The following is a 57,671-nucleotide window of genomic DNA, read 5'->3' as shown; positions in this document are numbered from 1 at the left end:
AAGCACGGTAGTCACTATCTATATCAATATATTTAGTACAACCACGATTTTTCTTATTGCTAAAGTATTTTGGATGCTTACAAGGACATAAAGAGTCATCCTTTTTAGTTCTAAACAAAATCGATAGTAATAGAATTCTCAGGAACATCAGCAGTAGTAGTTATTTCAGCAATTGGAAGACCAGAAATAGCATTGGTTAAAACATGGTTCTTATCGCCCCAGTAGAAATCATAGTTTTTTTCATCATGGGAATTATTAGCTGTATGAACACCTAATTTACAGTCTTCATCAGATTTTGGAGGATTAGATTTATTAAACTTATTTTTAGTAAATTAAAGTTTAAAAGTGAGTCTAATTCTAATTCTTCCTACTACCAATTATTGCTCTTGTGTGTATATTTATAAGTTATGTTCAAAGTGTTATTATTAAACATTAAATACGAATCAATGTCCATCATCATTGTAATACCAACAATTTTATCGGATATTATATTTGTCAAAGCAATCCTTCGTCATCAACGATTTTTGTAATACTATACTATTTTTTTAAAAAATATGCAAATAATTATTGTCATACTAAGAAAAAAATGGTATCATGGTTTATAAATTACAGGATTTGCATAAGGGGAGGATAAAATGAGAAACTATAAAGATATTACTATATGGAAGGATGTCCCTGAAGAAAAGTGGAATGACTGGCACTGGCAATTAGCTAATCGCTTAACAAGTGTTGAACAATTGAAGAATATTATCAATATGACACCAGACGAAGAAAAAGGAATACGAGATTGTCTTATGAACTTGAGAATGGCAATAACCCCACATTATGCGACGCTAATGGACCCTAATAACCCTAAATGTTCAGTTAGGTTGCAGGCTATTCCAACAGAAGCGGAGTTAATTCGTGATTCTGACGATTTGGATGATCCTACTTTTGAAGACATTGATTCACCTGCAAAACATTTGACTCACAGATATCCGGATAGAGTACTGCTTTTAACAACAGATCAATGTGCGATGTATTGCAGACATTGTACACGCAGACGCCTTGTTGGAACAAATGATGCAGCATACGGACCGGAAGAACTTGAACCAGCATTTCAGTACATCGAAAAGACAACTGAAATAAGAGATGTTGTTATATCTGGTGGAGATCCTTTAACACTTAGCACAGAAAGACTTGAACAAATCCTTAAACGTTTAAGATCTATTCCTCATATAGATATTATGCGTATTGGAAGTCGTGTTCCTGTAGTAATGCCTCAAAGAATTACAGATGAATTATGCAGAATGATTAAAAAATATCATCCAATATTTATTAATACTCATTTTAACAGTCCAAAAGAAATGACAAAAGAATCTGCTGGAGCATTAGCAAAACTTGCAAATGCTGGAATTCCATTAGGAAATCAATCAGTACTGCTTAAAGGTATAAATGATTGTCCCAATATTATGAAAAGGTTGGTGCAAGCATTGGTCAAAAACCGTGTTCGCCCTTATTATTTATATTAGTGTGATAGATCTGTTGGTATCCAACACTTTTGCACATCAGTCAGTAAAGGTATTGAGATAATGGAAAGTCTGAGAGGACATACATCTGGTCTGTGCATACCAACATATGTTATTGAGGCAGTTGGTGGTGGTGGTAAATGTCCAGTATTACCTCAGTACTTAATATCTAGAAATGATAGGAAAGTTATTTTAAGAAATTTCGAAGGTGTTATTTCTACTTATACAGAGCCTGATGATAATCGGAGTATCTGTAGTTGCGAAGACTGTAAAGCAGAAAATGAAAAAGCAGAGCTAAATGGTCTCAGAAACTTTTTTACAGATAGAAGGATAATTACGGAACCATGTGAACTGCCAAGAGCAAGGAGAAGAGAGAATCCAAATCCTTTAAGTTTTTAAAACAATATTGAAATTCATTTAACAAAGTCAAAGAGAGGCTAGAGAATGAGTGAGCAGATTAAAATTTATGATAAAAAGAAAAATCTTATGCTTGATTTATCACTATTACTGGTTGCCCTAGTCTGGGGTGGAAGTTTTGTTGCTCTTAAAAATGCACTTGATGTCATAAGCCCATTATTCTTAATGGCTATTAGATTCACAGCTACATTTATAATAATGTCTATTATCTTTAATAAGAAATTGAAAATTATTGGTAAAAAGGATATAAGGGCAGGTACTATTATCGGACTATTTGTATTTTTAGCATTTACAGCACAAGCATATGGTCTAAAGTATACAACAGTAAGCAAACAAGCATTTTTAGTAGGTACAAATGTTGTTATAGTCCCTTTTTTAACATGGATAATACATAAGAAAAGTCCTGGTTGGGAGGCGCTGACAGGAGCTGTTCTAAGTTGTATTGGTATTGGACTGTTGACCTTACAAGGATATAATATTTCAATCAATATAGGAGATGTGCTATCATTGGGTTGCGCTTTTTTCATTGCTGCATCAATAGTTGCCATTGACTATTTTTCATCGGATTCTGACCCGATTACTTTAGTAATAACTCAAATGGGAGCAGCTGCACTGTTTTTTATCATAATTGCATTTGTCTGTGAGCCAATACCTAAAAATATAACAACTGATGTGATTTTTTCTTTGTCGTATATTGTGCTTTTGGCAACAATTGGAGCCTTTTTAATCCAGAATGTTGCCCAGAAATATATACCACCTACTCATACGGCAATCATACTGTGTATGGAATCAGTTTTTGCTACTTTGCTTGCAGCATTGATATTAAAGGAAAAAATGACTGTTTTTATGGTTCTGGGATGCTTGTTAATCTTGCTGTCAATTTTAATATCTGAAACTAAACTTTCATTTTTTAAGAGAGCTAAAATGAGTCTAAGAGAGCAGTAATGGAAAGGGGAGCGGGTCAGGGTTGAAAAGTTGAATTATACTATGCTAATTCAACTTTTCAACCCTGACCCTCTTGGTCCTAACTTAGCAGATTAATATAGAATAAATATTAAAACTCTTAATATATTTTTAAAAAGTATATTTTAAGGAGTTGAATATTTATGATTGATGACATTATGCCTCCTTTGGTCTCTTCTGAACCAGATTTTTCACCTCCTCAAGAAAATAATCCTACTAGGTCTCAAAGACATGAGCTGCTGCTATTTTCCTTAAGGAAAGCCGGACGTCCTGAAGATTTTCAGAATATAATAAATCTATTAAGCCCGCCTCCTGATATTACTACTATTGATAAACCTGGAAGCTTTAAAGGAGTAAAGGTTGGAATAATTGGAGGTGGTCTTGCTGGTCTATCATCAGCCTTTGAGCTTAGAAAGCTAGGATTTGATATAACAATATTTGATGCTTTGGAGGATAGAATAGGAGGCAGGGTTTATACCTATTATTTTGACGATGAAAAAAAGCTCTATGGTGAGCTAGGTGCAATGAGAATTCCTGTAAGTCATGAAACTACTTGGCACTATATTGATCTTTTTAATCTCGATACTAGACCCTTTATACAATATAATGAAAACGCATTTATATATGTTCAGGGTGTACGCGTAAGAAATGATCCCATGGGTAAAAATGTAATGAAATACATTTACCCTCAGTTCAATTTAAATTACTGGGAAAAAAATACTCCTTGGACAGAGCTTATAAATTATGGACTGGGAACCCCTTTATCCTCCATGCCACCTTGGATAAGAAAGGAAATACTTCAAATAAAGCCTGTATACAATCCTCTTCTTCTATATTGGACTGGTAAAGGTATTCGTCAGGTGATTCAAACAATGGGCTTAAGTCAAGGGGCTATAAATCTTATTGGTTCTCTTTCTCCATTTGCCGGCGAATTTTTTTATAACAGCTATTATGAATTATTACAAGAAGATTATCCATTAGACTTTACTTTTCTCTATGAGATAAAAAATGGGCTTGTTAATCTCCCTCTTTCGATTTATAAATCCTTAATATCTGAAAAACCCAAGGAATATAAAAATATTTCACATGAAGATTTAGGGAAAGTTACATGGAAAGGAGGTACCTTGGTTACCGAAATCCATAAAATACAAAGGGATAATAGAATTATATTAAAATACAAGGATAAGCATATAAATGAATTTCTACAAGAATCTTTTGATTATGTTATTTGTGCTATTCCTTTTTCATCACTTCGAACTGTAACAATAGACCCTTTATTTAGTACAAATAAAATGCAAGCCATAAAAGAAGTAAATTATTCAGCTTCCCAAAAAACAATTTTCCTTTGCAATAAAAGATTTTGGGAAGAAGGCAGTCCTTCTGAGAGAATTATTGGAGGAGGCTCTTATACTGACCTACCGATTATAAGTATATGGTATCCTTCGGATCATGCAAATTCTGATGCAATAGATAAAAGTAGCAAACCTGGTGTTCTATTGGCATCATACAATTTTACCTTGGACGCAATTCGTTTAGGCAATCTAAGGGATAAAAGACGCTTTAAAGAAATAAAGCGTCAGGTTGAAAAAGTTCATGGTCTTCCTGAAGGTTATCTTAATTCTATAGTAAAGGATTACAAGACAGTTCAATGGGATAAAGAGAAATATTTTTATGGAGCTTTTTGTTATTTTATGCCTGAGCAAAAAAAACTTTTTTCATATACTATGATACAGCCTGAATATAATGGAAAAATATTCTTTGCAGGTGAACATACCTCGGCTACCCATGCCTGGATGCAGGGAGCCCTACATAGTGGTATGAGGGCAGCAAATCAATTAGCATTATGTTGTAAAAAATCACTCAAATAAAATATTAAAACCCTTAATATTTCTCATGAAATAAAGAATTTTATATATCTGCTTAGCAAATTAATTTACATTTGATTTCTGCTTCACAAAAAGAGATAATATAGATATTCCAGTAAAACAGTTAATTTATACACATCAAAAATCCTTAAAAACTCTGGATATTTTGATATGTATAAATTAAGTTTTACTATGGGAAATCTATAGATATTCCAGTAAAACAGTTAATTTATACACATCAAAAATCCTTAAAAACTCTGGATATTTTGATATGTATAAATTAAGTTTTACTATGGGAAATCTATATAGGAGAGAACTTAAATGAAAAAATACGAAGATAAAAAAGTATATTATCATACTTATAATACACTCTTTGGAGAAATGTTTTTTGCTTCTATAGATGAAGGTTTATGTATGGTGAGCTTTATGGATGGAAATATAGAAAAACAATTTAGATGGCTAAAAAAATATTTTCGTGAAGATAATATTATTAAAAAAAATACAGAAAAAAATATTAAAGCCTATAGACAATTGGAAGAATATTTTAGTGGAAAAAGAAAGGATTTTGATTTAAATATCCATCTATTGGGTACAACCTTCCAAAAGCAGGTTTGGAATATACTAGGAAATATAAAATTCGGTAAAGTTTGGACCTATAAGGCTGTGGCTGAAGAGTTAGGAGATACTAACAAGTGTAGAGCAGTTGGTGGTGCTATAGGGAAAAATCCTATTAGTGTGATAATTCCTTGTCACAGGGTTATCGGAAGCAACGGTAAGCTTACAGGATTTTCTGCTCCAGACGGAATACTCCTTAAAAAGAGATTACTTGACTTAGAAAAGAAGCATAATCTTTAGATTCTGAGGTCATGCTTCTTCTATTTATTTTTTATTTAATTCGTCATACATTCTTTTCACCTTTTTAAAGTCCTCCCAAAATGGTCTTTTCTTACTTTCATCCCTAAGAAGTGCTGCTGGATGAAAGGTTGGAAGTATCATGAACCCCTTTTTCTCTATCCATTGCCCCCTTTGCCTTGTAATCTTTAAGTTCTTATCTATTATATTTTTTGCAGCTACAGAACCTAAGCATATAATCATCTTAGGCTTTATAAGCTTTACTTGCCATCTTAAATAGGAAATACAAGCCTTTATTTCATCCTCTTTAGGATTTCTATTATTTGGAGGTCGGCATTTTACTATATTTGCTATAAAAACTTCTTCTCTCTTAAAATCAATGGCTTCTATGGCCTTTGTAAGCAGTTGTCCAGCTGCTCCTACAAAGGCTTGCCCCTGCAAGTCCTCTTGCTGCCCTGGTCCTTCTCCTATAAACATTATATCAGCCTTAGGGTTACCTTGTCCAAAAACTACATTTGTCCGCCCCATACATAATCTACATCTTCTACACTGATTAGTAATTTTTTTTAATTCATCTAAAGTATACATAATTTCATCACCTTTATTTTTTGTTAAAAACCTTCATTTATGGTAATTATACTAATAATACTATTTAAAATCAAAATTTAACTTGAATTTTAATATTACCTATTTATATATTATATAGCTTTATGTATTGAAAAATATTCCAAAATAAGGTACCATGAAGAAAACTGTATATTGGGGGAATGAATGTGAACCTAGAACAAAAAATTGAAGAAATGCGTGATGAAATTATCAAATCTACTCAAGAAATAATTAAACTAAAGAGTGTAAAGGATGCACCAAAGGAGGGAATGCCCTTTGGGAAGGATATTCATCAGTGCTTCATGCACGCTTTAGATTTATCGCAAAAATTAGGATTTAAAACAAAAAATATTGACAATTATGGTGGTCATGCTGAATTTGGTGATGGTGAAGAGGTTGTAGGCATATTAGTTCATCTTGATGTTGTTCCTGAAGGTGATAATTGGACATACCCTCCTTACGCTGGTGAAATCCATGATGGAAAAATCTTTGGCAGGGGAACTATAGATGATAAAGGCCCTGCTATTGCTGGTTTATATGCTATGAAGGCGATTAAAGAATCAGGAGCAAAATTGAGTAAAAAAATACGAATAATTTTTGGTCTTGATGAGGAAAGTGGATGGGAAAGCTTAAAATACTATTTAAGTAAAGAAAAGGCTCCAAATATTGCATTTACTCCAGATGCTGAATTTCCTGCCATTCATGGGGAAAAGGGTATCTTAGTATTTGATTTGGTTAAGGAGTTTAACAGTAAATATACTGACAATGGTATTAAGGTATTGAAAATCAAAGGTGGTAATAGACCTAATATGGTTCCAGATTATTGTGAAGCCTATGTTGTTTCTAAAAATTCATTAAAGAGAAATTTAGAGGCTTATGTAAAAGAAAATAAGGTTAAGTTAGAAATAGAAGAAAATGGAGATAAAACTATCATAAAATCCTATGGAGTTTCTGCCCATGGTAGTCTTCCAGAAAAAGGACAAAATGCAATATCTCAGCTTATATTGTTCTTAAATTCCTTGGATTTAGCTGAAGGTGATATTTCTGACTTTATTAAGGTATATTGTGAAAAAATAGGCATGGATTTTTATGGTAAATCAATAGGCTGTGGTTTTACCGACGAACCTTCAGGAAACCTTATTTTTAACGTTGGAATAATAGATTTAAATGAAAACAGTGTGAAAACTACAATTAATATTCGGTACCCTGTAACATATACCCATAGACAAGTCTGTGAAGGAATGAAAAAAGCCCTTGAAAATACCAGCGTTAGGATAGTTGTAACTGAAAATATGGACCCTATATATCTTCCAAAGGATCATGAAGTAATCCAAAAGCTTATGGAGGTGTATAGAGAATTTACTGGTGATGATAGCGAACCAATAACTATAGGAGGCGGTACATACGCTAGATCCATGGAAAATGCAGTTGCCTTTGGTCCATTGTTCCCAGGTCAGCCTGAGCTTGCACACCAAAAGGATGAATTCATAGCTGTTGAAGATTTAATTAAAATTACTAAGATATATGCTAAAGCCTTGTATGAATTAGCAAAATAATACTCTTTAAAAGGTACATTAATATATGTACCTTTATTTCATCCTATCCCTTTTTTTAGTTCTTCTATTCATATACTTAAAGATAGTACCATAAACCTTTATTACATTTAGCTGGGAATCATACATTAGCTGTTTTACTACAGGTGCTCCAATCACAGATAATATTTTATCATAGTCACCATTAGCTGCCCTATTAAAAGCCTTCCTAAACTCATATAAATATCTAATGTTTTTATCTGTTTTTTTAAGTAGTTTATCATAGCTTTTGCCCTCTGTAATAGCTCTAGCCAATAAAACGCCATCTGTTATAGAATTAATTTGTCCAAACCCCAGAAAAGGTTCAATTCCACCCCTAGAATTGCCCACAAAATATATATTATCTATATAATTAGGATAAGTATATCCAGTAGAATGTTTCAGCTTAAATTCTTCTATAATGGTAGATTCTATGTTTTCAGTAAGTAAAAATCTTTCCCAATAATTATCCACCTGTTTATCATTTACATCGGTTACAATAAGAACTAATGATGCTTTTTTATTACTAAAGGGGGTTAGATAAGCATAACCATCCTTACTATAATCCTTGTTTATCCATACTATTAGCTCGTTAGGGTCAAAGTTTCCTAGGATAATTGCTCCTCTTAGGTAAGTTGTCACTAATCTATATGAGCATCCAAGCTCCTCAGTAAAATTAGTATTGCCAGTTGCAATTATAACATAATCATATTTTTTAGATAATTCCTCGTAATCTGCAAATTTATTGAATTGTATTTTAGGCTTCTTAAGTTTTGAGTATAATTGATTCTTGATTGAATACTGTTCTTTACCCCTTACAAAAAGATATCCCAGTTCTCCTTCAATCGTTGTCTTTTTGTTTGGTGAAATATGGGTAATCCTTTTTAGCTTTGTCAGGGGAGTTAGCTCTATATCAAAATTATTTTTAAAGCAAACTAAGGGGTCCTTTGCAGGTCTTGACATTAAATTTAGTAAAGCTGTGACATGGGAATGTCTTTCTCCAATAAAGTCATTCTTCTCATATACATCTGGGTTTATACCATGTTTTTGAAATTCTAAAGCACATGAAAGCCCACCTAAGCCTGCTCCAATAATTGCTACCTTCAATTTCTTTACCCTCCATATTTATATAGTATTTCAAACCAAAAATAAATAGCTAAGGCTATGATAATAATACTAAAAGTATATATTGCTAAACTCATTTTTCAACTCTCCATTTGTTTAATATCACCATAGAAAACCAACTTAAAAGAGATATAGCACCTATATTAATTATAAGGCTGTCGTAAAAATGCCAATTTAAATATTCTACAGCTCCTCTTAAAACAAGAACAAGCTCTACAGAAGAATATAGTATAAATAGAACTATTACATTCAATATAGTTATAGTTTTTTTTTGTGGATGATACTGTGCTAGTAATGTCCCTATTACAAATACAGGTCCTACTAAGAAAAATAATGAGCTTCCTAAAATATTTATAATACCATTATTTATTATATATCTTTTGTTGAGAGTATTGCAGTAATCCACAGTCATTACCATTAATATAGCAAACAATCCTGACCATATATTTATCCTTAGTTTTTTCCAATCTACTAACAATAAAAATATACTCCAATTTGCTAAAAATAATATTATCCATTCCATGTTAAATCCCCCATAAGAAATCATCATGCTCTAGTACCTGCTTTTAGTTGGAAATACTTTGGATATCACATAGGGCTTAGCTTGAAGTCTTTTAATTTTTTGCTGAAGCTTTTCAATCTCTCTCATTTCATCGTCTCTCATTTGACTAAATAGCTGTCTTGCCTCTGGATTAACTATATATATCAAATTTTTATTATAAAAAAGTTGGTTTGAAATTCTATGTTGCAGTATGTCCTTTAATATATCTACTTCCTTCATATCTATCCCCTAACCTTGAAGATTTAATTTTATCGTTAGATCCTTAATTAACTTAATATGTTCCTTTGAAGTCTTTTTAAATTCTTTTATCATATTTTTAATTTCTTTATTACTAATATATTTTATATAATCCGAATACTTCTTTAATAGAAGTTCTTCTCGATCTACGGATAATATAAAGGCTATATCCATAAGCTGTTCTTGAGATGGTTTCTTCATCAATTCACCCCTTATAAAATAAAAAATTATTATTTTGCTTTAATATTTTTTGCCTTTGAGGTAAATATTATTCTTGTAGATTTATATTAAAGGATATTATATTCTGTTAATTGAAGGTGAAATAATGGATAAGGATATATGGTCTTTTATTTTTTATTATGGTAATGTTCTAATCTTAATCGTTATTTTCATAGCTTTAATAAATAAAAAAAGATTGAAGGAACTCATTCCAATTGGGTTATTTATTGCTGTAGAGAATTATACCGTTGAAATAATCGGACTATCCCATGGATATTGGGAATATCCCTTAGAAAACCCTGGTTATCCAGAGGTAATTATCATATCAAGTCTCATATATTTTCCTATTATAACAATGCTCTTTTATCAATTTCTTTCAAAAAATAAAGTGAAAAATATTATTTTGACAATATTATTTGTATCCTTAAATATGATAATTGAAGTTATAACCTTAAAAACAACAAAATTATTTGTATACGGTAAAGGTATGAACTTATTTATTGCTTTTTTAATGTATATCAGTGCTTATATCCTAATAATTATCTTTGGAAAATATTATAATAATTTAAATTCAGAGAAGGGATGTTGAAGTCTATGAAAATAGCAATAGTAGGTGCTGGTTTATCTGGATTATCCTGTGCCTTTGAATTAAAAAAATATGGAATAACACCTACGGTTTTTGAAAAGAGAAGCTCCATAGGTGATGGATTAGATTATACTATTTCTAACCTAAGAATATTTTCAAAGTTTAATTGTAATCCACAAAAATACTATAAAAGAAAATATAATCTCCAGTTAACTCCTTTAAGTCCATTAAGAAAAATTATAATCAAGGGTCCAAGTAATAAAACTATTGTTAAGGGTAAGCTAGGATATACTTTTAAAAGGGGGATAGAAGCTTATTCCATGGAGAATCAACTTGCAAAGCAAGTTAATCTCCCCATATTTTTTGATACATATATCGATATGGATGATATAAAAAAAGATTTTGATTATATAGTTTGGGCTGCTGGGGATAATACACTTTCAAAAAAATTAGGTGTATGGAACTCTAATCTAAATACCTGTATCAGAATATCAACAATAGAAGGAAATTTTAAAACTGATTGTGGCTTTATATGGTTTGATAATGACTATGCCAAAAACACATACGCATATCTTTTACCTTATAGTAAATCCAAGGCTAATTTAACCTTGGTAGTTAACAATATCACTCCTTATAATCTTCACTATTATTGGAAAAAGTTTTTAACTAAAGAAAATATTCGATATAGAATATTTGAAACTAGGGATATAAAATATACCACAGGGTTTGTTTATCCACTTCGAATCCATAATATTTATCTTGTCGGCAATGCCGCTGGACTTACAGAAAATATATTAGGCTTCGGGTCAACAAATGCCATTGAGAGTGGTATAATGGCAGCTAGGTCTATTGCAAAAAAACTTGATTACAATAAGCTTATGAAGGAAATCCTAGAATCAGTAAAGCTCAATCATGAACTTAGAAAATTTATAAATTCCTTTGAAAATAAGGATTTTGATAAATTAGTGTCTTTTTTGGGGCTGCCTGTTATTAAACAAATGATATATAGAAATCCCTTTTATAAATCTAAGCATGCTGCTCAAATCATAAAATTATATAATAGATTTTTCAACATATAAGGAATAAAGGTCTTTGAGAATTTTCAGATAAAAATGTCCCTCTAGACGCTTTTATTCTCTTTTTTCACACTTCTACCATTATTCCTTTTCTTTATTTGTGCAAATATTAGAATTATAATAGGAAGAATAATTTGATAGGGAAGGAAGTAATACGTAGTAGTTTCCATAAGCCATCTAAATTTATAAATTGTACTATCAAAAATAAAGCATGAAAAATTACACATTAGTAAGGCTATGGGCGTTGCTAAGATTTTATAGTCCTTAAATCCAAATATCTTTGACATACCATTGCTGACGGCCAATAGGCATACGCTTACCTTCAAAAAAAAGGAGGTCAGGGTTGCAACTACCGCAATAACCTCCAATCTCTGAAGAAGCTCCCCGATACTAACCTTACCAGCCACATTGTGGTTAGGATAATAGGTGGATAAATATAAATCTTCACCTAAAACTAATATTTCAGCAAGGGAAACCCCAGCTATTAGGAGTCCTCCCCATAATAAACCTTTAATAAATATGCTTTTTTTAGAGTCCCTAGGCTTTAATGCAAAAAAAATCATTAGAAAAACTACTACATCTCCAAAGGGGAATACTAAGGCTTCTAGGGTCCCCTTTAAAAATGACCTTATACCATCATATAGTACTGGCTGAATATTGCTTAAATCCATTTGAGGAATTAACATTAAAATCACTATTGTTGGTATTGGAGCATCTAGAATAACAAAAAGATTTGCCCACCTCCCCATAGTTTCCATTCCCGCTTTTACTATCCAAATACATAATAATGTTACTAAAATTATTGGTACTATCATGGGAGTTTCAGGTAGAGAAAGGGTAATTAGGAATTCTCCTTGATCTCTTAAAACCAACACTCCTAAATGAAAGGTAAACCAGATAAATATTAAACCTAAAGCTTTTCCAAAAAATCTTCCAAAGATATCCTCAAGTATATCAAATAAATCCTTCCCTGGATAAAGTGAAAGTAATCTAGCATATACCATGTATAGAGGAATTGCTAAAATTAATGCCATCAATATGGCTAGCCAAAGATCACTTCCTGCAGCAGCTCCAGTGGGTAGTGCCAAGGCCCCTCCAGAAATAAATAGTATAATTAAGCATATTGCTTGTATATCTGAAATAACTTCTTTACTCAATGTCGCTACCTCCTAAGGCTTATTAATCCTCTATTTTAATAGGCTCTAATGTTAATGCACTGCCACGTATATTTACATTTACGTTAATTTCTGTTTCCAAATCCTTAAAAACTTCATCCCAATAAGGCTCAATTTGCCTCCATTTTTCTGGCATCTTATCCTTTATTTTTATACCAAACCCAAAGATATCACTTTTATATTCCTTCTGTACCTTTTTTATTACATTTTCCATCTGTTTTTTTATTTCAGCTTCTGTATCTCTCTTAAGTACTTCCCTAGCTTTTTTTTCTATAACATTAACTTCACCACTTATTTCCCCTATGCCAAAGTCGCTTTCTATATTAATCTTTATAACAATTTCATCTCCTGATTTTATAGGTTTTATCCTTGTCTTATTAGCAAATAATTCTAAGGTAACTTCTATAGGTCTATCAGATACCTCAGTTTTTACAGTTAACACTCCTCCCTCTAATTCATTTATGATCCATAAATAAATCTTAGTCTCTGTTTCATCTAAGGTCCCTACTAGATTACTCCCTTTAATTATAGCCTGCCCCCTTACTTTTGGAACCTTTATACCATCCTTTTCTGCCACTATAACCATTGGTAATGTTGGTGAAGCCCCCTTATCATAAGTAGTTCCAATAAACCTCCATGCAGGAATTGCATGATATGTAGATATATTCTTCTCATTTTTCAATGTATCATCAATATGAAAGGAAGTTATTTCATCACGATTTTCAAAGGTATTTTCAAATATTTCATTTGCAGTATCTTCATCGGATATTAAAATCCAAACATTGTCTCTAAACTCTCCATCTCTACTTATATAATCAAGTATAGGAACTAATCTTTTACCAGTTACATCTTTACTCAGTATAATTACCTTTGTGTGTCCCCAATACAGTTTTCTAGCATTTTTCATTATTGTATCTCTCACTGCATCAAACACTGTTTCTCCTCTACTTTGAAACAATGCACTTCCAAACCTTTGACCACCCTCCAATAATTTAACTACTTCGCTAGTAACAATATATTTATCCTTCGATTCATCATAGTCAATGGCAACACCAGCAACAAATCTCATCTTGTTTACATCACTATAATTCCAACAACCTGAAAGAATAAATAAAGTAATCACTATTATTATGAAATACAATTTCTTCATTATACTACCTTCTTTATTAGTACATGATTATTTTCCCAATACTTTATTTACAATATTTTCAATAGGCTTTGTAGGGCTTGGTATTTTTACATCTAGACTTAAAAGTAAACTTATAATAAATGCTGCAGTGAAAAATATGCTGTATATAATAAGTTCTTTTTTCCTATTTTCTTTATATAAAGGAATCATCTCTATAGTCCCTACTATGAGATATCCTAGTATCACTAAAATAAACATTTCAATCTCCTATCTTAATGGTTTTTGATCTTAGTGCGCTACCTCTTATATTTAAGTTCACATTTACATCTACATCAAGCTTGGTAAAGATATCTTCCCAATTTGATTTTATACCCTCCCAAAGTTTTGGATTTTCTCTACTTATAATAGCTCCGAATCCAAAAATATCGCTTTTATATTCTTCTTGTACTTTTTTTATTACGTTTCCCACCATTTTTTTTATCGTATCTTCTCCGCTCCTTTGAATCCTCTTAAGATTTTCTTCATTCATAAAATCTAAGCTTGAATCTATTTCATTAATATTGACCATGGTTTTTATATCTATTTTCATGGCAATCTTTCCGTCCTTATATATTGGTTTTACCTTAGTTTTATTCTTAAATATCTCAAAGGTTATCTTTACTGGTTCCTTTGCCAGATTAGTTGCCACAGTTACTAATGTTCCTCCCTTTAATTCATCAATTACAAATAGAAAGCTTTTTGTTTCAATTCCATTTAACCATCCTACTTTTTCGGCTCCTTTGAAAATAGCTGTTCCGTAAATTTGACTAATCTTCTTTTTATTATATTCAGCTATATTTATGGTGGGCAGTGTGGCAGATATTCCCTCTGACGATAATTCATCAACAAATTTCCAAAGAGGTACTGCTCGATACTTGGAAATACTCTTTTGATTTTTAAGCATATCCTCAAGATGAAAGGATATTATTTCTTGTACTTTAACGTCTGTTTTTAAAATATCCTTTGCAGTCTTTTCCCTTGAAACCAAGAGCATCATATCATCTCTAGTCTCAGCATCTCTCTTTATAAAATCAATGACGCTTAAAAATTTCTCTTTTTCCTTAATTATATCTTCACTTAAAATAAGAACCTTAGCATGACTCCAAAAAATCTTTTTGCCAGTCTTAGATATTAAATTCCTTACAGCATTGAACAGATTATCTCCAAGACCTGAAAAACTTTCGGATTTCATCTGCATTTTCCCACCAACACTTATAGGCATCACTAGTTCCACGGTTAATTCAATCATATCTTTTTCCTTGTTATAATCTACTGCAGCTCCAGAGATTATTCTTCTATCATTGATTTCACTGTAGTTCCAGCATCCTGAAATACATAAGGCAATTATTATACATAAGGATAATAAAAGTCTTTTCTTTTTCACCCTTCTACCTCTTTTCATAAAGCCCATCATTGGTTTGTCTAACTTTATTATTATCTCCAATAAGCTTAGGTCTTAAGTACATAATCCACCACGGAACCCTTATGGCAGTATCCTTTATATCCTGCATATCTAATGAACCAATATTTAGCATATATGGTATGCCAAAGGATCTCATAGACATCAAGTGAATAAATAAACCTATAACCCCAAATATGTAGCCATAGAGCCCTAAAAAAGCTGACAATAGTAGAAATATTAGTCTAACAACTATTAATGCTCCAATCATTTGAGGTACTAAAAAATTTGATATACCTGTTAAAGCTGTTACTATTACAATTGGTGCACTAACAAACCTTGCTTCTACGGCAGATTGTCCTAAAATCAATGCACCAACAAAGCTTATTGTAGAACCAGCAGGCTTAGGAAGCCTAATCCCAGTTTCCCTTAATATCTCAAAGGCAAGGAGCATAAATAGTGCTTCAACTATAGTAGGAAAGGGTACTCCTTCCCTTGCAGCCGAAATACTTAAAAGCAAAGGAGTAGGTATCATTTCCTGGTGAAACGTGGTTAAAGCTACATATATTGCAGGTACACTTGTTGAAAGGAAAAAGGCAAATATCCTAATAATTCTATTTATAGATGCATATATAAAACCATGATAATAATCTTCATTTGCTTGAAAATATTCTATAAAAAGATGGGGCAGGGTTAATACATGGGGTGTTCCATCTATTATTAAAGCCACTCTTCCTTCTAATAAATTTGCTGCTACAATATCAGGTCTTTCAGTATTACCTATGGTTGTAAAGGGAGATAATGGAGAATCCTTAATAAGCTCCTCTATATATCCAGATTCTAGTACGGCATCTATTTCTATATCGTCCAATCTCCTATTTACTTCCGTTATAATTTCTTGACTGGCTAAACCTTCAATATAACAAATACATATCTTTGTTTTTGTACAGGTTCCTAACTGTCTAAATCTGAATTTCAAATCTGTATTCCTTATTTTTCTCCTAATTAATGTCAAATTTGTCATAATAGCTTCATTAAAGCCTTCCTTTGGACCCCTGACTATTGTCTCAGAACTTGGTTCCTCTATAGCCCTTGTATTCCAACCCTTACAATCTAACAGCAAAGCACTATCGAAGCCATCAAGCAGTAGAATAGCATCTCCATATAGGCACGAACTTAATAATTCATAGACATCTTTTTTTTCTTTAACTGCACTTGAAATTATTATCTTATCCTTAAAAATATCTATTGCCTTTCTATTTATATTTGAATCTTTTAATGAAAAATTAACTATAGGTTTGATTATGTTTTCATTTACGATTTCTTTATTTACCATACCATCTATAAAAACTAGACAGCATTTTACAGGTGATGAATCCTTAGTTTCAAACTCTCTAAACCTAATGGTGTCATCATTATTAAATATCTCTCTAAATAATTTTATATTCTCGTCTAGATTTTTAACCAGTTTCCAATCTTCAGCAGTAACTACTGCTTTTTTTCTATGCTTTCCCAATATTTTATCCCTTATAATTCTAAACATATTTTCACCCTTCACTTATTTTATATAAGAAAATTAAATTTTATTTTCATTTTTTCTATTATTAATCATTTAATCCATAATGGGTATTATTAGTTTGTATTTGGTTTTGCAAAAATATACTAAATAAACCATAAAAAAAAGAAAATCCATTAATATGAATTCTCTTTCTATTTTTATTAATGAGGAAATCTTACTATAAAATGATTACCTTCTTTATCTACATGAAGCTCTATACTTCCTTTATTTTTTTTTACTAGCTTTTTAACTATATACAGTCCCAATCCATTGCCTTCTCTCCCCTTTGTAGTAAACCCCTTTTCAAATATTTTTCCCCTCATATTTTCAGAAATAATTGGAACATTATTAATGATCTCAAATACATATTCCCCTAGTTCATCATATATTTTAATTATAAGCTTTTTCTCGTCTGATTCTGATTTATCTAAAGCATATATAGCATTTTTTAGTAGATTAGATAATATCTTAGTTAAATCATAGATTTTAACAGGTATCTCTGATTGCAATGTCATACAGTCTAATGTTACTTCTATATTTCTCTCCCTTGCCTTTGATAAAATAGGAAAGATTGTAGACTCTATCTCTGGAATACCTATTTCATACTTTTCTTTTATAGTGATACCTTCATTGCTGACTTTTATTAAATACTCCAACGCTTTATCATAATGCTTAAGCTCCATAAGTCCCCAAATAATCTGTAAATGATTTGTAAAATCATGCTTATACATTCTAAGCTTTTCATTCATTTTCTCACTTACTACTAATCGATAGCCTGCCATCTCTTTTTCAGTAACCACCTTGGAAAGTATAAAGGTTTCCACAACTATTACTAGTGCAGTTGCAAGACTTATAAGGATTATTGGCATAAAGTTTCTCCTAAGGTTCTTTTTTACCGTTTTAGTTAATTCATCCCTTGGAACTGTAGCTACAAGATACCAATCTATAGGATATAATCGAGAAATTCCTAAAAAATACTGTTGTCCAGAAATGTCTACATTATTCATTTTATTGAATTTGTTATCTTTAACTAAATTATCTAATACTGTTTGGGGTATATTATAATTTTTTGTATTTAGAACAGGGTTATTATCTCCATCACAAATAACAACCCCTCCAGTATTTCCTATATATGTATCTTTATATAAGGATTTAAAGCTATCGGGGTTTATAGTCACAAAACAGTATCCTACATCTTCTGAATCATCTAAATTTACAATTCTATATATTAGGAATAACAATTTTTCATCACTAGATTTAAGATAGATATATTCGTAAATGCCATATTGCCATAAAAAATCATCCTCGCCTATTGACAATTTTTTAAAAGAATTACTTTCGAAAAATTTATCAATATTTATTACTATATCGTTATCAGAGGCAATAATATCTCCCTGTGTACTAATACATGCAAATCCCTCAATATATGAAGTATTATTTTTTAAAATCCTAAATTGCTCTCTAATAAATTCCGATATTCTATTTTTATAAAAAGGTTCAAAATCATTAAAATTTTTTACACCTACTTGTATGCCATTATGTTCAGTGATTTCATAGACACCTTTTTCAATATTGTATAAGGCAAAATTTACTGATTGACTAGTCTGTCTTAATATTTGTTCAACGTCATCAATTTTTTCTTTTTCTACAGCATCAATTGTCCTAATATAAACAAATTTCATATATAAGACCATAGGAATATAGATTAATATTAGAAAAATAAACAAATATCTAATGGCTAAAGTTCTATCTTTAATAAAAAATTTTAGGAGTCTTTTCAATTTTATTCACTCCATCTTTATATTAATTTTTATTCTAAAATATTGTAACATGCTATTATGAAATCAGGATTATGTAATTTCCTAATCTATAATATTTTACATATATATTATTATCTTTTCAAGAAATTATTTTTGTTCTATTTTTTTAACATTATAACATAAAGCAAAGCCTCCATATATTTTTATAATCATATATTTATTTGTTAATATATGGTTATAAATAATTATTAATAAAGCCCCTGTTCTGAACAAACAAGGGCTTTACTAATTAACCACCAAGCTAGTTTCTATTTTGAGAATTTTAATCTTTTATCAATAACGCCTCCACCCAGACATACTTCACCATCATAAAATACAACAAATTGCCCTTCAGTAATGGATTTTTGGGGTTTATTGAAAACAACCTGACAGCTATCGTCCGATCTCATATTAACAATAACTTCTTTATCATGCTGTCTATACCTAAATTTTGCAGTACATCTAAACTGATTCTTGGGTTTTCTTTCACTTATCCAATGTAAATCAGTAGCTATTAAACCCTTTGAATATAACGCAGGATTGTTATCTCCTTGAACAACATAAAGTATATTGTTTTTAATATCCTTACTAACAACATACCAAGGCTCTCCCGTTCCTCTACCACCAATACCAAGGCCCTTTCTCTGACCTATTGTATAATACATAAGCCCAGCATGCCTTCCTAGTACTTGTCCAGAAAGACTCCTTATTTCTCCAGGCTTTGATGGCAAATAATTACTTAGAAATTCTTTGAAATTTTTTTCTCCTATAAAACATATCCCTGTACTATCCTTTTTATCAGCTGTTTTCAATCCAGCTTCTAGAGCAATCTTTCTTACCTCTTTTTTTGTTAAACTTCCAATGGGAAACATTACCTTTGAAAGAGGGTACTGTCCTAATGCACAAAGAAAATAACTTTGATCCTTACTATTATCTATTCCCCTTAGAAGCCTATACCTTCCATTGTAAAAATCTACTCTAGCATAATGCCCAGTTGCAAGATAATCTGCTCCAAGCTTCATTGCATAATCTAAAAAAGCTTTAAATTTTATTTCTTTATTACAAAGTATATCTGGATTGGGTGTACGCCCTTTTTTATATTCATCTAAAAAATATGTAAAGACTCTATCCCAATATTCCTTTTCAAAATTGATAGTATAATAGGGTATGCCTATTTGAGTGCATACTTTTCTAACATCTTCGTAGTCTTCTTCGGCTAAGCAAACTCCAAATTCATCCTTATCATCCCAGTTTTTCATGAAAACACCTGTTACATCATAACCCTTATCCTTTAATAATAATGCCGCAACCGAAGAATCTACTCCTCCAGACATTCCAACTATAACCTTTGTATCTTTTTTTTCACTTTTCATTTTGATCAGCCTTTCATTTTAAGCTTTAAATAATATAATTTGAATTTCTTAATATATATATATTTTGTTATTTTGCAAATAATAATTAAAGAAATGAATCTACAAAAAATCTAAGAGGAGGTTTTATATGGTAGCTAATAAACATAAGGAAAAAAATATGGCAACGCCAATCGAAAAACATGAAACTGCAGCATGGGCTAATATTGAGAGTGTAAAAAAAGACTCCAGGGTTCCTCTTCCTAGTACCTTTGAGGTAGAAAACGCCAAGGAATGGGTGGATAAGAATCAGAAATAGAGTTAAGATATAGAAGAAAGGAAATAGTTTTATTTCCTTTCTCCTATGTACCTTTCTTCAAAATATAAAATGAAAAATGATTATACCCCCATGATTTATTATCCCATGGGGGCTTGATATTACTAGTCGTATTTCATTTCAGCAAGCCTCTTATAAGTCTCATATCTTTCCTTAGCATCCTTTTCAGCCTTAATATATAGCTCCTCGGCTATGTCTGGGAAAGTGTTTTGAATCTGTGCAAACCTAACTTCTCCTAATATATAGTCTCTAAATGATCCTTTAGGCTCCTTAGAGTCTAGTATAAATGGATTTTTAGCCTGCTGCTTTAATTGAGGATTATATCTATAAAGGTGCCAATATCCTGCTTCCACTGCCTTTTTCTCCTGTTCCACCGACGTTCCCATGCCAGTTTTTATACCATGATTTATACAAGGTGCATATGCGATGATTAAGGACGGTCCTTTATACTTTTCAGCTTCAATAAATGCCTTTAATGTATGATTCATATTTGCACCCATTGCAACTTGCGCCACATATACATATCCATAGCTCATTGCCATCATACCAAGATCTTTTTTACGTATCTTTTTACCTGAAGCTGCAAACTTTGCTGCAGCTGCTGTAGGAGTTGCCTTTGAAGATTGTCCTCCAGTATTGGAATAAACCTCTGTATCCATTACCAAAATATTTATATCTTCTCCAGAAGCCAATACATGATCAAGACCTCCATAACCTATATCGTATGCCCAGCCATCTCCACCAACTATCCATTGTGATTGCTTAACAAGGTAATCTTTTTTCTTTAAAATCTCCTCAACAATTTTATTATCCTTATATTTTGGGTTATCTATTATAGATAACAATTTTTTACTAGCAGCCTTGGAAGCATCTCCGTCATACATTGCTTCTATCCATTCACTAAAGGCTTCCTTACATTCATTAGGAAGTTCTGCTCCTAGCCCTTCTTCCATTAAATCCCTTAGCCTCTCTCTTATTTGCTTTGCTGCTAGATACATTCCATATCCATATTCAGCATTATCCTCAAATAAGGAATTTGCCCATGCTGGCCCATGACCACATGAATTTGTGGTAAATGGTACTGATGGTGCACTTCCACCCCAAATAGATGAACATCCTGTTGCATTGGCAATCATCATTCTATCACCAAATAACTGTGTTGCAAGTTTTACATAGGCAGTCTCTCCACATCCTGCACACGCCCCTGAGAATTCAAGAAGGGGTTGAGCAAACTGACTTCCTTTTACAGACTGTTTATTCATTAAATTGTCTTTATATGGAAGATTATTTACTGCGTATTCCCAATTTTCGGTTTGTCTTGGTATTTCTTCTTCGGCATTTACCATTATCAATGCCTTCTTAGGTGCTGGACATATATCGGCACAATTACCGCAGCCTGTACAGTCCAAGGGACTTATCTGCATGCGATATTCTAGATTCTCAAGACCCTTACCAATAGCTTTCTTAGTTTCAAAGGTTTTAGGTGCGTTTTTCTTTTCTTCTTCATCAAGTAGGAATGGTCTTAATACAGCGTGAGGACAAACATATGCACATTGATTACATTGAATACATTTATCGGTTTGCCACTGTGGTATCGTTACAGCTATGCCTCGTTTTTCATATGCAGTGGTTCCAAGAGGAAAGGTTCCGTCTTCTCTTCCTTTAAATGCACTAACGGGAAGATCATCTCCCTCTAATCTTGCCATAGGTCTTAAAATATCCTTAATAAATTTGGGTTCTTGTTTTATCGTTAATTCCTCTTTATCTTCATTTGCCCATTGGGTAGGTACGTCTACCTTGACTATTCCATCTATACCTCTATCTACAGCTGCATAATTCATTTCAACTATTTTTCGACCCTTCTTGCCATATGTAGCTTCAATAGATTCTTTAAGATATTTAACTGCATCTTCTACTGGAATCACACCAGTAAGCTTAAAGAATGCAGACTGCATAACCATATTTATTCTACCACCAAGTCCAATATCCCTAGCTATTCCTACTGCATCTATAATATAGAAGTTTATATTATTTCTAGCTATATACCCTTTTATTGAAGCTGGTAATTTTTCCTCTAACTCTTCTTTACTCCAAGGACAATTGAGCACGAAAGTTCCATTCTTTTTTAATCCTTTAAGTAAATCATAGTGATATACATAGGACTTGTTATGACATGCTACATAATCAGCCCTATTTACTAAGTATGATGATTTTATAGGCTTTTTACCAAATCTTAAGTGAGAAACAGTTGTTCCACCAGATTTTTTACTATCATAGGAGAAATAACCTTGTGCATACATATCGGTTTTATCTCCAATAATCTTAATTGCAATCTTATTTGCCCCTACCGTTCCATCTGAGCCTAATCCCCATAGCTTACAGCTTATTGTATCTTCTGGTGTAGTTTCTACTATTTCTTCATCCACTAGCGAAGTATGTGTAACATCATCTATTATGCCAATGGTAAAGTTGTTTTTAGGATTGGCATCCTTAAGATTGTTGAATACGGAAATAATTTGAGATGGTGTGGTATCCTTTGAACCTAATCCATATCTACCGCCTACTATTATTGGCTTTTCATCTCTATCATAAAATAAGCTTCTTACATCTTCATAAAGTGGCTCTCCTAAGGCTCCTGGTTCCTTTGTTCTATCTAATACAGCTATCTTTTTAACTGTATGTGGCAAAGCCTTAAAGAAATATTTGGCTGAAAAAGGTCTGTATAGATGAACCTTTATCACTCCAACCTTTTCTCCTTTTTTTATCAAGTAGTCAACAGTTTCTTCTATAGTATCACACACAGAACCCATGGCTATGATTACTCGATCTGCATCCTTAGCTCCGTAATAATTAAATGGATGATATTCCCTACCAGTGATCTTACTAATTTCCATCATATACTCCTGTACAATGTCTGGAACCCTTTCATAGAAGGGATTTATTGATTCTCTTCCTTGGAAATAAATATCTGGATTTTGTGCTGTTCCCCTTAATACTGGACGCATGGGATTGAGGGAATTGTCCCTAAACTGCTGGACTGCCTTATAATCTAATAGTTTTCTAAAATCTTCATAATCAATGACTTCAATCTTTTGAACTTCATGGGAATTTCTAAACCCGTCAAAAAAATGAAGAAATGGTATTCTTGATTTTATAGCTGATAGATGGGCTATACCTCCCAGATCCATTACCTCTTGTACACTGCCAGAAGCAAGAAGTGCAAAACCAGTTTGCCTAGTGGCCATTACGTCCTGATGATCTCCAAATATTGATAATGCATGGGCTGCCACTGCTCGGGCACTTACATGAAAAACTCCTGGAAGAAGTTCTCCAGCAATTTTATACATATTAGGTATCATTAATAATAACCCCTGAGAAGCTGTATATGTTGTGGTTAAAGCTCCCCCCTGCAAAGAACCATGAACCGATCCTGAAGCACCTGCTTCAGATTGTAATTCTGCTACTTTAACTGTTTGTCCAAAAAGATTTTTCTTTCCCTTTGCTGACCATAAATCTACTAGTTCAGCCATTGGAGAAGAAGGTGTAATTGGATAGATTGCTGCTACTTCAGTAAAAGCATATGAAACATATGCAGCAGCTTCATTACCATCCATAGTCTTCATTTTTTTTGTCATAAAACTACCTCCATTTTCCCATTAATATTATCGATACCCGATATTTAAGTAAATTAATATAGGTATTTTTTATACAATTTTTAGTATTTTACATTTTTCATATATAATTCATAAAATAGATAAAGAAATTTGATCATATATTAATAACACTGCTTATTCTTTCTAAACCATAATGGACTTTTTCAAATAAAAGCCCAGCTATAAACCATGCTGGAGCGTAATCTAATCTTATCAATCCATTAACTGAAAACTTGCTGCCACCATAGTTCCAAGGACATACTCCTAAAACTTTTCTTAATATCCACCCAGTAGCATACTCTACTATAAATATTAATACTGTATATAACCCTCCTCTTACAATGAAATTTAAATGTCCTATACTTTCATGGATAGGTTCTAAAAAAACTGCTAAACCATATATGAAAAACATCCATATATATGTTTGTCCTGTTAGCTTAATATCACCCTTTAATAAAGAACCAAATCCAGTCCAAAATATTTCCATACACCATCCAAAAAGTCCGTAAATTATAAATCTGACTATCATATGTTTATTTTTACCTTGATTTAGTAAATTATTTATATTTTTGATAGTTTATTTTGATAAAAATGCCTTTTCCACATTATAGAAAATACATAAAAAAATGCTATCCTCCAAAGGAATAGCATTTTTTCTAATCATTATTTAATTTTTCACCTATAATATTTCTTACTCTTTCATTTAAAGCCTTTGAATCCTTGGCTATATCTTCCTCCATAAATATTGGCTTAGAAATTATAACTTCAACATTAGCAGGCTTAATAAATAGTGTTCCCCTTGGCATTATATCTTTAGCTCCCTTAATGGTAACCGGCACTATTGGAGCTCCAGATTTAGTTGCCAATTTTAAACTTCCTTGCTTAAATTCCCTCAGCTTACCATCTTTGCTTCTAGTTCCCTCGGGAAAAATAACTAAGGAATATCCAGCCTTTAAAAGCTTAATACCTTCTTTTATTGCTCTTAGAGATTGTCTAACATCATCTCTATTAATAAAAATACATTTCAAAGTCTTCATCCATGTACTGAATATAGGATATTTCTCAAGCTCTGCCTTAGCTATAAATGCCTTGGGCTTATCGATAAATCCAAGTAAAATAGGGATATCCAAATAGCTTTGGTGATTGCTTACAAAGAGTACTGCCCTATCCTTGGGTATGTTTTCTTCTCCTATAACCCTTATTTGTGAGCCACTTACTTTCATCAAGTCTCTTCCCCAATTTCGAGCTATCCTATAAGCAAGTTTATTCCTCTCCTCTATTCTGTTTTTCTTATCAAGATATTTAAGAATTATCAAATATGGTGTTATAACCAATACTCGGAAAATAAAATAAATAACCCATATAATAGTTCTAAACATATGACACCTCTTATTTATTATTTACTAAATATTTTACCTTATAAGTAGTATATAATTCAATATATCCCTTTATTTAACCTTTTAAAACATAAAAAATTTGTGGATAAGTAAAAGAACTTGGGCAGTTCCCAAGTTAGATTTTTATATAGTAAAACAAACTGTTGACAAACTTATAATTCTCATAGGTTTATCAACATTTTATACTATAATTCTTACTTATTAGAGGAGCTTATTAACTTCTTCTATTAATCTTTTTTCGTTAATTGGCTTTACTATAAAGCTCTTTGCTCCACAAGCAATAGCCTTCATTACCAAGGATTCTTGTCCCCTAGATGAACAAACAATAATTTTAGCTTTAGGATCTATTTTAATAATTTCTTTTATTGAATCTACACCGTCTAGCTTTGGCATAGTTATATCCATGGTAACTACCTTTGGATTAAGAATTTTGTACTTTTCTATTGCATCTTTTCCATTTGTAGTTTCTCCTACAACTTTAATATTATTTTTTTCTAGCATTTTTCTAATAGTCATACGCATAAAAGCAGCATCATCAACAATTAAAACTCCCATTTTTTCACCTCATATCGTTAGTCTTCTCTTTTTAAACACAAAAAAGCAATATCATCATTTACATTATATATTTTAGTAGAGTCAGCAGTATATTTTAATAGCTCATTAAATTTCTTGTCACAGTCTAGGTTAATGTTTTTAAATAATATTTCTTTTATGCCTTTAATTCCTAATAGTTCATTTTCATTTAATCTACTTTCTGTTGCTCCATCAGTTAATAATATTAATTTATCATTAATATCTAAATAGATTTTATTGTCTTCATAGGAAAACTGTAAATCCTTAAACCAATTGCTAATGGGCAGTCCTTCAAAATCATAGGAAACTACCTGTTTTTTTTCAGTCTTAAGATGAATAGGCTCCACATTATGTCCTCCATTAGATATTATTACTTCGTTTTTTTCAATATCTAAAACACCAATTAGAATTCCTATGTATAACTCTTCCTCAACCATAAAATCATTAAATCTATGATGAAGCTTTTCTAATATTTTGGAAGGATAAACATAATCGTTTTTGAAAGTCTTAGCTATGCCTCTAACAGCCTGTTTTAAAAATAATGTCAGTAGGGCTGAAGATACTCCATGACCTGATATATCAGCGATATAGAAGATGATCTTATTATAACTGTATTGGAAAACATCATAGAAGTCTCCTCCTAAATATTGAGCTTGAATATGATTACAATATAATGAATATCTTCCAAAATGCTGTTTCCCTCTAGGAAGTAAATATTCTTGAATCTTTTGAGCATATTTTAGATCTTCGCTCATTTTTTTATTTTGCTCCGATATAATTTTTTTTTCATTTTCATACTGTGCCATTAATAAACAATTTTTAATAACAATCCCACAAATTTTGGAACAAATATCCATTAACTTTATGTTTTTATTTTCTATTTTTCCACTATCAAAACCCTCTACTATTATTACTCCAATATTTTCGCCTTCATATTTTATAGGAACTGCAATAAAGGCTTTATCCTTACTGCTTATGTAAAATTTATTACAATATATAAAAAAACATTCTTTTCCCAATTGGTTTCTTTTAAGTATTTTCTTTTTTATGTAATTGTTTTCCATTTTATAATAAGCATATGTATCTATCTCGGGTTCTTTTCTTATAAATTTAATATTTTTTCCATTCATTAGCTTCTTAGCATGTTCGATTATTATATAGGATACTTTTTCTAAATCTGTAGTTACAAGTAAGGTACTAGTAAAATCAGTCAACATCAAAAGTGCATCATTTTGCAAGCTCATTTTTTTAAGTTTCTGGTGAAGCTTCTCGTTTTCCTCAAGTAAATATATTTTCTCCCTATTGTTCACCCTATAGTCACATCCTACCCTTTGAATAATTTCACAGCTTCTTCTCGATCTTCATAAATGCTTATGATTTTATCCAGTTTAGTTATGGAAAATAACTTTTTAATGTTATCCTGTAGTGAACAAAGTACAAATTTTTTACCTTGTTTTTTTGATTCAGAATAAGCCTTTACTATAATACCAAGGCTCATGCTATTTAGGTACGTAACTTTTTCCATATTAAAAATAATGATGGACTCTTCTCCTAAAATATTTCTTAATATACTTTCTTTGAATTCTGAGTGATTTTCAAAGCTAATTTCTCCAAAAACGTTTATAAATTTTATATTGTCTTGGGTTAAAGTCTCAACCAGCACGACTAATCCTCCTTTTTAAAATATATAACTACTTCCGTACCACTAACTTCATTATGCTTAATGTCTAATTTATCACATATATTATTTACTATAAAAAGTCCCTTTCCCGATTCACAAAGTACATCATTGCATAATTTAGGTCTTTCCCTTGTATATCTTATCGGTATACCTATACCATAATCTTTAATATTAACCTTTAAATATTTTTTATCAATAGAAAACTTCACATCTACCCTTCCTATTTCTTCCTTATATGCGTGTAAAATACAATTAGAAAAAATCTCATCTATGCACAATATAAAATCCTTTTTTTTCTCTTCATCGATAAATATTTTATTACTGATGCTTATACTTTCTTTCTTTATCCTTTTCAGACTATCCAAATCAGATTTTAATACAAGCCTTTTAAGAATTCTTTCTTTTTCTAAAAAAACCACCTTTACGTCTATCCCCCTTTAGCCTCTGATTATTGAAGCTATATCAACAATATGAGCAAATGTTCCATCTCCTAGTATACTTACTCCTGATATTCCTTTAATATTTCCAAGGAGCTTATCCTTTCCAATAAATGCGCCCATGGATTTTATAACTATCTCTTGTTCTCCTAATAGTCTATTTACTATAAATGCAAATCGTTTTTCTGAATGGCCAACGACTATGACAAATAGCTTTTTATTCTCCATTTCTTCCTCTATTTCAAAATATTTTGCTATGCTAATAACTGTTATTGCTTGGTTTCTCCAATCAAAAACCTCAAGGTCCCCGATTCGGTGGATTTTTTCCTTTATTTCATTTTCCTTTACTCGTATCGTTTCAATTATAGAAGATATTGGAATGGCAAAAATATAATTTCCTTCTTTAATTAATAAGGCTTGTATAATGGCTAAAGTCAAAGGTAACTTTATTATAAACTTAGTACCTTTCTCTTTTTGACTTTTAACCTCAACTATTCCACTTAATTTGCCTATGTTTTCTTTAACTACATCAAGCCCTACACCTCTACCCGAAATATCGGTTATCTCCTTTGCCGTAGAAAATCCTGGCTCAAAAATATATTGGATTATTTCTTTTTCAGATAAAGCTTGTAATTCCTCTTCCTCTGCTAAATTCTTTTCTATAATTTTTTTCTTGATGTCCTCGATACTTATTCCTTTACCATTATCTTCTATTTCAATTACTACATTATTTTCTTCATGTCTTGCTGATAATATTATTCTAGCTCTTTCTTCTTTATTTTTTCTCCTTCTTTCCTCTTTAGTTTCTATACCGTGATCTACAGCATTTCTAATAATATGAGTTAAGGGATCAACTAACTCTTCAATGATACCTCTGTCTATTTCTGTTTCTTTCCCCTCAATAATAAAATCAATATCCTTATTACTTTTCTGAGCTAGATTTCTAACCATTCTAGGAAATCTATTAAATACACTATCTAAAGGAAGCATTCGTGCCGACATAACCGTTTCTTGGAGTTCAGTTCCGATATAATTTATATTAGGAAGTATACTTACTAATTTTTTTACTAAAGGATCTGTCTTATATTTTCTTTTAAGTTCATCTCCTATTTGAATTAAATTTTCTTTATGTATGATAAATTCTCCCACTAAATTCAGCAGTTTATCTATTTTATTAACATCAATTCGTATTGTAGATATATCTTTTCTTTTAAAATTGTCTTTAGAACTAATTATTTTAACGTTTTTAGGAGTACTTCCTTGCTTTTTTGACTTTCTAACCTTTTTAATAAATATCCTTTTTATTTCAGATATGGAATTTATGTTTTTGTAAATTTCTTCATAGCTTTTTTCAGTGGCAATAACAATTTTAAAGGGATTTTTAAAATCTTCATCACATATTTTTTCAAAATTAAGTGGATCAGTTGATATAACATCTCCTATACCCAATAGATTATTGACTATTAAAAATGCTTTAACTGATTTCATTACAGTATCTTCATTCATAATTATAACTATTTTATATATATTAAATCTTAAATCAATATCCTCGCAAAGTTCATTTTCATAATCGCTTAGTTCTATATCTAAATTTTCAATATCTTTACAATTATTTTCTTCATCTTCCATACCGTTACCATTAAGCTCTATTTCATTTTTAATTGTTTTTGTGCTATTTTCTGTTAAACTATTTATCTCTTCTATCAATTCATTTATATCTAATACATAATCTTCTCCCTTACTTAAACAACTATGGATATACTTTAATTTATCAATACCCTTAAAAAAAGTATTTATAATATCTACATTGATATTTATTTTCATATCCCTGATTTTAGACAAAAGATTCTCAAGACTATGGGACAATCTTTCCATGTCTTCAAAACCCATGGTTGCCGATGCTCCCTTTATTGAATGTGCCATCCTAAATATGTCATTGATGGTCTCTTTATCCCCTTGTCCATTTTCTAAAAGCAGTAGATCCTGTTCTATTTTTTCTATCTGTTCCTGTGTCTCTTCTAGAAACATTGAATAATAAACCTCATCTATGTTGAATTTATCCATACTATTTACCCCTTTTCAGGTTATTAATAATATATCTAATTTGCTTATAATAATTATCCCTAAGAAATTTTTCCGCCAAGCACCTTGTCTATATCCAGTAAAAAAACCATTCCCTCGTCCTTTTTCCCTACCCCTGCTATATAATTGGAATCAATAACAATCTCCTCTGGAGGCGCAGATAATTCATGTTCTTCAAAAACTGCAACATGTCCTACTTTATCTACTAATATTCCAACATTTTGAAAATTAATTTTTACAACTATTATTCTTGTTTCTTTATCTAAATCTTTCATTCCTATATTAAATTTTTTTCTAAGATTTACAACAGGTACTACATCTCCTCTTAAATTGATTATTCCCTCAATATATTCAGGGGCTTTAGGAACCTTTGTAATTTCTATTTCTTTCAATCTATTTATCTCACTTACTGCAAGTATATTTATCCCATATTCTTCTTCTCCTAATGAAAAAACAACATACTGATTTTTAGTCATAACATCCCTCCAAATCAATAGGGTTAGAGCAATCTTTTATCTTTTCTCGTGTCTTCCACAAATTTTTTTAACCACCATAAATTGTATATTAATCCCGATTATTCTATTTTAAATTTACCTACTACTTCTATTAAATTATTGGATTGGCTAGCTAAATCTTCTGCTGTAGCAGCTGTTTCTTCACTGCCTGCAGATACTTCCTTAGTCATCTCATTTATGCTTTCAGTTGTTGCCAATAATTCTTGACTTGCTGCTGCCTGTTGTTCTGCCGCACTAGCTACCTCTTGAGATAGATCATTAAGTCTTTCGACATTGAGAGCCACAGTTCCAATTGAGGCTATTTGCTGCTGTATTGCTGCCGAAACCTGTATAGATAAGTCATTTATCTTCTCTATGGCTTCCATTATCAGCTTGCTGGCTGTAGTTTGCTCCTCTGTAGAAGAAGCAATTTCTTGAATTAAGTTTGTTGTTATATTTATGGCTTGGAATATTTCATCTAGTGCCTTTCCAGTATTCTTGACTAAATTGACACCATTATCTACTTGTTTTGCCCCTTCATTGGTAGTGTTTACTGCATTATCCACCTGCTGCTGTATTTTTCTAATTAAAAAAGCTATGTCCTTAGTGGCTTCACTAGATTTTTCAGCTAAGGCTCCTATGGCTCCTGCCACAACTGCGAAACCCTTTCCGTGTTCTCCTGCCCTAGCAGCTTCAATTGAAGCATTAAGTGAGAGAAGATTGGTTTGCTCTGCTATATCATCAATAACTTCTACTATATCACCAATCTGTACTGCTGCTCCCCCTAAGCCTTTAATTACTTCAGTTAAATTTTTCATTCCCTCATTTATTTTATCCATTTCATTAATGGTATTAGTTACTGCTTTTTTACCCTTTTCAGCAATTTCCACTGTTTTTACTGCTTCTACACTAGCATTATTAGAGCTATGGGCAACAGTTTCTATTGAAGTATTCATTTGCTTTATGGCACCTGTAATATCAACTATGTTTCCAGTAGTGTCTTCAGTACTTTTTGACACCTCATTAATGGCTTTTTCAAGGTCTTTTATAGAATTATTTATATCTCCTGAATTATGTGCCATCTCAGTAGCACTTTGGGCAACCTCCCCAATTGATCTGCTCATCTCATTCATTGTATTTGTTAGCTCTTGTAGTAATTCCGATTGATTTTGTGCAGAGGATGCCATTTCTTCTGATACACTGCTAGTTTGCTGTGATGAATTATCCAATTGTCTTGCAGTTTCAAAAACCTTTGTTATAGCATTTTTTTGTCCTTTTATCATGTTATTAAAGCTATTAGCTAAATCTCCTATTTCATCCTTGTTTTTTATATTGGCTTCTACTGTTAAATCTCCCTTTTCAGCTTTCCCCATTAGCTTCATTAAATCTTTGATAGGCATTGTTATTTGTTTTGAGATAAAATATGCCGCTAAAATTCCCAATAATATACCTGCTATTGATATAATTAAGGTTTTATTTCTTATATCTACTGCAGCTTTCATATAATCTTTAACTGGTATATTTACTGCTACAGCCCAATAGTTTCCTACAGGTCCATACATATTAAGCTTATATATACCCTCATAGGTATAAAAACCATGTCCTTTTTCTCCTTTTATCATGTTTTTAACCTGTTCTTTTAAATCTTTATTATCTGTCTGTAGTAGATTTTCCTCCAATATTTTTTCATTATTTGGATGTTGAATAGTTACACCTTCCTTATTTATCATATAGGCATAACCAGTATCACCAACCTTAACATTCTTTACAAATTTTGCTATATTTTCGAATTTAATTACTATACCTATTACTCCAACTATATCGCCATTACTAGCTTTTAAAGGGAGACTGTACACAGTAACGGGCTTATTACTTTGTTTTGAAAAAATAACTTCACTCCAATGATTTTTTCCTGATATACTCTCCTTAAAATACTGTCTCTTATATAAATCTACACCTGTACCTAATCCATTGCTTGCATCAAGAATTACTACGCCTTCCTTATTAGCAATAAAAATATCCTCACCTATTTTTGAAATGGATTTTTGAAATCTTTTTAAAATTTCTTCTGTTAGCCTTAATGTTTCTTGAGTTACATTACCACTCTCTATTTCATTAGAATACTTTATTACATCTGGTAATTTACTCAAAACACTACCTAATTCTTCAACCTTCTCCATTTGAAGTTCTATATTATTTACAATTCCATTTAATTGCATATTAAGGGTCTTCTCAGCCTCAGTTTTTAAAGCATTTTTAGCATTTTCATAGGAATAAACTCCAACTACTGATACAGGTAAAATAATAAGAATTAAAAAACATGCCATTAATTTCGTCATTAAATTTAATCTCTTTTTACTTCTCATGCTATTCCTCCTCGTGATATAAATATTAAATTAAATATTGTTGCTTTGATATCATGTTTATAATAATCGGCATAACTACAGAATTCACTTATCTAATACTGTGTTAAATCTTTAACCACTTTTGCCATGATATCTATAGCCCTCTCATATGATCTTAAAACATTTTGCTGTTCTGTTATTTCCCTTATGCACTCCAATAGAAAAATTTCATCATTTATCTCTAAGATGGTGGTTTGAATATCAACATCAAGAATTTTGCCTTCCTTTGTTTTATGCTTGCTTAAAATCCTATGGTTTTTCCTGTTATAAAAAAAATATTCCATAATTGACTTTTCAATCTCCATTTGCCACTCAGGTCGTAAATTTAATATACTCATGCTTTTAAATTCCTCTAAGTCATATCCATATAGATTAACTGCTTCATCATTAGCAAAAAAAACCTTGTTTTCATGATTAAAAATTAATATGGCTATAGGCAAACAATTTAAAAAAAACAAATCTTTTTTGTTAATCTTTTTAGGCATAATTTCCCTCCTTTTTTAGTTAAAAGTATTAGGGTTTTTCTAATAAGTTTTAAAAGCAAACAATTCCAACCAATATTTTGCTGGTAATAGTTTTAATTTTCATTTTAGTTCCTTATTTGACTCTGTTCTAGTTATATAATTTTTAGTAAAAAAGTTTAAGTTTCTTAACAACAAAAAAACAGTATAACAACCGATATTAGAATTAATATCGTTGATTATACTGGTGTACATCAAGCCAAATCCTTGTCTTTATTGTCAATCCGTCCATCCAGACCTATTTAATTATTAGTATAATCTTTATACTGTCTTCAATGGGTTTTATGGAAGTATAGACGAAATCAACTTCTTTTCCAACTATATTATGTATTTGATTTTTAATAAATTCTTTATTTTTTTTAAACCACTTTTTTCTTATTTCTATAACAAAATCAGCATCTCCAGAATCTTTTAATAGGGTTTTTTCAAGGGTCACAAGATAGCCTTCAATATTAAATTCAATAATGTCCTCCAGTATTTTTACCTTTATATTCTTAGGTCCCTTGCCAAAGTTCTCTTTTAATAAACTGGAACAAAAACTGATTAATTTATTTTGAAGGCTTATTCTTTTAGCTTTTAAAGTCATCAGTCCCATTAAATCACAACTTTACTATTTATTTTAGTATATTGGAATATTATATATCATAGAGAAAAGCCTAATCTAAAATAATTTTGTGAGACTTTATTCGTTTTTTTTACCATTTTATACATAATTAATATACCTCATTTAAGGCTATTTGTCAACAAATTATAGCATAATATCGGTATTTTCAGCAATTTATGATTCTCATCTCTACAAAATATTCCTTATCCTTTATCTCAATCATATGTTTACTATAATCAATTTCAAAATTTACAATTGAAGAATGTAAATCGATGCTTTTTAGTATATGAACAGTTGATATATTGTTACTCATATCCATGCTGAACCTAAATATCAAATTCTTAGCAACAGAAAATTGCAGCCTAGAATTTAAAGCCTTTAGGTTATCATTAAGGTATAAATTCAAGGTTCTATTTCCAATAGGAATAAATAAATCAATATCATTTCCATCCTGTCTAACTATTCTTATTTCGAAATCACTATCTATATAGAGTCCTCCATTATTATATATCATAAATGACAACCCCCTTATCATATTATTTTAAATCTGCTAAACTTCCTTAACATAATACACTAACTGCTGTATCTGTTCAATGCTACTCAGGTTAAAATAATCATAATTTAATGAAAATCCTATATTTATATAATGATAAACAACTTTAATTTTTAATAAATTTCAATGTTGTTTATTTATATTAACCAATTAAAATACGAGGGAAGTGTTTAATATGTGGATAATCGTTACTAGAAAAAGATTATTTAGTCTTATATTAATAATATTGTCCATCTCTATATTATTAGTCACGCTTCAAGTTCTTTTCAAGCATAGCACAATTGTTAGTACTGATTCTAATTCCAATGGATATGTTATATTAATAATTGATGATTTCGGTAATCATGGAGATGGAACAGACGAGATGATAGACCTAAACATTCCAATTACAACAGCTATAATGCCTTTTATGCCCCATAGCTTATCCGATGCCAAAGCTGCCCATAATGCTAATTTAGAAGTCATTCTGCATCTGCCAATGGAACCCAATGTTGGAAAAAAAGAATGGCTTGGTCCAAGAGGTATTACTTGCAATCTAAGTGATGAGGATATTAAAAAAATTGTATATGATGGTTTAAATGAAGTTAAATATGCAGTAGGTATAAACAATCATATGGGTTCTAAGGCTACACAAGATAAAAGAGTTATGAAGGCCATATTGGAAGTTGCAAAGGAAAATAATCTTTTTTTTGTAGATAGTAAAACCTCGCCTGCTTCAGTGGTTTTAGAGATGGCCAACAATCTAAATGTTCCATGCTTTACTAGGGATGTTTTCTTGGACGGAACAAAGGACATAAACCATATAAGTAAGCAAATATTAAGATTAGGTGATATAGCTTTAAAAAAAGGGTATGCAATAGGGATCGGTCATGTAGGAGTTGAGGGTGGAAAACCAACTGCTAAGGCTATAAAATCAGTTTATCCATCATTAGTAGAAAAAGGAGTACGTTTCATTACAATTACACAGTTAATGGAGATTTTGCAGGATTAAGGAAATATATTGTGTATGTATTGAAGATTATTAACTTAGCCAAATCATAATTATGCAATTTTCTCATCTAATTATCTTGACAAGCTTTATTTTGATTATTAATATAATACTGGACTATATATAGAGTTCCAAGCAAATCTTAATTTATATATTTCAAAACATCCAGAGCTTTAGGGAAGTTTTGATGGGTATAAATTAAAGTTTTGACTGGAATCTCTATACGAGAAAAGGTGGTTAATATGAATTCATACATTACACAGGGAGTCTGTTCACAAAAAATTACTTTCGATGTAGAAAATGAAATAGTAAAAAATGTAACATTCTATTCTGGATGTCCAGGAAACCTTCAAGGAATAAGCAGCTTGATTGAAGGAATGAATATTCATGAAGTAATTAAAAGGCTTAAAGGCATAAAATGTGGATTTAAATCTACCTCTTGCCCTGATCAATTGTCTAAGGCTTTAGAGGAATATTTGAGTAAATAAATAGTGAAAGAGGAAGGTAAACCCAACCCTTCCTCTTTTATTATTTGTTGTTGATTTTTTTCTAATCTATTTTTAATCTTTCACTAAGCTTTATCTAATTTAAGAATCATACAATATTTATATGAGGAAATTGCATAATTCTAACTTGGCAAAATTGCATAATATATATGGTATAACTTTAGGGAATTTAAAACTATATGTAGTAGATAGTTTTTACAGAAAGTAATTATGCAAATCCTCGTTCCAAAAACTATGATAATAATATGGAGGTGCCAGTTATGAAGGTTACATTAGAACAAATCGATTTATTGAGAAAAAGGGCAAATGTCAGTTATGAGGATGCTAAAGAAGCCTTAGAAAAATTTGAAGGTGATATAGTTGAAGCTTTAGTATATCTCGAAAAAGAAAATAAGATCAAATCTAAGGATAAAAGAGATTGCAGGTCAGATTTTTGGGAAAGGCTTAAAAGCATCATAAAAAAAGGAAATAAAACAAAATTCGTAATCAAAAACAATAAAAATACCGTTATAAACATTCCACTTACGTTAGCTATAATAGTAACTGTTTTTGCTACACCCTTTGTTATAATTGGTTTAATAGCTGCTTTGCTAACAAAGCATAGAATAAGCATCATTAGGGTGGATGGGGAAAATTTAGAAGTTAATAAGGTAATAGATAAAATGACTTCAGCAGTAAATGATATGGCATCCCAGTCTCAATCCGATAAAAACGAAAACAAAAAAGATACAGAACAGTAGAGTAGTTAGCAGCCTATGAAGAAGTAGGTTGCTTTTATCTTTATTAGATAAATACCTCTAAGCTTTATATATAGATTTCCAATAGTAAAACTTAATTTATACATATCAAAATATCCAGAGCTTTTAAGGATTTTTGATGTATATAAATTAACTGTTTTACTGGAACATCTATAGATTTCCAATAGTAAAACTTAATTTATACATATCAAAATATCCGATGCTTCTGTGGTATAATTTTAGAAAGAATTAATTGTTATAGGGGAGGCGAACTTTAATGCCACACAAAATTCTCATAATCGAAGATGAACAAAAAATTGCTCGTTTTTTGGAGCTAGAGCTTAAATACGAAGGCTATATAGTTGATAAGGTCTATGATGGCAGAACTGGTCTGGAAAAAGCCCTTGAAGATGATTTTTCACTAATCATATTAGACATTATGCTTCCTGGTTTAAACGGTATAGAGGTATGTAGACGGATACGTCAATCGTCTGAGGTTCCTATTATCATGCTTACTGCAAAGGATTCTACCATGGATAAGGTAATGGGACTAGATATAGGGGCAGATGATTATGTAACAAAGCCCTTTGCAATAGAGGAGTTATTGGCACGTATCCGTGTTGCCTTAAAGCGTAAAGTTCCAGTAGAAAAAAAATCTTCAAATATACTTTCAGTTAATGGGCTAAAACTGGATTTGGATAAACATTTTGTAACATTTCAAAATGAGACTATAGAATTAACAAAAAAAGAATTTAATTTCTTAAAATATCTAATGGAAAATAAAAATATGGTCCTTACAAGGTATCAGATTCTAGAAAAAGTCTGGGGATATAGTTACTTTGGAGATACCAATGTTGTAGATGTATATATACGTTATCTTAGAAGTAAAATAGACGATAGGTTTAATAAAAAATTCATTCATACTATACGAGGGGTGGGATATCTTTTAAAAGATGAATAGAACAAAATCCTTCTTTAGAGCAATATATAAGATTATTTTATATTTTTTTACTACCCTTAAAATAACAATCAATATTATACCAATCCTTTTCAAGCTTCTAGGTTTTATTTTAGAACTCATGAAAAGAATGTTTTATAGCCTTTGGGGTCAATTTAAAAAGCTTTTTAGATTTTCCTTGACCTTTAAAATAACCTTTGTTTATGGAATCATTATATCTCTTATACTCTTTTTATCAAGTACAATCATATTTTTAGGCTTTCGCTTTTTCTTAATTTATGAAGCAAAGGAAGAGCTTAAAAAGAATAGTAGTATCATTATGGAGTATTTGCTAGAAAACGTAGAAATCCCAACTACTAAGATAATGAAAATATCTAAATATGCAAACTTCGTCACCACTCTATTTGATGAAGACAATAAACTTATATATTCATCAGATGATAATAATAAAAACCTATCTTTATATGAGAATTCTAATACCCCATCAATTATTAAAAATGCTAACGGTGATATTCTTGTTCTAAGTAAAGAAGTATATTTAAATACTAATAAATTATATCTCCAACTTTCAAAGAGTTTGGTCCATGAAAATACCTTTATAAATATATTATTTACTGCTTTATTGGCAGTAAACATCATAAGTATCATTATAATCATAATAGTAGGCTTTAAGCTAAGTAAAAAGATGCTTAGCCCCATCAAGGATATGACTGAAACTGCAAAGGCAATCAACGTTAACAGGCTTGATACTCGCCTTGATGTAAGTGGAGCCTATGATGAGCTTAGAGATCTTGCTGTAACCTTCAATGAAATGTTTGATAGGATTCAGCAATCCTATGAAAAACAAAATCAATTTGTTTCTGATGCCTCCCACGAGCTTAGAACTCCTATTTCTGTAATTCAGGGATATATAAATCTTTTAGATCGTTGGGGGAAGGGAGATGAAGAGGTTCTTGATGAATCTATCGATGCCATTAAAGGTGAGTCTCAAGCTATGAAGGACTTAATAGAAAAGCTCCTGTTTCTAGCGAGAAGTGACAAAAACCTCCTACAATTACAAATAGAATATTTCCATATAAATGCTTTAATTGAGGAAATCACCTATGAAACCAACCTAATTGATACAAAGCATGAAATAGTTAGTGAAGTCAATGAAGATGTTTTGATTTCTGCAGATAGAAAGCTTTTAAAACAAGCAATGAGAATATTTATTGATAATAGTGTTAAATTTACCCCTATCGGTGGAATGATAAAAATTGGAGCTTATCCCCAAAAAAGAAGGCTAATGATTATTGTAGAAGATACTGGAGCAGGCATTCCAAAGGAAGATATTCCATTAATCTTTAACCGCTTTTATCGTTCTGATAAGTCTAGAACAAAAGAAACTGGTGGTCACGGACTTGGGCTATCAATAGCAAGATGGATTATTGATAAGCATAATGGTAATATTAAAGTTGAGAGTCAAGTCGATGTTGGAACTAAAATCAAAGTCTTTTTGCCATATAAACAAAACAATTCATCAGTCACTTCATAGAGAAATTTCAACCTGTTGATGACATGGGTATAATGAATGGTCACTACCAAAGGGGTAGAGAATAAGTCTCTACCCTCTAAGCTTTTGACGTTGAAATTTAGTTAAATAAGCAAGCATAATAGTTATAGCAGGAGAAACATAACAAAGGACTGCGTATGGAGCATAATCTAAAGCTGTAACTCCCGAAATAATAAGTATAATCAATGCATTAACATTCCACGGCATAAGTGGTGCTATAATAGTACCTGTATCTGATATAGTTCGTGCTAAAACCGTATTATCAACATCCAGCTCCCGATACTTCTCTTTGAGTAATCTTCCAGGCAATATTATTCCTACAGTTTGATCACAGGTTATAATAGTTAGTATACTGCTAATAAGTCCCGTCTTTAAAATGAGTTCTTTTTTTGATCTCACCTTAGATATTATGTTATTAATTATAGGTTGAATTATTCCTGCTCCTTCAAATAAACTGCTTAATGCTATAGCTCCCATAACAATAAGAATTACCTCTATCATCGAAATAATACCGCCGCTTATCAATATTTCATTTAACTCTGCTGTAGCAGTAGTCCCTTTGTAGCCCCATAATATAGCCCTAATAATATTAATAAAATCTATATTTTGTAAGCTAAAGCTAACAACTATCCCTCCAGATAGCCCTATTAAAATGGCTTTAGTTGTTTCTACTCCTAAAAAAGCCATAATTACAATCATAATTGGTAAAATTAATAGAAATGGTGATATATAAAAGGCTTCTTTGATTGACACCTGTAAATTATATAAATCAGAACCTTCCAAGGCCCCATTATATCCTTTTCCAATAAACATATAAATTACTGACGTGATTAAATATATAGGAATAAGTGTAGTAAACATACTCTTTATGGTTTGTCTATATGTGGTTTTTGTAGTTGTTAAAGTAAGATTAAATAATCCAGAAATAGGTGATACTTTATCAGCAATAAAGGCTCCTGAAATAATTGCTCCAAGTAGGATATGCTGAGGTATTCCAAATCCCTTTCCGATCCCCAAAAGGGCTAGTCCTATGGTGCTTATCGTTCCTACGGCGGTTCCCATAAAAACTGAAATAATAGATGTTATAATAAAAGCAGCAAATAGAAAATTAATTCCCTTCATATATTCAAGTCCATAATATATCATAGTAGGAACTATACCAGAACATAGCCATATGGATATAGTAGCTCCTATTAATATGATAAGCCCATAAAGAATCTTACACTCAATTAACCCCTGCTTTATCATAGATAATAATTCTTTAGATGAAAAACCATTTTTTAAAAATATAACAAACGATAAAGCTATACTTCCTAAAAATCCATAGAATAGAGATAGTTTAAGGATTATACAGCTCACTATTAATAATAACGAAGCAATAAGTACCATATATCTATCCTTTTTAGATATTTTATTTTGATTCATGACCCACCTCTATTATTGTGTTTGTTTTGTCATAGAATATTATAAATCTATATATAAATCGCAAAAATGATTTTACATGAAACGAATTAAATTTTCGCGATAAACATTAATGTAACAGAATCGCACAAAATTTAAACTGAAAAATCTTTTGTGCGTTTTATATAGCAAAATATCATCAGTCACTAAACTACAAATGATATCATTCGTAGCACTTCAAAATAGTCCTTAGTCTTAAATAACACATTTGTAGGCGATATTTGTTTCATTCCTGGATAAAAGGAAGCTTTATATGCCTTAGTATGCTTTGCATATGAAATCTCTACCTCGAAGCTATCTGGTAATTTTATCTCACATAATTTAAAATTGCTACTCAATGTCTGTTCTACCTTTTTCTGTGTAAGCTCAACTGCCAAGTCATTATGTATACTCAAAGTAGAATTTCCAATACCTTCTTTTACCGCAAGAGTGCTAATATTCTCATTAACTTCCTTAATCTCATCACAAAGCCCTTTATCTCCACTAACAAATACTACAGGAACATTGACTGTTGCAGCTGCATAGGCATGAATTAAAAATTCACTTGCATATCTACCGTTTATCTTAATATAATTAACATCTGATGAATTCATTGTATGGGACAGTGGATTATGCTTGGACCCTCCACATGAATGATATCCTATAAACATAAGGGCATCAAAGGATTCATCAAGCTCCTGAACCATTGAAAAAGGATGACCGCTCCACCCTCTTATCAATTTGACATCCCTTGGAAGAACAGCTGGGTTAATATTCCTTCCACTATCATGGGCATCCTTAATTAGAATTTCCTTTGCACCTGCTTTAATTGCCCCTTTGCATGCAGCACAAACCTCTTTTTCCATTTGCTTAACAAAATCAGAATAATCGGCATGTCCTTTATCCGTCTCGCTCCAACTGGTAACACCTGTTATTCCCTCTATATCTGCACTAATATATATCTTCATATCTATCCCCCTACAACATAATTTTTCGTTCACTAACATTTTACACCTTTTTTTGAAATTTATAAATAGAAATAAAATGCCTTGATACCTAATAAATTTTATTTTATAGCTTTACTCTTATAAAATCTATCTAATTAATCTAAAAAAATAACATAATGATTTTTACTCTTATTCTTCTTCATATAGTCTATATCCAAACTCAAATGGAATTGGTTCTTCCCCCTGTGGACCCTTTAGAATAATTGTATTGCTAAACTCTACAAGCCCTTTACCTTCTTTATAAGCTCTTATTTCTTTATAAGTGTTTTCTGGATAGGATTCTATATCCTTTACATTGGTTTCTGTTTTTACTAAATTTCTGTCCTTTTCATCTTTAGAAACTTCAATTATTTTCGTCTCTGCTTCATATTCCTTGCCATCTATACTAACTGTTTGCTTCCAGGATGTCCCTTCTTCAATTGGAGCCTTTAGTATTATTTGCTCACGAATAATAGATTGAGAAAATCTTATTTCTTCATTTTTTATGGTTTCCTTTACAGAATCCTTATTAATTAAATACTCACTCTCAAGCATTAATTCATCCTTTGAAGCTCCTTCACCTTCACTTAAGTCTTGGATTTCTCCTTTGAAGATTAACTTTAGACTATCTTCATCTTCTAAAGCCTTATTCAGTGTTAAAGTTTGTCCATATTCAGCAGTACCATAATATTTTAATACAGTCCCTTCAACTGTGGTAAAATAGCTGGCTAATTCCTGATTATAGCCTACTTCATCTTTTATATTTCCATTTCCTGCTTTTGATTCTTCATTATCGACTGCCTTACAGCCTACTGATGAGATAACTAATGCTAAAATACATACAATGCAAAAAATTCTTTTAGTTAACGACTTCATGTTTTTTCTTCCTTTCTCAGTTTAATAGGTATTTAAATAATGTTTCACCTAACAATATTTTTTAGGTCTTTCATCTATTATTTATATTATATATATAAGATTTACATAGTAAAACTTAATTTATACATGTACAAATACGCAACGTTTCTGGGCGTTTTGGATATGTATAAATTAAAGTCTTTACTTAAATTCCTATAGTTCCTTTTATTAAATCTTTACAAATTGGTTAAAGTTTTCGCCAAACTACAATAAGAGCTTCAATAATAACAAATTTCTCTTTTAAAAAAGTTCTTATTGTAATTCCCTTTTCCCCTTACATTGTCTATAATATTTATTATTTAACTATTGATTTGTCTGTTGACTAATAGATAGACTAATTAAGTTTTTTTTATCAATATGAAAATTATATAGCATACCTGCCAGTATCAGTAACCCTCCGACAATCTTTCCCGTTGAAATAGAATTTCCTATAAGAAAATCAATAGCTACTCCCATGGAAAGCTGTCCCATGAAAATAAGCAGGGTTGAATATACTGCCCCAACTTTAGGTATTGCATTATTATTAATTAATATAACCATAACGCCAATAAATCCTCCTAAATAAATCCATAGAGGTATATCAGAAAAAGCTTTAATAGTTGTATCAATATGTTTATAATTAAATAATAAAACTAAAATACTGAATAATAATCCAACTACATAATTTATTAAAGCTCCCTGCAATGTTCCTATTTCTATGGCTAGCTTTGAATTTATTACTAAAGATAAAATTACTATACAGCCAGTTAAAAATGCCATTATTATATATACCAAAGCTCTTCACCCCCTAATATATTACCATACAAGCTATACCAGCAAATATTAATATAAACCCGATTATTTTTTCTTTCTGAAACTTACTGATTTCCATTCCAAATAAACCAAAATGATCTATAATACAGGATGCTATGGCTTGCCCTAATAGTCCTAGTGCTACGGTGAGGGATATTCCCAGATAAGTAAAACAGATATTGTTTGAAAATATCATAAAAACTCCTAGTGCACCTGCACTTAATAAGTAAATAGGAACACCCTTTAATTTTGGAAGCCTTTGTTTTTTTAAAATTAAAACAGCAATTATTGTAATTAATCCTACTCCATGGATAAGAATTAATGCTGGATAATCTCCTATATAATTTGATAAAATTCCATTACAGGTTACCATTAAAGCTACTAATATTCCTGATAAGACTACAAATAATTTATACATAAATATATTTCCTCCATTATTAGATTTCTATGATATATATTTATAGGCTATCATTACGATTAAATGCTTTAAAGGACAAATGTCCTATGTTAATATAAAAATATCTATAGAGATAGAGAGTTCTAATTAAAGTTTTGACTAGAATCTCTATATAAATTAAAAAACCCAATTGTGCTTTCTATAGCAAGAGCTTTATTTGATAGCACAATGGGTTAAAAAAGGATAGATATATATGAAACGTTTTAAAAATCACAACAATCTACACTCATATATTAAAAAATATAATATTGATGATATCTTTCAGAAAAACATATTTAGCAGTATGGAATTACATACCTTTAATAGAGGAGAGCATATCTGCAGGTCACATGAAAAGATTAATTACTTCTATTTTCTAGTTGAAGGTAAAATGAAGGTATATACACTTTTGAAAAATGGCAGGTCTCTATTATTAAGATTTTATACACCCTTACAGGTAATAGGTGATGTCGAGCTTTTAAGCTGTAATTTCACCACTTGTAATGTAGAAGCTATAACCGATGTTGAGTGTATCGGTATTCCCATAAAGCTCTTAAGACAAGAAGCTCAAGAGGATATAATCTTTTTACAGTTTATCTGTAAGAGTCTAAGTGACAAACTATCTAATTCTTCCTATTGGAATGCCGTTAATCTTCTTTATCCTTTAGAAAATAGGTTAGCCAGTTATATTTTAGCTATTGCAAATAGTGATGAAGACTATGCCGTTCCCTTTAATGAAATCAAAACTAATAATTTGACTGATATGGCAGAGCTTCTCGGAACCAGCTATCGTCATTTAAATAGGACATTAAATAATTTATGCAAAAAAAATATTATTAAAAAAGAAAAAAACTCCCTTATCATCTTAAATAGAGAAGGTCTTGAAAAATTAGCAGGTGATTTGTATAAATAAAACAATGTATTTTATCAAGCTAATTTATTATTATATTCTGCATTTTCATTTGCTTTATATCTATTTTCCTCTTCTCTTATTTTTTTATTTAATTTTAAAGCAAGTATTCCAGTCACAATTATTGTAAAGAAATCTGCAACAGTCTGACTAAAAATTACTCCATTTAATTCAAATAGCTTAGGCAGTACTATAACAGATGGTATAAGAAATATTCCTTGCCTTGAAAGTGATAAAACAAGGGCTTCCCTACCCTTACCAAGAGCTTGAAATAATGCGGCGTACACCTGTTGAAAGCCAAATAAAGGAAATAATAGGCTTACAGCTCGTATGGTTCTTGCTCCAATAATAACTACCTCAAGGTCCTTACTAAATATAGCAAGGATTCCTTCTGCAAAAAACATAAAAATCACCGTAATAATTGTTGCAAAGGCTGTCGTCCATTTAAGAGAAACCTTTATAGCCTGTCTTAGACGATTGTATTTCTTAGCTCCATAATTATACCCTGCTACTGGCTGAAAGCCTTGATTATATCCCAATACTACAAAAACTCCTATTGAAATCACTCTCAGAGTAACTCCCATAGCTGCGACTGCTGCATCACCATAGGGTTTAGCAGCCACATTTATTAATGCTAAGGACAGGCTTGAAAGCCCCTGTCTTGTAAAGGTAGCAATACCTATTTTCATTACTTCAGTATATATTTTCTGTGAGAAAGTAAAATTTTTAATGCTAATCTTTATATAGCTCTTTCCACTAATATAATATCTAATAAGAAATATGAAGGATATCATCTGAGCCAATACTGTTGCAAAGGCTGCACCCTTTACTCCCATATCTAAAACAAACATGAAAACAGGATCTAAAATAATATTTAATCCAGCTCCTAGACTTATTGCAAACATACTATACTTTGCATTGCCCTCTGCTCTGATCATATTATTTAAAGTCATATTAGTTACAGTAAAAACTGCTCCTATAACCAATATTCTTGAGTAATCCTTTGCGAATGGCATTATTGTCTCTGTTGCTCCAAACATTTTAAGTAAAGGTACTAAAAAAATCGTTCCAAAAGCTACAAAAACCATACCACAAACTAAGCTGGTAAAAAATGTTGTTGATGCAGCTCTATCAGCTAATTCTTTATTTTTTTCTCCTAAAAGCCTTGATATATATGAGCCTACACCAACTCCAAACATCTGCCCAAGTGCAGCTATTATCATAAATAATGGAAATGCTACAGCTACAGCTCCAATGGCACTTGTATTGCCTAGCATACCAACAAACATCGTGTCCACAACATTATATACAGCATTAACAAGCATAGCTATAATGCCAGGTATGGCAAGCTTTATTAAGATTTTAGATATCTTTTCCTCCCCCATCATCTTGGCTCTCTGTTTTATTTCTGCCATTGTCATCCTCCTTATAATTAGAAAATCCTTATTTATATTTAATAACTTTTATGAATCCAAATTCATTATATTTTAAAAAAATATATGCTTTTAATAAATATTTTGGAAAAGCTGACTAATAAATTCTAGATTTTTTTCCTTTTCATTTGGATATTTTTTTACTAATTCAACTATAATCATAAATATTGACAAAGCTAATCTATCCTCCATATCTTCTTTAATCCTAATATCTTCATAACATCTAATTTCTTTTAGCAGCCCTAATATTCTTTGTAAAAGTCCTTCCATAACAAACACAAGCTCTTTACTGTTCTTCTCTGTAAGAATATTTTCTTTAATCAATTCTCCTCCTAGCCCTTTTCTTTTGGATATCTCATCATATAATATTTCTATAAGTATTTTAATTTTGTCTCTAGAATCAATCTCCTCTTTTAGCATATTATCTATTCTTAAAAAAGTATTCTCCCAGCTTTTTTTAAAAACACTTACAAAAAGCTCCTTCTTATTTGAATAATAATTATACAAAGTGCCTACAGCAATACCTACATTTTTAGCAATCTTCTTCATGTCAGTTTCTTTATATCCATATTGCCCAAATAATTCAAAGGCAGCTTTAAATATATTTTCCTCTATATCCTTAATAATCTTTGGCATGCTATCACCCTTTATCAGTTTAAATTCAGATTATATGAATCTTAATTCATTATATATTATATTGTTTCTATAGTCAATATACTATTAGATAAGCTTTGGGCTATCTGAGCAAATTGCATAATTACTATCCGTAAAGCTAGGATATCTTATTCAGTATTCATCTTTAATTAAATATTAATTTAACTTATCATGCTAATCTCTATTGCGAAGGTTTTCGGAAACAAAAAAATTTATTTACTAGCTTGTTCCGTTGATTTATATTATCATAAAAGAATATAGTTAGAAATAAACAATTCTAAGGAGGAGATATATATGCTAGGTACTATAGTAAACGCCTTAGCAATAATAGCTGGAAGTATGTTAGGACTTATTTTTAGAGGTGGTATTCCTGAGAAATATAATAAAACTGTATTGCAATCAATAAGTCTTGCTGTGATTTTAATAGGAATAATAAACGCTTTAAAAACTGAAGATATGCTTCTTTTAATCTTTAGTCTTGTTATAGGAAGTATACTAGGAGAGCTTTTAAGAATAGAAAATCGCCTAGAAAAGTTAGGAAATGCTATTGAAAATAACATGAAAAAACTTGAAGACTTTGCTAAAACAAATTTGAAATTTTTACAAAAATTATCTAAAAGATCACTTTCTAGTACCAGCAGTAATATATCTAAAGGCTTTGTCAATGCTAGTCTAATCTATTGTATTGGCTCTATGGCTATAATAGGAGCTTTAGAAAGCGGACTTACCAATAACCATCAGACTCTTTTTGCAAAGTCAATACTAGATGGTATTTCATCCATAGCATTTACATCATCGCTTGGAATAGGTGTATTGTTTTCTGCAATACCAGTATTTCTATATCAAGGCTTTATAACCATTACAGCCTCATTTATGAAATCCTTCCTAGTTGATTCAGTAATAACAGAAATGTCTGCTGTTGGAGGTTTATTAATCCTAGCACTTGGTCTTACTATGCTGGAAATTAAAAAGATACGTGTTGGAAATATGCTGCCAGCAATCTTTATTCCGCTATTATACTACATGCTCAGATCAATTTTTTAGAAAAAAGTAAACGGACTATTTAGTCCGTTTTAGATTGTTGATAAAGTCAACAATCTAAGCACCTTTTATAAGAGGTGCTTACAAAAAATAATAGTATTTATTTCCTTTCGCCATGAACCTTGGATAATAATCTGGACATGATTATATCTGGTACTAGAGGTAATGCCCATGATATTTGTTTTAACAAGAAGATTAATTGAGTATCTTGAGCTGCCTTCCATATATCTACATTAGAATCACTTGATAATCTCATAAAGTCTTTTCTGTTCATAATTTCCTTACTCAATGATTCGATAATCTCTTTACCTTTTTTGTCCTCAAGCCACTCCCTTACAGTACTATTATAATCTAGAGTACAAGGAAGCTGAGTTGTAGATATGAGCCTAACCTTTTTTATTAAAGAAATATCTCTTGAAGATTTGCCTATCATAATCTCAAATTCTCCATCCTCAGTTATCCATCTCTTATATTTAGGATGATAATAAGCAAAATCCCTCTCCTCAAGCTTAAATGAAATTGTTTTAGTTTCACCAGGCTTTAAATCTACCTTCTTAAATCCCTTTAATTCTTTAATAGGTCTGGCTAGTCTAGCTTCTTTATCACTTATATATAGTTGAATGATATCTTTTCCAGCCATTTTTCCAGTATTTTTCACATCTAAAGTTATTGTTAATCCATCTACATCCTTGAATTCATCCGATGAAACCTTAAGATTTGAATATTTAAAGGTTGTATAAGAGAGTCCATATCCAAAGGGAAATTGAACTTCCATTTCTTTCTTATCGTAGTACCGATAACCCATAAATATCCCCTCACCATATATTACCTTATTGTTTTCCCCTGGATAATTAATATAAGCAGGACTGTCACTTAATTTTATAGGAAATGTCTCTGCCAACCTTCCCGAGGGATTTATCTTCCCAAAAAGAATATCCGCTACCGCTTTGCCTCCTCCCTGTCCCATAAGCCATGAATATAGTACACCTTGCACATCATCAATCCATTCTTTCATTGAAACTGGAGAACCAGTATTTAATATTACTACAGTTTTAGGCTGAGCTAACGCTACGGATTTAATTAATTGTATTTGATGCTTTGTCAGTTTAATATCTTCCCTATCATAGCTTTCAAATTCTTTATGGGATGGCAGAGCTAAAAATACTAATGCTATTTCAGCATCTTTAGCTATACTCACCGCCTTGTCTATCATTACAGGATTTATTTCTTCCTTCATGGTATAACCTTCTTCATAAAAAATCTTAGCACCTTCAGCCAGCTTAACTATTTCTTCATAGGGAATATCTAAATTTGATGGATTAACTTCAGAACTTCCGCCACCTTGAATATGTGGGGTTTTGGCGGCTTTCCCTATAATGGCAATAGATTTGGGTTTAGTCATGGGAAGGATATTTTCATTATTCTTTAATAAAACCATACTTTCACTTGCAATTTTTCTTGCTAATTCATGATGAGAATTTATATCAATATCTTCAACACTCTTTTTTTCTTCCTTAGACTTAAATACTGCCTTTAATATACATTTAACTGCATCATTCAATGCTTTCTCTGTAAGCTCCCCGTTATTAATGGCTTTAATGAGATTTTTAAAAGATTTTTTCTGCGGTCCTGGCATTTCAAGATCTACTCCGGCTTTTAGTGATTCTGTTCTATCATGAACTGCGCCCCAATCGGATATGATAAAACCATCAAAGCCCCATTCTTCTCTTAATATTTCAGTCAAAAGCTCATGATTTTCAGAACAATATATTCCATTTAGTTTGTTATAAGAACACATTATAGCCCATGGTTTTGATTTTTTTATGGCCCTTTCAAATGCTGTGAGATAGATTTCTCTTAAAGTTCTTTCATCTATTTCTGCACTGGTTGTGTATCTTTTGTATTCTTGATTATTAGCTATAAAATGCTTTAGTGCCGCTCCAACACCCTTGCTTTGTACTCCATTAATGAATGCTGCCGCTAAATCTCCGCTTAAATATGGATCTTCAGAAAAATACTCAAAATTTCTACCGCATAATGGTGTTCGTTTCATATTGTTGCCTGGTCCTAAAAGTATGTCTACTCCTTGAACAATACATTCCTTTCCAATAGCTTCTCCCATTTCTGTAAGGAGCTGAATATCCCAAGTACATGCCACTGCTGAAGCAGTAGGAAAGCATGTTGAAGGTAAGCTTTTCCTTAATGAATAAATATTATGGACTTCATCGATATTTTCTGCACGTCTTACTCCATGGGGACCATCAGCCATAACCATTTGAGGAATACCTAATCTTCTGACTGAAGCAGTACACCAAGCGCTGGCACCTATACAAAGTGCTGCCTTTTCCTTAATTGTCATTTGATTAATTATTTCATTTATATCCATATCATCAACCTCCAGAAACCATAGATTTCTTAGTTTCTTAGCATATATCTGTAATCTTTAATTAGTAACAAGGCTATTTTTTTGTATATAGAATATTTTATGCCCTTAAAGTTAATATAGTGTCTTTTGTGAAGATTTTCTTAAAATTTGTTTAGTATAGAAAATCTTAATTCATACATATCAACATATCCAAAATTTTTGTAAATTTTGATGTATGTAAATTGAAATTTTGGCTGGAATTTTTATATTAAATAAATAGAAAAAGGAACCCCTCTTTATAGCAGGCTTCCTCTTTTGATCCTTTTCTTTATACTATTTTTATTATAATAGTTTCTTAAATATTCTTTAAAAGTAAGAAACATAGAATATCAATATTTAAATTTCTTTAAAATTAAATAAATCTACTGCTCTAAAAAGAGCCAAGAAATTTTTATTCCTTGACTCCATATATTAATATCTATATTTATTTTCCCCTTAAGTTTAATTTAAAACAATATCTCCTTCAATTAAGTCCACCTTTATATTAGCTCCTTCTTTAAACTTCTTCTGAAGATATTTTTCTGCAATTTCATCTTCAATATATTTTTGAATTGTCCTTCTTAAAGGTCTGGCACCATATTTTTCATCATATCCTTCTTTCAATATAAAATCTTTTACCTCATCTGATACTTCTATAATCATACCTTTTTCTTTCACCTCATCAACTACTTCCTTAAGCATAAGGTCAATAATTTGACGCAGTTCTTCCTTTGTAAGCTTTGTAAATACTATAGTTTCATCTACTCTATTTAAAAATTCTGGTCTAAAAATTTCCTTTAATGCATCCTTTACTTGAGCTTCTAAAGCTATATATCCATCTTTAGCAAAACCAATTCCAGCTGATTTTAAATTGGTACCAGCATTGGATGTCATAACAATTACAGTATTTTCAAAAAATACTGTTCTACCTTGGCTGTCAGTAAGCCTTCCATCCTCAAGGATTTGAAGAAGCATATTAAATACATCTGGATGGGCTTTTTCAATCTCATCTAAAAGAATCACCGAATATGGTTTTCTTCTTACTTTCTCAGTTAGCTGACCTCCTTGATCAAATCCTACATATCCTGGAGGTGCTCCAATTAACTTCGAAACAGTATGTTTTTCCATATATTCAGACATATCTATGCGAATCATGGCTTCTTCACTGCCAAAAAGCTCCTCTGCCAAGGCTTTAACCACTTCAGTCTTTCCTACGCCAGTAGGACCTACAAAAATAAATGATGAAGGTTTTTTCTTCTTTCTGAACCCTGAACGATTACGTCTAATTGTTCTAGCCAAGCTCTCAATAGCTTTATGCTGTCCAACAATACGTCTATGGAGTCTTTTTTCCAGATTTAACAGCTTTTCAGCTTCTTCTTCAGTAATCTTTTGCACAGGAATCTTAGTCCACGATTCAATGACGAATGCAATGTCCTCAACAGTTATTTGTACCTCACTACATTTTTTCTCTATGTCATTTATCTTTCCTTGTAGTTTACATTCCTTCATTTTATATTCTGCAGCTTTTTCATAATCATTACTAATAGCTGCTTCTTCTTTATCCTTTTGTATCTTTTTTAGTTCTTCCTTTAGAGCTTCTAATTCAACAAGCCCTTGATTTTTCAAGTTAGCTCTAGAACCTGCTTCATCAATTACATCTATTGCCTTATCAGGCAAATATCTATCGGTAATATACCTTTCTGATAGCTTTACAGCCGCCTCAATTACCTCATCGGATATCCTTACTTTATGGTATTCCTCATAATAATTCCTTATACCCTTCAAAATCTCTATGGCTTCTTCAATGTTAGGTTCTTCCACAAGTACTGGTTGGAATCTTCTTTCTAGTGCCGAATCCTTTTCAATATGCTTTCTATATTCTTCAAGGGTTGTAGCACCAATTATTTGTACTTCTCCCCTAGCAAGTGCAGGTTTTAAAATATTGGCTGCATTCATTACTCCTCCATGCACTTCACCTGCCCCCATGATATTATGGACTTCATCAATAACCAGAATGATATTTCCACAATCACTGGCTTCCTTTAAAATAGATTTCATACGTCCTTCAAATTGACCTCTAAATTGGGTTCCTGCTACTATAGCAGTCATATCAAGAAGATATATCTCGGCATTAAATAATTTTGCTGGAACCGATCTCTCTACTACCCTAACGGCTAAACCTTCTGCAATAGCTGTTTTGCCTACCCCAGGCTCACCTATCAATATTGGATTGTTCTTACTTCGTCTATTTAAAATTTGTACTATTCTATCTATCTCCCTATGTCTACCAATAATCTTATCTACTTCATTATTTCTTGCTTTTTCCGTGAGATTTGTTCCATACATTTCTAAATATTTTCGTTTCTTTTTAGCTTTTTTATTTTTTTTCTTCTCATATATCTCATCTTCTATACTTGAGGCATCTTTTTTATTTTTAGATTGACTATCTTTATTTTCTATATCCTCTGGAAATGAGAAAGAACCATTTAGAAAATTCATAAACATATTGTCTTCATCTATATCATCTATATCCATATCTTCAAACATACTGTTCATCTGATCCGTTAGATTATTAACGTCTTCTTTACTCATGCCAGTTTGCTGCATCAATTGGTCTATAATAGGAATACCCATTTTTTTTGCACACTCTATACATAACCCATTAACCTGTGTTTTTCCATTTTCAATTTTAGTTGTAAAAATTATTGCCACATTTTTTTTACAAACAGAACAAAGCTTCATATAAATCATCTCCATATTTTTTCTAAAGATAAATAATTGTATAAAAAATGTTCACATACATAGTATTTATTACAGTATAGCATATTTTTAGTAAATATTAATTACATAAATTTGCATAATACATATATCGTCCACTTCTACTTACTATTTCATAATATTAGTTTTTACACACACTTTAAATAAAAATAAAACCTAAAAAGGCAACTTACTTTAATCACTATAATAGGCTCTATCTATTAAAATATATTTTAAATATTAAATAATGTGAAAGGAAATTCTTCATTTGGTCTAGATTCGAAGTAGCAGTCCTCTTTATTCTTTGGGTGTTTAAAGGATATTGAATAAGCCCATAATGCAATCTGAGTCCATTTCTTCATCTTAACAAAGGTTTTATTATATTTATTATCTCCCCATAGTGGCAGATTTGCATTTGCCAATTGAACACGTATTTGATGATGTCTTCCAGTTTTTAATCTTATTTTCAGAAGACTGAGAATACCATATTCATCAGTATGGACACTATCTATTACTTCATATTCCAATAAAGCTTCTTTAGCATTTTTTGTTTCCTCTTTGACTACTTTAGACATATTAATTTTTCCAAGCTTTAGTAGATAATCTTTTAATTCCTCCCTATCTCTTTCAGGCTTTCCACATACTACTGCATAGTATTCCTTCTTAAATCTCCTATTTCTTACTTCTTCTGACAACTTTATATTGGCTTCTTTAGTCTTTGCAAATATCATTATGCCACCTACTGGCCTATCTAACCTATGAACAAGTCCTACATAAGGATTCCTCGCAGCAGGATAAAGGTTCTTTAAGTGTGTTTTCACCATACTGAACATATCAATATCTTTAGTTTTATCACTCTGGGAAGGTACCTTAGGTGGTTTTTCAACTACTAAAATATGTTTATCCTCAAATATTATCTTTATGTCCATTTAAATCACCTTATTTGACTTATATTATTATTTTATTATATCTTATAATTTAACTCGCTAGACTAATTAATTAAATTTTTCTTAAAAAAAATCCCCCTTTAAAGCAGAGTACTTTCTTCTCTACATCATAAGGAGAAATTATTATAAAATATATTGACTACTTTTTAAATATTCCAAAGGGCTTTCCGACAGGTAAAAACTCCCTCCCAAAATGTGTATTCAATACAGCTGCAGCAGAACCATAAAATGAAACTAAAGATATAAGAAACTCTGAATATGCTGCAAGTGTATGTGCTGCCTCATGGATTATACCAAATGTACTAAGGGATAGTCCTAAAAATAATAAGTCTATTAAAACAAAAATAGTAAATAGAACCTTGTGAGTTTCCATGGCCCCAATTGTCATATAAATAGAAAAAATTAAATATCCAATGAAAGCAAATCCAAGTTGTCTAGCATCTATAGTTGCAGCCATTTTCTCCCCAAATAAACCTAATTGAATAAGCCAAGAAGTTGCAACACTAAACCAGAAAAATGCATATCCACCAAAGGCTGTAGTTCCAAAGGTGTTACCTTTTTTTGAATCATTAATACATGCGAATAATTGAGCAAAGGCTCCTAAGAATATGGCCCAAGGAATCACAAATGATACACCCTCAGTCAATCCAAGCTTTTGAGATGATGCTACAAGTGTTACTATAGCAAGTCCTAATAATCCTAATGCCGATGGATCTGCATTAGTAATTCTTACATTTTGAGTTTGATTATTACTCATAATATCCTCCTTATTAAAAATAATAATATTATAAATATTAACACTACGACATAATATCACATTTTTCGACATTTTAAAAGATTTTTTATATGCTTTTTTGCATTAGGTTTAAATTGGCATTTCTTATATTTGTTTTTATAAGCTTTTTTATCATTATTAGTAGTATCCATGTTTTCCCTTAAAATAAAACTTTACATGTTAATACCTGAGAAACTTGCATAATTAACACTAATAACTTTAAAGTACAATATGTAGATAGCTTTCTTGACTCTCTCTACTACCTTTTGCGCCCCAAAATTCTTTAAATGTATTATGCAATTTCCTTACCTATATGAATAACATTATTTAATAAATTTCTACTTAATAACATAGATAAACAACTTCAAGGTTTAATAAATTTCAAAGAAAAAATGTAGAAGCACTCATTATTTTCTTTGAAATTTATTTTACATGTTAATGTTGTTTATCTATAATTGACATATAACAAATAAAAGTATAACATCAAAAAGGTTATATCTTTTTAAGTATTGATTATTATTTGAGCAAATTGCATGATTATCCTTGGTAAAAACTATTTATTATTATATATATAGTTTTTAAAACTACTAAAACATACCACATGTATTATGAAATTTCATCATTTGTAAAAATTTAATATTATAGATAGTTTTCATTTTAGTCAAATTTGACTTTAAAAATACTTTAAAATAATCTTAGATAAAGGAAGATAGATAATGTCAGAAAAAAATTTTAACTTTGTTGATGAGGTTCGCAGAAGAAGAACCTTTGCAATCATTTCTCATCCCGATGCTGGAAAAACTACACTAACAGAAAAATTATTATTATATGGAGGAGTTATTCGTTCAGCAGGCTCAGTTAAATCAAGAAGATCAAATAAGCATGCAGTATCTGACTGGATGGAAATTGAAAAGAAAAGAGGAATCTCTGTAACCTCAAGTGTACTTCAATTTGAATATGATGATTTTTGTATTAATATTCTCGATACCCCAGGCCACCAGGATTTTAGTGAGGATACCTATAGAACTCTAATGGCAGCAGATAATGCCGTTATGGTGATTGACTGTGCCAAGGGTGTGGAGGAGCAAACTAAAAAATTATTTCAGGTTTGTAAAATGAGAGGTATTCCTATCTTTACTTTTATTAACAAGATGGATCGTGCTGGAAAAGACCCCTTCGAGCTAATGGAAGATATCGAAAAAGTCTTGGGTATTCGATCTTATCCAATGAATTGGCCCATTGGTACTGATAATAATTTTAAAGGTGTTTACAATCGTCAAAAAAAACAGATTGAACTTTTTAATGGTGGAAATCATGGTCAATCTATTGCTGAAACAATAACAGGAGACATAGATGATGCAAAATTTAGCAGCCTATTAGGAGAAGAAATTCATGAAAAGCTTCAAAACGAAATTGAACTCTTAGATATTGCAGGTGATGAGTTTAATCTAGAGCAAATATTAAATGGTCAGCTGACACCAATGTTTTTTGGAAGTGCTCTTACTAACTTTGGAGTTGAACCCTTTTTACAATCTTTCTTAGATATAACTACACCTCCAAAGCCCCGTGCAAGTAATCTAGGGGATATTGATCCTCAATCAGATAATTTTTCTGGATTTATTTTTAAAATTCAAGCTAATATGGATCCTGCCCATAGAGACAGAATAGCCTTTTTAAGGATTTGCTCTGGTAAATTTGAAAAAGGTATGACTGTAAATCATGTGCAAAGAAACAAAAAGGTAAGATTAGCACAGCCACAACAATTTTTAGCTCAGGATCGTATTATAGTAGATACGGCTTATCCTGGTGATATCATAGGAATCCATGATCCAGGAATCTTTAAAATCGGTGATACATTATGTGAAGATCAATCAAAATTACAATACGAAGGTATACCAAAATTTGCACCTGAGCATTTTGCTAAAATATCTACAAAAAATTCTCTTAAGCGAAAACAATTTTTAAAAGGAATTACCCAATTATCAGAGGAAGGTACAATACAAGTATACAAACGTCCTAATATTGGAATGGAAGAATTAATTATTGGAGTAGTTGGTGTACTTCAATTTGAAGTATTGGAATATCGTCTTAAAAATGAATATGGTGTTGATGTCATCAGCGAAAGACTACCATTTCGTTATATTCGTTGGATTAAAATGGACAATTTTGATGCAAGCACCTTTTCTTTACCAATGGATACATTGCTAGTTGAAGACGAAGATAAAAAACCCGTATTATTATTCCAAAATGAATGGTCAATTAGACATGCAATAGAACGAAATAAAAATGTAGTATTAAAGGAAGTCTCTTTATAAAAAAATGACACTGATGATGGTTCTTTAACCTGAATTATTCATAGAAAACATCAAAAATGATTGAATCGTAGTATTAACAAGTAGTCCAACAAATTGGACTTTGCACCCATTGGGTGAAATAACAAAAAAATAAAGAAAAGAACCTAATTTTGTGTTAAAGTTAAAGCGTTAAAACAAAAACTATATCACGAAAAGAGGTTCTTTCTATGACAAGTTTACATCAAAATTCACTTAACTTCAACAAAAGTTTTTCATATGATTTCGGTGGAGGTAATCTTTCTTCAGATGCAGGGTTAATAATAGTTCGTTCTTTTCTTGAAAAAATTGGCTTAATACCGCTACTTAAAACCCTT

At 31.1% G+C, this 57,671-nt stretch carries 54 protein-coding genes (1 of these 54 running past the window's edge); 17 read left to right on the top strand and 37 right to left on the bottom strand.

Features of this window, described 5'->3' with window-relative positions:
* On the bottom strand, positions 1 to 118 hold the 5' portion of the coding sequence (locus tag BUB36_RS20140) for a hypothetical protein (protein ID WP_242655756.1). It extends 86 nt beyond the left edge of the window; only the first 118 of its 204 coding nucleotides appear in the window; its start codon is at positions 116 to 118; the stop codon falls past the left edge of the window.
* A gap of 517 nt (positions 119 to 635) precedes the next feature.
* Here BUB36_RS20140 and BUB36_RS10130 point away from each other — a divergent pair.
* From BUB36_RS10130 to BUB36_RS10115, 5 genes are all read left to right on the top strand, one after another.
* Positions 636 to 1,511: a KamA family radical SAM protein gene (locus BUB36_RS10130; protein WP_330390481.1), complete on the top strand. Its 876-nt coding sequence runs from the start codon at positions 636 to 638 to the stop codon at positions 1,509 to 1,511.
* A 60-nt stretch (positions 1,512 to 1,571) separates the two neighbouring features.
* On the top strand, positions 1,572 to 1,907 hold the full coding sequence (locus BUB36_RS20515) for a hypothetical protein (RefSeq protein ID WP_330390480.1): 336 nt from the start codon (positions 1,572 to 1,574) through the stop codon (positions 1,905 to 1,907).
* 45 nt (positions 1,908 to 1,952) lie between these two features.
* Positions 1,953 to 2,870 (top strand): DMT family transporter, encoded by a 918-nt coding sequence (locus tag BUB36_RS10125; RefSeq protein WP_073149599.1) that lies wholly within the window; start codon positions 1,953 to 1,955, stop codon positions 2,868 to 2,870.
* Between the two features lie 161 nt (positions 2,871 to 3,031).
* Positions 3,032 to 4,756 (top strand): flavin monoamine oxidase family protein, encoded by a 1,725-nt coding sequence (locus tag BUB36_RS10120; protein ID WP_084111933.1) that lies wholly within the window; start codon positions 3,032 to 3,034, stop codon positions 4,754 to 4,756.
* Positions 4,757 to 5,074: 318 nt separating this feature from the next.
* Positions 5,075 to 5,608, top strand: a complete 534-nt coding sequence (locus tag BUB36_RS10115; RefSeq protein WP_073149597.1) for a methylated-DNA--[protein]-cysteine S-methyltransferase — start codon at positions 5,075 to 5,077, stop codon at positions 5,606 to 5,608.
* Between the two features lie 24 nt (positions 5,609 to 5,632).
* Here the strand turns inward: BUB36_RS10115 and BUB36_RS10110 are convergent, their stop codons facing one another.
* Entirely contained in the window at positions 5,633 to 6,193 is a 561-nt protein-coding gene (locus tag BUB36_RS10110; protein WP_073149595.1) for a uracil-DNA glycosylase, read from the bottom strand.
* A gap of 185 nt (positions 6,194 to 6,378) precedes the next feature.
* On the opposite strand from BUB36_RS10110, the gene pepV reads away from it, so the two are divergent.
* Positions 6,379 to 7,767: a dipeptidase PepV gene (gene pepV, locus BUB36_RS10105; RefSeq protein WP_073149593.1), complete on the top strand. Its 1,389-nt coding sequence runs from the start codon at positions 6,379 to 6,381 to the stop codon at positions 7,765 to 7,767.
* Between the two features lie 33 nt (positions 7,768 to 7,800).
* On the opposite strand, the gene BUB36_RS10100 is transcribed toward pepV, so the two are convergent.
* From BUB36_RS10100 to BUB36_RS10085, 4 genes are all read right to left on the bottom strand, one after another.
* Positions 7,801 to 8,889 (bottom strand): FAD-dependent oxidoreductase, encoded by a 1,089-nt coding sequence (locus tag BUB36_RS10100; RefSeq protein ID WP_073149591.1) that lies wholly within the window; start codon positions 8,887 to 8,889, stop codon positions 7,801 to 7,803.
* A 91-nt stretch (positions 8,890 to 8,980) separates the two neighbouring features.
* Positions 8,981 to 9,430: a hypothetical protein gene (locus BUB36_RS10095; RefSeq protein ID WP_073149589.1), complete on the bottom strand. Its 450-nt coding sequence runs from the start codon at positions 9,428 to 9,430 to the stop codon at positions 8,981 to 8,983.
* 30 nt (positions 9,431 to 9,460) lie between these two features.
* A complete protein-coding gene (locus BUB36_RS10090) occupies positions 9,461 to 9,688 on the bottom strand; it encodes a hypothetical protein (protein ID WP_073149587.1) in 228 nt (75 codons plus the stop codon).
* Between the two features lie 9 nt (positions 9,689 to 9,697).
* Positions 9,698 to 9,907 (bottom strand): hypothetical protein, encoded by a 210-nt coding sequence (locus tag BUB36_RS10085; protein WP_073149585.1) that lies wholly within the window; start codon positions 9,905 to 9,907, stop codon positions 9,698 to 9,700.
* Between the two features lie 124 nt (positions 9,908 to 10,031).
* Here BUB36_RS10085 and BUB36_RS10080 point away from each other — a divergent pair, with 124 nt between their 5' ends.
* Together BUB36_RS10080 and BUB36_RS10075 are read left to right on the top strand one after the other, a co-directional pair.
* Positions 10,032 to 10,514 (top strand): CBO0543 family protein, encoded by a 483-nt coding sequence (locus BUB36_RS10080; RefSeq protein ID WP_073149583.1) that lies wholly within the window; start codon positions 10,032 to 10,034, stop codon positions 10,512 to 10,514.
* Between the two features lie 5 nt (positions 10,515 to 10,519).
* Positions 10,520 to 11,590, top strand: coding sequence for an NAD(P)/FAD-dependent oxidoreductase (locus tag BUB36_RS10075; RefSeq protein ID WP_073149581.1), 1,071 nt, complete (start codon positions 10,520 to 10,522; stop codon positions 11,588 to 11,590).
* 41 nt (positions 11,591 to 11,631) lie between these two features.
* On the opposite strand, the gene BUB36_RS10070 is transcribed toward BUB36_RS10075, so the two are convergent.
* The 7 genes from BUB36_RS10070 to mnmA form a co-directional block, all read right to left on the bottom strand.
* The gene (locus BUB36_RS10070; RefSeq protein WP_073149579.1) at positions 11,632 to 12,744 is read right to left on the bottom strand and encodes a GerAB/ArcD/ProY family transporter; all 1,113 of its coding nucleotides are present in this window, start codon (positions 12,742 to 12,744) and stop codon (positions 11,632 to 11,634) included.
* A gap of 22 nt (positions 12,745 to 12,766) precedes the next feature.
* Entirely contained in the window at positions 12,767 to 13,912 is a 1,146-nt protein-coding gene (locus BUB36_RS10065) for a Ger(x)C family spore germination protein (protein ID WP_073149577.1), read from the bottom strand.
* A 27-nt stretch (positions 13,913 to 13,939) separates the two neighbouring features.
* Positions 13,940 to 14,149 (bottom strand): hypothetical protein, encoded by a 210-nt coding sequence (locus tag BUB36_RS10060; RefSeq protein WP_073149575.1) that lies wholly within the window; start codon positions 14,147 to 14,149, stop codon positions 13,940 to 13,942.
* Between the two features lies 1 nt (position 14,150).
* Entirely contained in the window at positions 14,151 to 15,332 is a 1,182-nt protein-coding gene (locus tag BUB36_RS10055; RefSeq protein ID WP_165613067.1) for a Ger(x)C family spore germination protein, read from the bottom strand.
* Positions 15,319 to 16,872, bottom strand: coding sequence for a spore germination protein (locus BUB36_RS10050; RefSeq protein WP_073149573.1), 1,554 nt, complete (start codon positions 16,870 to 16,872; stop codon positions 15,319 to 15,321). Before BUB36_RS10050 ends, BUB36_RS10055 begins: the two co-directional genes overlap by 14 nt.
* Before the next feature lie 176 nt (positions 16,873 to 17,048).
* Entirely contained in the window at positions 17,049 to 18,569 is a 1,521-nt protein-coding gene (locus BUB36_RS10045; RefSeq protein WP_165613066.1) for an ATP-binding protein, read from the bottom strand.
* 386 nt (positions 18,570 to 18,955) lie between these two features.
* Positions 18,956 to 20,059 (bottom strand): tRNA 2-thiouridine(34) synthase MnmA, encoded by a 1,104-nt coding sequence (gene mnmA / locus BUB36_RS10040; RefSeq protein WP_073149569.1) that lies wholly within the window; start codon positions 20,057 to 20,059, stop codon positions 18,956 to 18,958.
* Between the two features lie 127 nt (positions 20,060 to 20,186).
* On the opposite strand from mnmA, the gene BUB36_RS10035 reads away from it, so the two are divergent.
* Positions 20,187 to 20,354 (top strand): CDIF630_02480 family spore surface protein, encoded by a 168-nt coding sequence (locus tag BUB36_RS10035; protein ID WP_073149567.1) that lies wholly within the window; start codon positions 20,187 to 20,189, stop codon positions 20,352 to 20,354.
* 122 nt (positions 20,355 to 20,476) lie between these two features.
* Here BUB36_RS10035 and nifJ read toward each other — a convergent pair whose 3' ends face one another.
* From nifJ to BUB36_RS09970, 13 genes are all read right to left on the bottom strand, one after another.
* The gene (gene nifJ / locus BUB36_RS10030) at positions 20,477 to 24,007 is read right to left on the bottom strand and encodes a pyruvate:ferredoxin (flavodoxin) oxidoreductase (protein ID WP_073149565.1); all 3,531 of its coding nucleotides are present in this window, start codon (positions 24,005 to 24,007) and stop codon (positions 20,477 to 20,479) included.
* A 133-nt stretch (positions 24,008 to 24,140) separates the two neighbouring features.
* Positions 24,141 to 24,554, bottom strand: coding sequence for a putative ABC transporter permease (locus BUB36_RS10025; protein WP_073149563.1), 414 nt, complete (start codon positions 24,552 to 24,554; stop codon positions 24,141 to 24,143).
* Positions 24,555 to 24,681: 127 nt separating this feature from the next.
* Positions 24,682 to 25,404, bottom strand: coding sequence for a lysophospholipid acyltransferase family protein (locus tag BUB36_RS10020; RefSeq protein WP_073149561.1), 723 nt, complete (start codon positions 25,402 to 25,404; stop codon positions 24,682 to 24,684).
* Positions 25,405 to 25,623: 219 nt separating this feature from the next.
* Positions 25,624 to 25,977 carry a response regulator gene (locus tag BUB36_RS10015; RefSeq protein ID WP_073149559.1) on the bottom strand — a complete coding sequence of 118 codons (354 nt, stop codon included), beginning with the start codon at positions 25,975 to 25,977 and terminating at the stop codon, positions 25,624 to 25,626.
* Positions 25,978 to 25,994: 17 nt separating this feature from the next.
* The gene (locus tag BUB36_RS10010) at positions 25,995 to 27,305 is read right to left on the bottom strand and encodes a GAF domain-containing SpoIIE family protein phosphatase (protein ID WP_073149557.1); all 1,311 of its coding nucleotides are present in this window, start codon (positions 27,303 to 27,305) and stop codon (positions 25,995 to 25,997) included.
* A 14-nt stretch (positions 27,306 to 27,319) separates the two neighbouring features.
* Positions 27,320 to 27,658, bottom strand: coding sequence for an STAS domain-containing protein (locus tag BUB36_RS10005; protein ID WP_073149555.1), 339 nt, complete (start codon positions 27,656 to 27,658; stop codon positions 27,320 to 27,322).
* 2 nt (positions 27,659 to 27,660) lie between these two features.
* Positions 27,661 to 28,095, bottom strand: a complete 435-nt coding sequence (locus tag BUB36_RS10000; protein ID WP_073149553.1) for an ATP-binding protein — start codon at positions 28,093 to 28,095, stop codon at positions 27,661 to 27,663.
* An 18-nt stretch (positions 28,096 to 28,113) separates the two neighbouring features.
* Entirely contained in the window at positions 28,114 to 30,177 is a 2,064-nt protein-coding gene (locus BUB36_RS09995) for a chemotaxis protein CheA (RefSeq protein ID WP_073149551.1), read from the bottom strand.
* Between the two features lie 59 nt (positions 30,178 to 30,236).
* Positions 30,237 to 30,671 (bottom strand): chemotaxis protein CheW, encoded by a 435-nt coding sequence (locus BUB36_RS09990; RefSeq protein ID WP_073149549.1) that lies wholly within the window; start codon positions 30,669 to 30,671, stop codon positions 30,237 to 30,239.
* 98 nt (positions 30,672 to 30,769) lie between these two features.
* Positions 30,770 to 33,055, bottom strand: coding sequence for a methyl-accepting chemotaxis protein (locus BUB36_RS09985; protein WP_073149547.1), 2,286 nt, complete (start codon positions 33,053 to 33,055; stop codon positions 30,770 to 30,772).
* Positions 33,056 to 33,147: 92 nt separating this feature from the next.
* Positions 33,148 to 33,579: a PAS domain S-box protein gene (locus BUB36_RS09980; RefSeq protein WP_073149545.1), complete on the bottom strand. Its 432-nt coding sequence runs from the start codon at positions 33,577 to 33,579 to the stop codon at positions 33,148 to 33,150.
* A gap of 274 nt (positions 33,580 to 33,853) precedes the next feature.
* Complete coding sequence (locus BUB36_RS09975; protein ID WP_073149543.1) at positions 33,854 to 34,210, bottom strand: Na-translocating system protein MpsC family protein; 357 nt, start codon at positions 34,208 to 34,210, stop codon at positions 33,854 to 33,856.
* A 175-nt stretch (positions 34,211 to 34,385) separates the two neighbouring features.
* The gene (locus BUB36_RS09970) at positions 34,386 to 34,733 is read right to left on the bottom strand and encodes a hypothetical protein (protein ID WP_073149541.1); all 348 of its coding nucleotides are present in this window, start codon (positions 34,731 to 34,733) and stop codon (positions 34,386 to 34,388) included.
* 214 nt (positions 34,734 to 34,947) lie between these two features.
* Here BUB36_RS09970 and BUB36_RS09965 point away from each other — a divergent pair, with 214 nt between their 5' ends.
* The 5 genes from BUB36_RS09965 (at position 34,948) to BUB36_RS09945 (ending at position 39,495) form a co-directional block, all read left to right on the top strand.
* On the top strand, positions 34,948 to 35,763 hold the full coding sequence (locus BUB36_RS09965) for a divergent polysaccharide deacetylase family protein (RefSeq protein ID WP_073149540.1): 816 nt from the start codon (positions 34,948 to 34,950) through the stop codon (positions 35,761 to 35,763).
* Between the two features lie 239 nt (positions 35,764 to 36,002).
* Positions 36,003 to 36,248 carry a TIGR03905 family TSCPD domain-containing protein gene (locus BUB36_RS09960; RefSeq protein WP_073149538.1) on the top strand — a complete coding sequence of 82 codons (246 nt, stop codon included), beginning with the start codon at positions 36,003 to 36,005 and terminating at the stop codon, positions 36,246 to 36,248.
* 278 nt (positions 36,249 to 36,526) lie between these two features.
* The gene (locus BUB36_RS09955) at positions 36,527 to 37,006 is read left to right on the top strand and encodes a DUF4342 domain-containing protein (protein ID WP_073149536.1); all 480 of its coding nucleotides are present in this window, start codon (positions 36,527 to 36,529) and stop codon (positions 37,004 to 37,006) included.
* A gap of 274 nt (positions 37,007 to 37,280) precedes the next feature.
* Positions 37,281 to 37,964, top strand: coding sequence for a response regulator transcription factor (locus tag BUB36_RS09950; RefSeq protein WP_073149534.1), 684 nt, complete (start codon positions 37,281 to 37,283; stop codon positions 37,962 to 37,964).
* Positions 37,957 to 39,495 (top strand): sensor histidine kinase, encoded by a 1,539-nt coding sequence (locus tag BUB36_RS09945; RefSeq protein WP_073149532.1) that lies wholly within the window; start codon positions 37,957 to 37,959, stop codon positions 39,493 to 39,495. Before BUB36_RS09950 ends, BUB36_RS09945 begins: the two co-directional genes overlap by 8 nt.
* 69 nt (positions 39,496 to 39,564) lie before the next feature.
* Here the strand turns inward: BUB36_RS09945 and BUB36_RS09940 are convergent, their stop codons facing one another.
* The 5 genes from BUB36_RS09940 to BUB36_RS09920 form a co-directional block, all read right to left on the bottom strand.
* A complete protein-coding gene (locus BUB36_RS09940; protein ID WP_073149530.1) occupies positions 39,565 to 40,938 on the bottom strand; it encodes a Na+/H+ antiporter NhaC family protein in 1,374 nt (457 codons plus the stop codon).
* Positions 40,939 to 41,120: 182 nt separating this feature from the next.
* On the bottom strand, positions 41,121 to 41,921 hold the full coding sequence (locus BUB36_RS09935; protein WP_073149528.1) for a M55 family metallopeptidase: 801 nt from the start codon (positions 41,919 to 41,921) through the stop codon (positions 41,121 to 41,123).
* Between the two features lie 168 nt (positions 41,922 to 42,089).
* On the bottom strand, positions 42,090 to 42,815 hold the full coding sequence (locus tag BUB36_RS09930) for a hypothetical protein (RefSeq protein ID WP_073149526.1): 726 nt from the start codon (positions 42,813 to 42,815) through the stop codon (positions 42,090 to 42,092).
* A gap of 342 nt (positions 42,816 to 43,157) precedes the next feature.
* The gene (locus tag BUB36_RS09925) at positions 43,158 to 43,628 is read right to left on the bottom strand and encodes a DMT family transporter (protein ID WP_073149524.1); all 471 of its coding nucleotides are present in this window, start codon (positions 43,626 to 43,628) and stop codon (positions 43,158 to 43,160) included.
* A gap of 13 nt (positions 43,629 to 43,641) precedes the next feature.
* The gene (locus BUB36_RS09920) at positions 43,642 to 44,064 is read right to left on the bottom strand and encodes a DMT family transporter (protein WP_073149522.1); all 423 of its coding nucleotides are present in this window, start codon (positions 44,062 to 44,064) and stop codon (positions 43,642 to 43,644) included.
* A gap of 232 nt (positions 44,065 to 44,296) precedes the next feature.
* On the opposite strand from BUB36_RS09920, the gene BUB36_RS09915 reads away from it, so the two are divergent.
* Positions 44,297 to 44,995: a cyclic nucleotide-binding domain-containing protein gene (locus tag BUB36_RS09915; RefSeq protein ID WP_073149520.1), complete on the top strand. Its 699-nt coding sequence runs from the start codon at positions 44,297 to 44,299 to the stop codon at positions 44,993 to 44,995.
* Positions 44,996 to 45,009: 14 nt separating this feature from the next.
* On the opposite strand, the gene BUB36_RS09910 is transcribed toward BUB36_RS09915, so the two are convergent.
* Complete coding sequence (locus tag BUB36_RS09910) at positions 45,010 to 46,407, bottom strand: MATE family efflux transporter (protein WP_073149518.1); 1,398 nt, start codon at positions 46,405 to 46,407, stop codon at positions 45,010 to 45,012.
* Positions 46,408 to 46,497: 90 nt separating this feature from the next.
* The gene (locus tag BUB36_RS09905; RefSeq protein ID WP_073149516.1) at positions 46,498 to 47,061 is read right to left on the bottom strand and encodes a TetR/AcrR family transcriptional regulator; all 564 of its coding nucleotides are present in this window, start codon (positions 47,059 to 47,061) and stop codon (positions 46,498 to 46,500) included.
* 312 nt (positions 47,062 to 47,373) lie between these two features.
* Here BUB36_RS09905 and BUB36_RS09900 point away from each other — a divergent pair, with 312 nt between their 5' ends.
* Positions 47,374 to 48,123 carry a DUF554 domain-containing protein gene (locus BUB36_RS09900; RefSeq protein WP_073149514.1) on the top strand — a complete coding sequence of 250 codons (750 nt, stop codon included), beginning with the start codon at positions 47,374 to 47,376 and terminating at the stop codon, positions 48,121 to 48,123.
* A 97-nt stretch (positions 48,124 to 48,220) separates the two neighbouring features.
* On the opposite strand, the gene BUB36_RS09895 is transcribed toward BUB36_RS09900, so the two are convergent.
* The 4 genes from BUB36_RS09895 to BUB36_RS09880 all read right to left on the bottom strand — a co-directional run bounded on the left by BUB36_RS09895 (position 48,221) and on the right by BUB36_RS09880 (position 54,985).
* Positions 48,221 to 50,506: a glycoside hydrolase family 3 C-terminal domain-containing protein gene (locus BUB36_RS09895; protein WP_106406499.1), complete on the bottom strand. Its 2,286-nt coding sequence runs from the start codon at positions 50,504 to 50,506 to the stop codon at positions 48,221 to 48,223.
* Positions 50,507 to 50,986: 480 nt separating this feature from the next.
* The gene (locus BUB36_RS09890) at positions 50,987 to 53,266 is read right to left on the bottom strand and encodes an ATP-dependent Clp protease ATP-binding subunit (protein WP_073149512.1); all 2,280 of its coding nucleotides are present in this window, start codon (positions 53,264 to 53,266) and stop codon (positions 50,987 to 50,989) included.
* 248 nt (positions 53,267 to 53,514) lie between these two features.
* Positions 53,515 to 54,210: an RluA family pseudouridine synthase gene (locus BUB36_RS09885; RefSeq protein WP_073149510.1), complete on the bottom strand. Its 696-nt coding sequence runs from the start codon at positions 54,208 to 54,210 to the stop codon at positions 53,515 to 53,517.
* Positions 54,211 to 54,367: 157 nt separating this feature from the next.
* A complete protein-coding gene (locus tag BUB36_RS09880; protein WP_073149508.1) occupies positions 54,368 to 54,985 on the bottom strand; it encodes an acetate uptake transporter in 618 nt (205 codons plus the stop codon).
* 734 nt (positions 54,986 to 55,719) lie between these two features.
* Between BUB36_RS09880 and BUB36_RS09875 the strand changes: the two genes are divergently transcribed.
* Positions 55,720 to 57,318, top strand: coding sequence for a peptide chain release factor 3 (locus tag BUB36_RS09875; protein ID WP_073149506.1), 1,599 nt, complete (start codon positions 55,720 to 55,722; stop codon positions 57,316 to 57,318).
* Positions 57,319 to 57,671: the final 353 nt, after the last annotated feature.

The organism is Paramaledivibacter caminithermalis DSM 15212, assembly GCF_900142245.1.
In the GTDB taxonomy this organism is placed as follows: Bacteria; Bacillota; Clostridia; order Peptostreptococcales; family Caminicellaceae; genus Paramaledivibacter; species Paramaledivibacter caminithermalis.
The sequence above is the reverse complement of the archived record's forward strand: the minus strand, read 5'-3'. Positions and strand labels throughout refer to the sequence as shown.

Excerpts from the sequence above, each read along its gene's own strand:
- BUB36_RS09900 (WP_073149514.1), top strand. The coding sequence starts at position 47,374 with ATGCTAGGTACTATAGTAAACGCCTTAGCAATAATAGCTGGAAGTATG.
- BUB36_RS10060 (WP_073149575.1), bottom strand. The coding sequence starts at position 14,149 with ATGTTTATTTTAGTGATACTAGGATATCTCATAGTAGGGACTATAGAG.
- BUB36_RS09950 (WP_073149534.1), top strand. The coding sequence starts at position 37,281 with ATGCCACACAAAATTCTCATAATCGAAGATGAACAAAAAATTGCTCGT.
- BUB36_RS09975 (WP_073149543.1), bottom strand. The coding sequence starts at position 34,210 with ATGGGACTGATGACTTTAAAAGCTAAAAGAATAAGCCTTCAAAATAAA.
- BUB36_RS09890 (WP_073149512.1), bottom strand. The coding sequence starts at position 53,266 with ATGAAGCTTTGTTCTGTTTGTAAAAAAAATGTGGCAATAATTTTTACA.
- BUB36_RS09930 (WP_073149526.1), bottom strand. The coding sequence starts at position 42,815 with ATGAAGTCGTTAACTAAAAGAATTTTTTGCATTGTATGTATTTTAGCA.
- BUB36_RS09910 (WP_073149518.1), bottom strand. The coding sequence starts at position 46,407 with ATGGCAGAAATAAAACAGAGAGCCAAGATGATGGGGGAGGAAAAGATA.
- BUB36_RS09960 (WP_073149538.1), top strand. The coding sequence starts at position 36,003 with ATGAATTCATACATTACACAGGGAGTCTGTTCACAAAAAATTACTTTC.
- BUB36_RS09935 (WP_073149528.1), bottom strand. The coding sequence starts at position 41,921 with ATGAAGATATATATTAGTGCAGATATAGAGGGAATAACAGGTGTTACC.
- BUB36_RS10125 (WP_073149599.1), top strand. The coding sequence starts at position 1,953 with ATGAGTGAGCAGATTAAAATTTATGATAAAAAGAAAAATCTTATGCTT.
- BUB36_RS09920 (WP_073149522.1), bottom strand. The coding sequence starts at position 44,064 with ATGTATAAATTATTTGTAGTCTTATCAGGAATATTAGTAGCTTTAATG.
- BUB36_RS09990 (WP_073149549.1), bottom strand. The coding sequence starts at position 30,671 with ATGACTAAAAATCAGTATGTTGTTTTTTCATTAGGAGAAGAAGAATAT.
- BUB36_RS09995 (WP_073149551.1), bottom strand. The coding sequence starts at position 30,177 with ATGGATAAATTCAACATAGATGAGGTTTATTATTCAATGTTTCTAGAA.
- BUB36_RS10095 (WP_073149589.1), bottom strand. The coding sequence starts at position 9,430 with ATGGAATGGATAATATTATTTTTAGCAAATTGGAGTATATTTTTATTG.
- BUB36_RS20515 (WP_330390480.1), top strand. The coding sequence starts at position 1,572 with ATGGAAAGTCTGAGAGGACATACATCTGGTCTGTGCATACCAACATAT.
- BUB36_RS09885 (WP_073149510.1), bottom strand. The coding sequence starts at position 54,210 with ATGGACATAAAGATAATATTTGAGGATAAACATATTTTAGTAGTTGAA.
- BUB36_RS10090 (WP_073149587.1), bottom strand. The coding sequence starts at position 9,688 with ATGAAGGAAGTAGATATATTAAAGGACATACTGCAACATAGAATTTCA.
- BUB36_RS10065 (WP_073149577.1), bottom strand. The coding sequence starts at position 13,912 with ATGAAGAAATTGTATTTCATAATAATAGTGATTACTTTATTTATTCTT.
- BUB36_RS10045 (WP_165613066.1), bottom strand. The coding sequence starts at position 18,569 with ATGAAATTTGTTTATATTAGGACAATTGATGCTGTAGAAAAAGAAAAA.
- BUB36_RS09895 (WP_106406499.1), bottom strand. The coding sequence starts at position 50,506 with ATGGATATAAATGAAATAATTAATCAAATGACAATTAAGGAAAAGGCA.
- BUB36_RS09940 (WP_073149530.1), bottom strand. The coding sequence starts at position 40,938 with ATGAATCAAAATAAAATATCTAAAAAGGATAGATATATGGTACTTATT.
- BUB36_RS09980 (WP_073149545.1), bottom strand. The coding sequence starts at position 33,579 with ATGCCTAAAAAGATTAACAAAAAAGATTTGTTTTTTTTAAATTGTTTG.
- BUB36_RS10025 (WP_073149563.1), bottom strand. The coding sequence starts at position 24,554 with ATGATAGTCAGATTTATAATTTACGGACTTTTTGGATGGTGTATGGAA.
- mnmA (WP_073149569.1), bottom strand. The coding sequence starts at position 20,059 with ATGAAAAGTGAAAAAAAAGATACAAAGGTTATAGTTGGAATGTCTGGA.
- BUB36_RS10130 (WP_330390481.1), top strand. The coding sequence starts at position 636 with ATGAGAAACTATAAAGATATTACTATATGGAAGGATGTCCCTGAAGAA.
- BUB36_RS10055 (WP_165613067.1), bottom strand. The coding sequence starts at position 15,332 with ATGAAAAGAGGTAGAAGGGTGAAAAAGAAAAGACTTTTATTATCCTTA.
- BUB36_RS09955 (WP_073149536.1), top strand. The coding sequence starts at position 36,527 with ATGAAGGTTACATTAGAACAAATCGATTTATTGAGAAAAAGGGCAAAT.
- BUB36_RS10020 (WP_073149561.1), bottom strand. The coding sequence starts at position 25,404 with ATGTTTAGAACTATTATATGGGTTATTTATTTTATTTTCCGAGTATTG.
- BUB36_RS10050 (WP_073149573.1), bottom strand. The coding sequence starts at position 16,872 with ATGTTTAGAATTATAAGGGATAAAATATTGGGAAAGCATAGAAAAAAA.
- BUB36_RS10085 (WP_073149585.1), bottom strand. The coding sequence starts at position 9,907 with ATGAAGAAACCATCTCAAGAACAGCTTATGGATATAGCCTTTATATTA.
- BUB36_RS09880 (WP_073149508.1), bottom strand. The coding sequence starts at position 54,985 with ATGAGTAATAATCAAACTCAAAATGTAAGAATTACTAATGCAGATCCA.
- BUB36_RS10120 (WP_084111933.1), top strand. The coding sequence starts at position 3,032 with ATGATTGATGACATTATGCCTCCTTTGGTCTCTTCTGAACCAGATTTT.
- BUB36_RS09965 (WP_073149540.1), top strand. The coding sequence starts at position 34,948 with ATGTGGATAATCGTTACTAGAAAAAGATTATTTAGTCTTATATTAATA.
- BUB36_RS09970 (WP_073149541.1), bottom strand. The coding sequence starts at position 34,733 with ATGATATATAATAATGGAGGACTCTATATAGATAGTGATTTCGAAATA.
- BUB36_RS09875 (WP_073149506.1), top strand. The coding sequence starts at position 55,720 with ATGTCAGAAAAAAATTTTAACTTTGTTGATGAGGTTCGCAGAAGAAGA.
- BUB36_RS10080 (WP_073149583.1), top strand. The coding sequence starts at position 10,032 with ATGGATAAGGATATATGGTCTTTTATTTTTTATTATGGTAATGTTCTA.
- BUB36_RS09985 (WP_073149547.1), bottom strand. The coding sequence starts at position 33,055 with ATGAGAAGTAAAAAGAGATTAAATTTAATGACGAAATTAATGGCATGT.
- BUB36_RS10015 (WP_073149559.1), bottom strand. The coding sequence starts at position 25,977 with ATGGGAGTTTTAATTGTTGATGATGCTGCTTTTATGCGTATGACTATT.
- BUB36_RS09915 (WP_073149520.1), top strand. The coding sequence starts at position 44,297 with ATGAAACGTTTTAAAAATCACAACAATCTACACTCATATATTAAAAAA.
- BUB36_RS10035 (WP_073149567.1), top strand. The coding sequence starts at position 20,187 with ATGGTAGCTAATAAACATAAGGAAAAAAATATGGCAACGCCAATCGAA.
- BUB36_RS10075 (WP_073149581.1), top strand. The coding sequence starts at position 10,520 with ATGAAAATAGCAATAGTAGGTGCTGGTTTATCTGGATTATCCTGTGCC.
- BUB36_RS10110 (WP_073149595.1), bottom strand. The coding sequence starts at position 6,193 with ATGTATACTTTAGATGAATTAAAAAAAATTACTAATCAGTGTAGAAGA.
- BUB36_RS09905 (WP_073149516.1), bottom strand. The coding sequence starts at position 47,061 with ATGCCAAAGATTATTAAGGATATAGAGGAAAATATATTTAAAGCTGCC.
- nifJ (WP_073149565.1), bottom strand. The coding sequence starts at position 24,007 with ATGACAAAAAAAATGAAGACTATGGATGGTAATGAAGCTGCTGCATAT.
- BUB36_RS09945 (WP_073149532.1), top strand. The coding sequence starts at position 37,957 with ATGAATAGAACAAAATCCTTCTTTAGAGCAATATATAAGATTATTTTA.
- BUB36_RS10115 (WP_073149597.1), top strand. The coding sequence starts at position 5,075 with ATGAAAAAATACGAAGATAAAAAAGTATATTATCATACTTATAATACA.